The sequence below is a fragment of the Streptomyces sp. WAC03905 genome (genome assembly GCF_057371075.1).
In genome coordinates this window covers 230687-288357 of record NZ_JBXYDZ010000002.1, presented here as the reverse complement: position 1 = coordinate 288357, position 57671 = coordinate 230687, and the positions used below count along the sequence as shown (strand labels likewise).

Genomic DNA, 57671 nt, shown 5'->3' with positions numbered 1-57671 from the left:
CCACAAGACCCCGGACATCAAGAAGTGGCTGCTGGCACACCCCCGCTTCCACCTGCACTTCACACCCACCGGATCGTCCTGGCTGAACCTGGTGGAGCGGTGGTTCGCCGAGCTCACCAACAAGCAGATACGGAGAGGCGTCCACAAGTCCGTCCAGGCCCTCGAGAAGGACATCCGCGACTGGATCGCCACGTGGAACAGCGACCCGAAGCCTTACGTCTGGACCAAGACTGCGGACGAGATCCTTGAACGCCTCGCCAGCTATCTGAACAGAATTCCGGACTCAGAACACTAGGGCCTGTTGTGAAAGTGCTGGTCACAGCCATTCGTTGATGGCTGCGATCAGCACTGTCGCTTCGTAACGGACGGCGAGTTTGTCGTACCGGGTGGCGACGGCCCGGTGGCGCTTGAGCCGGTTGATCCCGCACTCGACCGCGTGCCGCTGCTTGTAGTCGTCCTTGTCGAACTTTGGCGGGCGCCCGCCGCGCGATCCGCGCTTGAGGCGATTGCGGACCCGGTCCGCCGGAACCGGGATGGTGGCTTTGATTCCGCGTCTGCGCAGGTAGGAGCGGTTGCTGCGGGAGTCGTAGGCCTTGTCGGCCCGGACCCGGTCTGGCCGCTTGCGCGGCCTGCCGAGCCCGAGCCGGGGCACCCGGATCGCCTCCAGGACCGGCTCGAACTGCGGGGAATCACCCCGCTGCCCAGCCGTGATCACCACCGACAGAGGCTTCTGCCCCTGCTCGACCGCGAGGTGGATCTTGCTGGTCAGTCCGCCACGGGAGCGTCCGAGACCGTGGTCGGCCGGCTCGACGAACACTCCGCCGGGCGGCTCCTTCTGGAGGTCCCCCTTTTTGCCGCCCCGGCGGCGTGCTGATGGGCCCGGCAGACGGTGGAGTCGACATTCACGTCCCAGGTGATCAGGCCCTTCGCATCAGCCTCGGCCTGGAGCCGCGTGAGGATCCGGGCCCACGTGCCGTCCCGCTGCCAGCGCCGGAACAGGTCATAGACCCGGTCCCACGGCCCATAGCGTTCGGGCACGTCCCGCCAGGGAGCGCCGGTTCGGGTCCGCCACCGTATGCCGTCTATCAGCTGCCGCCGTGTCCATACCTGCGGACGGCCCGGCTTGATGCCCGTCGGCAGCAACGGCTCAAGCCGGGCCCACTGGCCGTTCGTCAGATCTCCACGTCCCACGACAGGTGATCATCAACGAACAAGATCCACTTTCGCAACAGGCCCTAGTCGACGATGCTGGTGGGGTCGCCGGTGCTCGGGCCGCCGGGGCGCCGGCCGGTGTGGTGGGCGAGGACGAGGGCGTCGAGCTCTTCCAGGTCGGCGAGGATGTCGCCGAGGGGCCGGCGGTTGAGGTTCTTGTCGATCGCCTTGTCGAGGTCGGGGACGCCGGCCGGGTTGTCGTAGCGCGCGAAGACCTTGTCCACGGGCAGGCCACGGACCCGGAAGGGCGTGGTGCGGGCGCCGTTGAGGTTCACGGACATCACGTAGTGGTACTTCGGGAAGCTCGGTGATCGTCTCCGGGCTGATGTGGCCGTTCCACCTCTTGGCGACGAACGCGGCCTCGTCGTAGTCCGCGGCACAGGTCGACAGCCAGGACTGGTTCTGCAGCAGGGCCTGGCGGGTGATGGCAGAGAGCCGGAGGACCATCTGCGTCATGCCGATGAAGCGGACCTCGTACTTGCGCAGCTGCTCGGCGATGGCGGCGAGGAAGCCCTTGCTGCTGCTGTCGAGCGCGGTGAGCTCGTCACCCCAGGCCCAGAACGTCTTCCGCTGCTCGCGCGGGGTGTCCTGCCGGGAGAGGCCTGCGCGGTGCAGGTCGTGGATGAGCAGGCAGCTCACCAGGGCATCGCTCTCACTGCCTGACGGGCAGACGAACACCACCTTGCCGGTGTCCATCGCGTGGCGGACGTCGTACGCGGAGCGCGGGCTGCCGAAGAAGCCCTGAAGGGACTGGCTGGTGTCGAGTCGGTCGATGGCGTAGGTGACGGTCGGCACGGCGTCCGGGCCGAGCTTGGGGAAGGTGGTCTCCCAGTACGCGCGGACGCGGTCGGGGAGCTTTGGGAGGAGCTGCTGGCGCCAGTCCTCGTCGGTGAGCCAGGTGCGCAGCTGGAACAGAATGCACTGCGCCTCCGGCTGGCCGGCCTGGACGGCCTTCAGGTTGAGCAGGGCCAGTGCCTGGGAGGCACGGGCCAGGATCGTGCGGGCGCGCGGGGCGTTGTCGCCCCAGTCCTGGGCCGCGGCGATGCCCTCGGTGACGGAGCGGACGATGTCCTGAACGTCGGATTGGGTGCGCCCCTCCATCGACAGCGGGTTCCAGGAGACGACGGGCTGGTCCGGGTCGGCCTTGGCGAGGTTGATCTCCCAGAGCCGGTCGAGAATGTCCGGGTGGGCGAGGTAGGGCTTCGCGCGGGCCCAGCCCTCCCCGTGCGGGTCGAGGAACCAGCACCCGTAGCCCCAGTGCGCCATCGCGATGCACTGCACGAGGGCTTCCTCGGTCTTGCCGTGGCCGGCCTTGCCGAGCTGCAGGCCGAAGAGGAGGTCCTGCACGCGGGCGGCGGCGATCCGCTCGCGGCCGTCGGGGTAGACGACGGCGCCGAGCGGGATGAGGTCGCGCTGCCCGGTGTAAACGGGCAGGTCGGCCGGGGCCGGCGGGACCAGGCCGCCGGAGCGCACCACGCTGGAGGCGGTGCACTTCACCGTCGGCGGCTTGAGCCAGCCGGCCAGCTCGGGCACCGTCAGCCACTGCCGGCGGCGCGGGGCGAACTCCCCGCTCGCGAATCGGCGCTCGAACCGCCCGATCGACCAGCTGCGCGGCCGGTGGACCTTGAGGTAGTTCTCCCCCGAGGTCATCGACAGCGCGGCGATCAGCTGGTGCATCCGGGCCAGGGCCAGCTGCGGGTGCGCGGCCTCGGTCCGCAGAAGGATCTGCACCGCGAACACCGCCCCGGCGGAGGGTTCGAGCTTGCCCACGCCGTCACGCAGGTCGGTCTGCCTCGGGATCCGCTCGGAGCGGTTGGAGGCTCCGGCGCCGCCGGACCAGGCAGAGGTCATCGACCCCCAGAAGCCTCCTCCGCCGAGGCCGCCGGTGAGGCGCTCGCCGTACGCGGACGGGCCCCGGCGGGCGGCCCGGGCCATCAGGCGCCGGCGCCGGCGGGCCAGGCGCTGCTCGGAGACGGGGACCAGGTCGAAGACCGCCTCGGCCTTCTCCCCGTCCTCGGTGCGCACCGAGGCCATGGCCGCCGCCAGCTGCTGGAGCGGGTCGGGGCTCAGACCGAGGGAGGCGAGGGCCTTGTAGTCGGGCAGACCCAGGGCGAGTTCAGCGCGCTGCACGTACCGGCGCGCGCCCGCCGGGATGGTGACCGCCTGCGCGGGCTTGGCGAGGGAGATGACGGCGGTCACGGAGTTCCTCCCCGGCCAGTGAAGTGCACGGGGCGGATGTCGGCCTGGCCGTGCTGGGTGCGGACCTCGACCTCGGCGAAGCCGGGCATGTTCAGGACCGCGGCCGCGGCCGCCGGGCCCTCGATGTAGCAGCGCATCTTCCCGGCCTCCGCGGTGTACCGCAGGCGCACCGCTGAGCCGCGGGCTGGGACCCGGTCGGCCGCGTGGTGGACGCGGCCGAGCTGGCGGGCCCAGCGTCCGACTTCCCCTTCACTGGGGTCGAAGGTGGCGGTCGGGATGACCTCGACCTGGAGCCGGTCGGCGAGCGCCTCCCGGACGAGTGCCGCGCGTCGGATCGTCCACCACACCCACACTGCCGCCCCGAGCACGCCGAGGGCGACCAGGTACGGTGCGGCCGCGTTCAGGACGGCCTGAAGCTGGGCGAGGAGCTCGTCGACCGGCAGGTCCGGGAGGTTCATGTCGGCCGGCCGGGGTTCGGCCGGGACGGGGCGGTGTGGTGCACGGTTCCTCCAGGTGGTGCGAAGAAGCCCTTCACCTGGACCAAGTAAGAATTCGAGGCCGATCCAGACACCGCGCCCGAATGCTTTGCCATCCCTTGACCGTTGAGGGCTGTCAGCGTGTGCCCGCCTCGCAGATGCGCGGCGGGCACAGCTGGATTCAGCCGACGATGCGCCGGACGACAAGAATGGGGCCGCCGAGCTCTCCTTCCTTCGACACCATCACCGGCTTGCCGGTCCGGGGGGCGTGTACCGCGTAGCCGTATCCGGTGGACATGGCTACATGTTCGGGAGCGGATGCCGTTCCGCGGACGAAGATGAGATCGCCTGGAGCGATGGCGGTCGCGGGGACGCCTCGTCCGTCGTGTATCTGGGTGTAGGTGGTGCGGGTGATCTCCTTGCCGGCCACGCCGTACGCGCGCTGGGTCAGGGAGGAGCAGTCGCATCGTTCGGAGGCGTTGGGGCCGTGGGGGTTGGTGCAGCTGCCGCCCCACTGGTACATGGTGCCGAGCTGGCCGAGCGCCCACCGGATCGCGGTCTGCACCTGCTGCGGCGCGCTGGCCGGGATCTGGTAGCCCTCGGGCAGGGAGCCGGGCGGGATCTTCCCGAAGTCGACGTTGCCGCCGCCCTGTCCGGCGCACCGTCCCGGGCCGAAGCCGCCGAGGCCTGGCTGTCCCGGAATCGGACCGGCGGGGGCGGCGCCGAGGGTGGGGGCGATGGCCTGCTGGAGGGCGGTCGCGAGGGGCTCGTGCTTGGCGTACGCGTCGGGGAATCCGGAGCGCTGGACTTTCTGCGCGGCCACGGTGACGGGCATCTGCTCCCAGTCCTTTATCTTCACCAGCCCGTCGTAGAACTTCCCGGAGGAGTAGACGGGGTCCATGATCTGCTCGCGGGTTCCCCAGCCCTGTGAGGGCCGCTGCTGGAACAGGCCGAGGGAGTCGCGGTCGCCGTGGTCGAGGTTGATCAGAGTTGACTCCTGGAGGGCAGTGGCGAGGGCGACGACCTGGCCGCGGGCCGGCACCCGCTTGTGGATGCCGGTCGCGACGATGACCTTGGCGTTGGGGATCTGCTTCCTGGGCTCGGACAGGCCGGGCACGTTCACGTCGCCGCTTCCGGCGAGCAGCTCCTTGACCTTGCGGGCTATCTCGGCGGTATCCGGGTCGAGGCCGGGCTGGCCGACGGCGGGGCAGCTTGCCGCTGCGGCCTCGGCCTCGCTCTGGCCGAGGCCGGCCACGTGCGCGCCGACGGCGGCGAGCAGGACGAGCGCCAGGCCCACAACGGCCGCGAGGCCGGCCAGCCACCCCTTGAACTTCTTCTTCATGACCGGCGCTGCCGGCGGCGGCGCAGGTTCAACTCCCGCTCCTCGTCACGGCTCAGGGTCGCGTCGCTGGGCCGCCGCGGGGTCGCGGTCGGAACGCGGCGCGGGCCGGGCTGGCGGGGGGTACCGCGGTCCAGGCGCTGGCGGAGCTGCTGCTGGCGCGGCGAGCTCGCCGGCTGGGTCGGGACCTGGTGGCGCGGCTGGTGGCGCCTGGTGGTCTGCGCGTTGGGCTGGTTCGGCGTGGTGGGCGCCTGGCTGTTGCCGCTGGTCGGTTGGGGTGCCGGGCCTCCCGGAGTTTGATTGGGGACGGTGACCGCCTGGCTGCTGGTGGGGAGGTTGTGCGCGGGGCCTCCGGGGAGCTGGTTGGCCGGGGAACCGGGCGGGTTCTGCGGAGGGACGGGGGGTGTCTGGCTCGGGGTGCCGGCGTTGCCCGGCTGGGGCTGGGGCTGGGGCTGGGGCTGGACCGGGCGGCGGCGGCCGCCGTTGGCGCCGGACTGGATGCGGTTCATCAGCGCGACGGTGCTGACGCTGGAGCTGGTGGCGTAGCCGAGGGCGGCGATCGGGTTGCCCGAGGCCACGGCCACACCGACCATCGCGGTGCGGACCGCGCCGCGGGTGACCTTGCGCGCGATCGACTGGTTCTTCGCCACCGGGGTGGAGGACGGGGCGAGTGCGCTGCCGTTGGTCCCGCCGATGCGGCCGGAGGACATCTTGTCGCGCCACTTGGCAGCGGCCCGCTTGGACTTGACCGTGAGGGCCTTGCGCTTCTTGATCGCGCCGATGCACACGATGTCCACGGCGAGGAAGCGCAGGGTGAGTTCGTTGCCCCAGTCCTGCTGCACGGGGTCGAGGACGGCCTGGACGATGAGGATGAGGACGGCGAGGCCGATGATGGAGGCGAGGAGCTGGCCGAGGGAGTGCAGGACGGATGCCGCCCAGTCCCACAGGTAGCCGCGCCCGGCGCCCGGCAGCAGGCCGGCCACGAGGGCCGGCTCGGCTCGTACGGCATCCCAGGCGATGCGGCACTGCGCGACGAGGAAGCTGCCGGTCAGGCCGGCGATCAGAACCGTCACGATCAGGGCGGCGACGAGGAGGAAGATCGCGCCGCCGACCTTGTCCATCGAGGCCCGCTTGGCAGCCTGCACGTCGCCCTTGACGCAGTCCTTCTCGAACTGCTCCATGGGCGGGTTGCCGAAGTGGTCCAGGGCCCACTGCTTGGCCAGGGGCATGGTCCAGTCGGTGATCTGCGCGCCGGTGGGGTCGATCCAGGCCCGGTAGCTGTTGAGCTTCTTCAGCTTCTCCATCTGCTGGTTCATCGCGCGTTCGTAGGCGAGCTGCGTGATCTTGGTGTCGGAGTACTTCTTGGCGCAGTCGCCTTCGAAGACGCGGCCGTACTGCAGCAGCATCGCGGGCTTGACGACGAAGGCGTCGGTCAGCGCGTTGGTCAGGGGACGCGAGAGAGCCCGGCTGCTGGCGGAGTCCTCGTCGTCGGGCGCCTTCTCCTTCGGGCCGGGGTTGGCGTCGAGGATGATGTCGGCGACTTCGAGGGCCAGGCCGCGGGCGGCGGCGATGGCGCCGTCCTGCTCCCCCAGAAGGAGCTGCGGGGGTGAGGACAGCAGGGTGGCGGTGAGTGCGGCGAGCAGGATGGACAGGGCTGCGTCGCCTGCCCCCTTGGCCCGGTCGCCGAAGAAGATCCGGATGACGGCGACCAGAGCGCACACGGACAGGAAGAGACCAGGCAACCCCATCTGCATGATGACCTGGATGTGCAGGCTGTTGGCCACCGACAGGACCGGCGCCAGGAGCAGGTTGGCCAGGCCGAAGCCGAGCGCCCAGACCATGAGCCAGCAGCAGAACGCGATGACCCACTTGACGGCCATGAAGCACAGCTCGACGAGGATGTTCATGATGCCGAGGTCCCAGTCGGTCAAGCCGCCGGTGTCGCTCTTGACGGTGTAGGCCGAGATCGGCAGGTTCCGCTCGTCGGTCACGTTGAAGACCGCCAGGACACCGCCCTCGTCGGGCAGGAGCGCGCGCAGGCGCTCCTCCTCGGCTTTGAGGAAGGCCTCCTTCATGTTCTCGGTGAACCGCTTGTTGAGGTCGGCGATGATCTTCTCGATCTCGGCGAGCTCCTCCGGGGTGGGCGTACGTGTACCGGGGGTGGGCGGACCGAGCGGATTGGTCGCCGGCGGCGGGCTGGTGGGTGTCGGGGACGCGGCGGGGGTCGGCTCGGCCGCGGCCGGGAGCGAGGTGAGCATGGTGAACGCGGTGGCGGCGAGCGCCGCCACGAGCAGCGCGAAGCGCAGGCGGGCGATGCCGAGCAGGCGCAGCCGCCCCCACGGGGCGCGGTGGGTTCTCATGCGGCGGCCTGCTCGGTGGTCGGGGTGGTGTGGATGACGCGCTCGATCGCCCGGTCGCGGGGGATGAGGACGCGCATGAGGCCGATGCGGCCGGCGAGGTCGCGGTAGAGGCACTCCCCCGCGCGGGCCCGGCGCTGGTCCTCGGGCAGGCCGAGCGGCGAGAGCCCGCCGGTGACCAGGTCCAGCAGCTCGCTGTCGGTGGCGTCCACGCCGAGGAACTCCAGGGAGCGGGCGGCCAGGGTGCGGCTGGTCTGCCGGAAGACGAACCTGTGCGGGATGAGGCCGCGGACGATGACGCCCTTCTCGCTGTCGGACGGGCCGATGTCGTTGGCGTCGTGGCTGCCGACGTACGCGGCGGCGTTGCGCTTGCGGCCGTCGCGGAGCAGCTCCAGGAGGAGCTCCAGGCCCTCGTCGCTGGAGGTGAGCCACCAGCACTCGTCGAAGACGGTGACCGCGAACTCGTCCCGGGAGCGCATCGCGGTCTCGCGGGAGACGGCGGCGATCAGGTACATCAGGGCGCGGCCCAGGACCTTCTCGAACTCCAGGCGCTGGATGCGGTGCTCGGAGGCAAGTTCGGACTTCTTGGGCAGTTGGAGCGCGCTGACGAGGAAGACGACGCTGTCGGCGCGCTGGGTGTCGACGACGGGAAGCGTCTCGTCGAACACCACTCGGGCGAGGTCCTTGCGGGCGACCGAGGCGAGCTTGCGGGCCAGGCCGTGGGCCGCTGGGTCACCGGCGCCGCGTGTGGTGAGCTCGTCCATGAGGGCGCGCATGGACGGCTCGGGCCGGGCCAGGACGGCCTGGACGGCTTCGGAGAGAGCCACGCCTTCGAGGTCCATCGGGCGAACGCCGAGGAGCAGGGTGAGGAAGGACTCGGTGAAGCGGGCGGCGACCTCGGGGCTGTTCTCCTTGTAGAGGCGCAGGGGGTCGAGGGATACCTCGGCGGTGTGGTCGATGCGGATGAGCTGGGTGGTGCCGGGGCAGGCCTTGGCGAAGCGGGCCCATTCCTGGTCGGTGGTGCGGTCGACGATGACGGCGCGGCCGCGGCTGCCGGGCCGGCCGAGCTGGTGACCGCGGGCGAGGACGTTGTAGACGGCGCCCTTCATGCCCACCGACTTGCCGGCGCCGAGCTCGCCGAGCCAGGCCATGGAGGCGGACGCGTTCTCGCGGGGGCCGCGGGCGGGGTCGATCAGGACGGGGCGGGCGCCGCCGGAGGCGACCTGGAGGCCGTAGAGCCCGCCGCGTTCGTCGCCGAGCTGGGAGCCGCACCAGGGCATGGCCATCGCGAAGTCCCGCGCGAGGAGGATCTGCGCGTACCCGGCCATCACCCGCGGCGTACGGCAGCCGGGCAGCATCGCCTGCCAGAGGTTGGCCTGCTCCCCGGCGGGCCGGGAGAAGGTGTAGTCGGTGGACCCGAAGTCGCTCGCGAGGGCGGCGGCGCGGTCCATGGCGTCGTCGGGGCTGTTGCCCCACACGGCGAGGGTGACCATGGCGCGGATCTCGACCTCGCGCCGGTTCGCGGTCAGCCGCTCGTGGTACTCCTCGTTGTCCTGCTGGTTGCGGGCCACGGCCGCGGGAGGGCCGGCCGGGTCGCCCTCGTACTCGGCGGCCTGGGCCTTGAGGTGCCGGGCGCGCTTACGGACCTTCGGCTCGGCCTTCGAGCCGGGAACGATGACCAGCCGGGCGGTCCAGTCGACGGGGTAGGCCAAGTCGTCGAGCTGCTGCAGGTAGGCCGCACCGGGCAGGGCGAACGCCTCGGGCATCTCGGAGAGCGCCAGGAGCGCCTGGTAGGAGTCGCCCCACTCGGAGGAGACCTGGAGGAACCGCCGGCTGAACGGGTTGGCCGGCAGCGCGGGCCCGCTGTTGAAGTCGGCGCCGCCTTCAGCGACGAGGATCTCGCCCAGCGCCGCGACGTTGCGGCCGCGGCCGCGGACCGGGGTCTCCGTGCCGTCCGGGAGGAACGGCTCGGCGAGCCCGCGGCGGGCCGAGTGGCCGTAGATCCAGAGGATCTCCGCCTCGGACGCCGGCCGCATCGACACCCCGGTCGGCCACTGGGCCTGGATCCGCTGGGCCTGCTCCAGGCGCCGCCGCACCTCAGCGTCGCTGACGACGGCGGGCATCAGCCCGAGCTGCAGGGAGACTTCCGCCCGCGCCGCCCGGAACGCGGAGAGCACCGCGTCCTTCTGGTTCAGCGGAGGCAGCGGGAGAGCGAGCCAGTCAGTGCGCCCGGTCAGCTCCATGTCCTCCAACTGGTCCAGGACCGCATGGCCGAGCCGCTCGTAGCGCGGCGCGCGCTCCAGGTCGATGTCGTCGACCATGGCGCGCACCACGGCGGTCGGGTCGATCTGCGGGCACAGGGACATGAGCATCGGCTCGCCGGTCATCGCCTTGAACAGGCCCTCCAGCGCCTTGAGACGGCGCTTCTTCACAGCGGCGGGGGCGTATGAGTAGTTCGTCGCGGCGACGCGCCAGACGGCCCAGACCGTGCCGTGGGTGGTGAAGACCAGGTTGTTCTGGACGTGCCGGATCGGCAGGCGCATCGTCATCTCTCCAATCAGGTACGAGTGGTGGGGGCGCGGCGTGCCAGGAGGGCCTGCACCCCCGACGCCACCGGTGCAGCAGCAGCCACTGGCTCAGCGGTCGGTGCCGGGGGTGCGGCCGGTGCGGGCCGGGCCGGCGGCTTACGCCGGGGGGCCTGTTCAGGAGCGGGATCGCTGGCCGGAACGGCAGCGTCGGCAGGCGGTTCGTCTGCGGGCAGGTGGATGCGGGTGTCTCCGCGGGTGGGCCGGGGCGTCCGGTAGGTGCGGCCGCGGAGCTGGCCGCGCCGGGGCGCGGCCAGCATCAGGGCGATGCTCAGCAGGGCGGCCGCGGGGTTGCGGCCGTCGATGTGGAGGTGGCGCAGCACGAAGGCCACCACCGCGGGCAGGACCAGGAGGACCGCGACGTCGAGCCAGCCGTTGCCGCCCCAGACGGGGCGGGTCAGGATCAGGGCGGCGACGGTCGCGACGATCCCGCCCAGCTGGGTGAGGGTGTAGGGGCCGCCGGGCAGCCGGATCCCCCGGCCGCCGTTGACGTCCCGGATCACCCCGTGGACCAGCGGCGCGCGCCGCGCTTTGGTGTAGCAGCGGCCGATGAGCTCGAAGTCCAGCTCTCCCCCGCCGTTGGCGGTGGCCTCGTTCACTGGTCGGTCCGGGCGGCGTTCGGGCCGGACTGGTACTGGACGATGTCCTCGGTGGTCTTGTTCTTGAGGGCTCCCATGTTCGCGGACAGGCCCCAGACGATCGCCGCGAAGATGACGGCCATGATCGTCGGGCCGGGCGCCTTCGTCTTCCAGCCGACGACCACGACGAAGATCCCGCACAGGGCCGGGATAGCGACGTCGAAGATCAGGGCCTTGATGTCGGTACCGATGCCGGTGCCGGTCTGGATCCAGCCCGCGGCCAGCGTGACGGTCTCGTGCATGACGGGTGCTCCTTCTATGCGGTGGGAGTGGGTACCGGACCGGGGGCGCCGGAGGCGGCCGGGGCCGGAGTCGGTGAGGTGAGGGCCGGGGCGCCGTCGAGGCTGGCGATCTCCCATCGGCCGGCACGGGCCTTGAGGGTGACGGCGTAGGTGAGCGGGAGGCGCACCCCGTCCTGGCCGGTCGCCCGGAGGGTGACCAGGAGCCGCAGGGTGGTGCCGTCGCCGGGGACGGAGACGACCGGTTCGCCGCCGGTCTCGCCCTCGACCGCGAGCTGGTCCACCGCGACGCCCGAGTACGGAGCCGGAGACGGGGCCGTCAGGCGGGTCCCGGGGGCGAGGTAGCGGTCGAGCTCGGCACCGCCCTTCGTGAGGTACGCGGTCAGGAAACTGGTGACGGCCTGGGTGCGCGGGTCAGTGGGCAGGGCCGGGCGCATCGCGCCGTAGACCAGCTCCGGCGTCTTGGCCCGCTCGGGGGCAGCGACCTCGGCCGGCAGCGCGAGCGCGGTGTACGCGGTCGCTCCCCCGGCGCCGGGCGCGGTGGCCACGGGCACCTGGAAGTAGCGCACCGCATCGGCCGCCGGGCTCGGCGAGGCGCCCGGCTGCGTGGACGGTGTGGCCGTCGGCTGCGCGCCGGTGACGCGGGCCGCGACCGTGACGGACCAGACCGCGTTGTCGGTCTGGCGGAGCCGGACGACGGTCAGTTGCTCGCCCCGGTGCTGGCCGGAGACGCCGTCGAGCTGCATGCTGGCCGCCGGCGGGTGGTAGGCGGCGAGCTTGGGCTCGTCGCCGCGGCCGGCGGACAGGTAGGCGGCGACGAAGAGGGTCGCGAACCCGGATGCGCCCTGGCTGCCGGCTGCGGCCGGTGCGGACGGCGCGGTCTTCGGCGCCGGGGCTGCGGACGTCGCGGGGACCGAGAGGTAGGCGAGCGCGCCCAGGAGCGGCCCGAGTGCGATCAGGCCCCAGACGAGCCAGCGCATCAGGGCGGCCGAGTTGGCCTGCGCTCCGGTCGACCAGCCGGCGACCGAGCCGGCCGCCAGCTCGGTCTCGGTCTCCTGAGCAGTCGGCGGCTGAGGGTCGGCCGGGGCGGGCTGCTTCCGGCGGCTGGTGAGGACGGGGCTCATGCCGTGCCTCCGGCGGAGCGCAGGGTGTGGCCGGCCAGTTCCGCGATCCGGCGCCGGAGTTCCGTTTCGGGCCGCCGGCTCAGCGCGGCGAGCGAGGCGAGGACGGGCTCGGCGTCCTCGTCGAGGAAGGCGCGGAGCTTCTCGTGGGTGGTCGTGTCGAAGGGGTGGGCGACGAGGGCGGCGCCGAGGTGGATGAGCAGACGCTGGGCGCGGGTGACGCGCTCTTCGTCGGCGTCCAGCGACGTCGCGGCGGATGTGGTCAAGGCGCATCTCCAAAGGGGGGAGCGGACGGTGGCCGGGGCGGTGGTCCGGTTCATGCCGCGGCCTTGGGCTGGAGGGATGCTGTGAGGCGGGCCAGGGCCCGCGAGCGCCGGCGCTGCCAGGCGCCGACCGTGGTCCCGGCGCGGGCGGCGGCCTCGGCGTCCGGGAGTCCGGCCGTGCTGTGGTGCCAGGCCAGCGCCTGCGCGTCCGCGGTCGACAGGGCGCCGTCGGGCACCGCGTCCAGGAGGAGCTCCAGGAGCTCCAGCCGGGCCGGGGAGGTCGCGGCGTCGTCGGCCAGGCCCGCGTGGAGGCCGGCTTCGGCGGCGGCCGCGCGGACGGTGCGGGCGCGGGCGATCTCGTACGGGCCCGGAGCCGGGTCGGCGAGTTGCTCCGCGGACCCCAGGTCCTCCCCCGCCGGCTCCTGCTCGGCGGCGAGCTCGGCCAGGACCTGGCGCAAGGTGTCGAGGGTGAGGTTGGCGGCCGGCCGGCCGGGCCGGTGGTGAATGCGGCCGGCGCGGGCGACCTCGTAGAGGGCGGCCACGGTCACGTGACCGACGGCGTCCCGGGTGCGGCCGCCGGTCGTACGGACCTGTCCGCGGGTGATGCGGAGGACGGCAGGCAGCATCGCCTGGACGAGGACGCGGCCGGCGAGCACGGCCGATCGGTCACGGCCAGCGGCCCGCTCCAGGAGGACGCGCAGGACGGCATCGGTCAGCGCATCGGTCACGCCGGCGGCCGCCGGGCGCAGCGCGGCGAGGAGCTGCTCCGGGGTCAGGGAGCCGGCCCAGGAATCGGTCACGGCCGCGAGCTCGTCGGTCAGCTGGCCATCGGTCACCCAGTCGGTCACGGCCTGGCGCAGTGCGGGATCCGCGCACAGCGCGGCCCAGTCGGCGTCCAGCCGGTCGAAGTACCCGCCGCCGGCGGCGGGGTGCGAAGCGTCGTGCACGGCACGTCTCCTTTCGGATCTCGTGCCGTACACACTCCTCAGACCGGCTTGCCCGAAGGCTTGCCCGCAGCCCTAAAAGCGCAGATGGGAGGCTTTCCCTCTAGCTGGGCAAGCCTGCCCGGGGGTTGGGCAAGCCTTGTCGTGACCGGTCCATACAACTCTGGGCAAGCCCCCATGGGGGTGGGCAAGCCCCAGGCTTGTGCCGCCAAGGCTTGCCCAGGAAGCGGGTGCGCGGGCGGGGCAGCGGGTGACCGATGCCCGCGGATCGGTCATGACCGGTGACCGATGGCGCCCAGATCGGTCACCGGTCACAGGGCCCGGGATCGGTCACGGGCGGCTTCGGCGATCGGTCACAGCGTCGGTCACAAACCGGTTCGGTGACTGGTCACGGCATCGGTCACGCGGCCGATCGGTCACGGCGGGAGGGCTGCCCGGGCCGGTCGGCGACGGCCGCTGACCGGTCACCGGGCCCCAACCGGAAGTCGGTCAGCTCCTGCCGACCGAGCGGAGGTGCGCCCGGCCCAGCTGGCGACGCTGCCCTCCAGGTACGCCTGGGCGTCGAGCACGCGGCGCTGATGAGGATCTTTGAAAACGGCCGGTGCTGCTTTTCGCCTCACTTCCTTGCTGATTGAACCGTGTGCGGATCAGTGCCGATGCCCGTGCGGGGGTGGACGAGAATGCTGGGCATGGCAGCTATTTCTCCTGCGTCACGACTGGTCGCCGCGGCAGCTCAGGAACGACTTCGTCCCCTCGGCCTCCGCCAGCGGGGCCGGTCGCGGCTCTGGCTCGATGATCACGGGTGGTGGCTTGGCGTCGTCGAGTTCCCGTCGCCGCAGTGGAGCCAGGGCAGCGGGCTGACAGTCGGGGTGATGTGGCTGTGGCAGGACGTCGGACATGTGACGTTCGATTTCGTCGAGCGAGCCCAAGGGTCGGAACCATTCCGCAATGAGGTGCAGTTCGCTTCCGTGGCCGCAGAGCTCGCCGGCACTGCTGAAGAGCAGGTGGCCGGGATCCGGAACCGGTTCGCCGACCTCAATGCAGTGGCTCGCTGCCTGCTCTCCCGGCCGGCTCGACCTGGCTTTTTGTGGGACAGCTTCAATGCCGGCGTGGCCGCTGGGCTTGTCGGCGATGCGACGGCCGCCCGCGAGAGGTTGGCCGCGGTCTTGGCCGAGGATCCCTTCTCTGACTGGGTTCGGGAGGCTCAGCAGACGGCCCGGGATCTGTTCGACGTGGCCGATGACGTGGCTGCGGTGCGGGAGTGGGCCAGGACGGCGGTGCTGTCGTGCAGGTCGAAGTTGGCCTTGGGGGACGTGCTGGAGTCAGCGGACGACTTCTTCGCATAGGCCGGCTCTCGGTTCGGCCAGCGGCGCTCTTCTCCTCACATCGTTCACTGCTGAAGCATCTGGGGAGGTGGGGAGCGACGAGCATGTGTGAGGACCCGGCGGCCTGAGGCCGCCGGGTCCTGATGATCAGGGACGGTCAGGCGGAAGTGTGCGACTTCCGGCGCAACGGGGTGATGTCCGGGACCCGGTTACTGATCGAGGGGCGGGCAGCTTCGGGGGTGGCCAGCAGTGCGACGATGGTGATCGGCTGGTCGCAGTGAGGGCAGTTGCGGGTCGCGGTCGGTGCCAGTGGATCTTGGGTGTCTGGCTGCTGGCGTGGTGCCGGCCTTGCTGGCCGCTCGGTCGCCGATCGGGGTTGGGGTGGTTTCTCACCCAGGCGGAGGGCCCGTTCTGAGTCCCTGTCCTGCTCTCGCCGTTGTTCCGCGTTGGCTCGGCAGGCCGCTGAGCAGTAGACCTGGCGGACGGTCTTGGGCGAGTTGAAGAGGTTGTCGCAGGCCGGACATGTGCGTTGTTCCAGAGCGTTCTTGCTGGTGCGGGCCGAGATGCGGCACTCGTGCGAGCAGAACATACGTTTCGGGCTCACGTCCGTGGTGAACTGGTTCTCGCAGACGGGGCAGGTCCGCTCGACGGGGGTGTGCCGGCGGTTTGCCTCCCGGCAGCGGGGTGAACAGAAGATCTGGCGGCTGTGGCGGTCGTTGACTGTGAAGGTGGTCTCGCAGAACGGGCAGCGTCGGGCCATGTCCGGAGATTCCTCGGAGGTCTCGGGAGCGTTCTCAGGAGACACGGGCGTTCACCCCGGCTCGGAGAGTCTCGGCCTGGTTCTGGTGCCCGCGCAGGCGGTAGGAGGGTCCGTCGATGCCGGCGACCGCGGCCCGGTGCAGGAGCCGGTCGAGCATTGCGGCCGCGACGGTGGCGTCCCCGAAGGCGCCTGCCCAGTCCGCAATACCGACGTTGGTAGTCAAGATCGTGGATGACTTCAGATACCGCTGATTGATCACCTGGAACAGGGCGGAGGCCCCATCCTCGGGCAGCGGGAGATACCCCAGCTCGTCGATGATCAGGAGCTTGGGGCCGGCGAAGAAGTTCATGCACGTTTTCCAGCGGCCTTCGAGGGCGGCCTTGTGGCACTTGGCCGCAAATTCGGCCGCGGTGGTGAAGTAGACGCGGTTGCCCGCTTCGACAGCGGCGCGTCCGAGTGCGACAGAGAGCATGGTCTTGCCGACGCCGGGAGGCCCAACGAACAGGACGTTGGAAGCGTCGTCGAGGAAGCGGAGGGTGGCGAGGTCGCGGATGAGCTTCTCGTCGACTCCGGGCTGGGCGGCGAAGTCGAAGTCGTTGAGGGTCCAGGGCTCAGGGAGGCAGGCGAAGCGGAGCCGGGCGGCCAGGCGGCGGGCTTCGGTGGCCTCGACCTCGATCTCCAGCAGCCGTTCCAGCGCGGCGGTCAGCGACATCCGTTCGGTGCGGGCCTGGTCCAGCACGCGGTTGAGGGCCTCGGCCGCGTCGTTGAGTTTGAGGTAGGACAGATGGCCCCGCAGCTGCTGGAAGCGGCGTGCTTCGCTCATCTGCATCGGCGTCGTACTCATTCCGTGTTCTCCTCCTTCGGTGAGGGAACGGTCCGCAGCCGGTCGGCCACGGCGGCATAGTGGGAGAGGTCGATCACGACCCTCTCGGCCGGATCGGCGGCGGCCTGCTGCCCGCGCAGCCGCTCGGCCTCGGCCAGCGCGGCAGCCGAAGGTGGCCGCCGGACCTTGGTCTTGCAGGGAGTCCGGTCCGAGAACGCGGCCAGGACTTCGCGCTCCAGAGCGATGACATGTCCGGCCTCCCGGACCGTCTGCCCCGCTCCGCGGACTGCCCTGCGGTGGCGGGCGATCACAGCCCGGCCAGCGGTCGCGATGCTGACGGAGTCGTCTCCCAGCCGGACTCGGACTCGAACGGTCGCGCCCGCGAGTCCCGGTGGGACCGAGTAGAGGTTGCCGTCGAAGGACACCAAGCACTGCGGACTGACCGTCCGTTCGACCTCCAGCTCGGCGGGGAACGGCCGGGTGGGGATGCTGAGGAGTGGTTCGCAGGCGGCGAGTTCGGCGACGGTGACCTTGATGCCGTCGACGACACGGCGGCGGTCGTCCATTCGGACGGACAGCTTGTCGATTCCAGACTGGGCCTGCTCGATGGTCAGGGCGTCCGGGACCGTGCGCCACCAGCGTTGTGCGGCTGAGTGGTTGGCCTTCTCCACGACGCCTTTGCGGTTGCCCCGGCGTGGCGGGCAGATGTCGACGCTGACTCCGTAGTGCTTGGCGACGCCGGCGAACGCGGCCGTAACCTGCCCGCTCGTCGGATAACAGACGGTGGCCATCCGGTCGAACCGCCAGCGGCGTGCTGTCCCGCCCAGCTTCCTCACCACCTGATCGAGTGCCTGGACCAGGTGCGGGAAGTCCTCGGACTCGGCCAGGACGGCCCGCCAGCGGCCCGAGTGCGCAAGGGCACCGACGAACAGGTGGGCATGCTCGCCGACTCCCCAGGCGTGCGGTGCATCCGGCAGCTCCAGCCAGTCGAACTGGATTTCCTCGCCAGGCGGATGCGCGATCACCGCGACGTTGCGGCCGGTCGCGGCATGACACGGCTCGCAGTGAGGCCGCACCTGATAGCGGCGAAGTGCGCGGGTGAACGTCGAGTAGCCGCCTTCGTAACCGAGACCGGCGACCTCGTCGAAGAGTGTGGAAGCCCACAGATGCGGATCATCGGCAAGCCGCTGCCTGCAGTAGTCCAAGTACGGCACGAATGCGTCCGGGCTCTGGCGGCGCTCTCCCGGGACGTTTTCGCCGTTCAGATAGGCACGGATCGTCTTCCGATCACGACCCAGATGGCGGGCGATCGCTGAGATCGTCCAGCCCTGACGACGCAGAGCATGAGCATCCACGTCTTCCTCCCGCGTGAGCATCCAGGCCCCCGAACAGGCCGCACTTCATGCGCACGCAAGCTCTCCGGTCGAACACCCACCCACTCCGACACACCGAGAAAGATCACACGATGGATGGGGAGATCCACTGAGCATGTTTGATCCCACCCACGAGCAGCGGGTGGCCGATTTCAACGAGCGTCATCAGCCCTGGCCCGTCTTGGGTGAGACCTCCAGGCGCCGGGCAACCTCGGCCCCCGACAGCCGCTTCCCGGTCTCCTCGGCCTCCATCAGCCAGGTGGCCACCACCTCGATCTCGCGCTGAATCGGGTCCACCACATCCGGCTGCTCCACGGTCTGCTGCTTCGGCACCCGCGCGGTCGCCTCCCCGGATGTGGTCACCTCGGCCTCGGCCACCCAGTCCTGTCCGTCTGCGCCTGCCGGCGCCGCGAGGACGGGCTGCTCGAAGGAACCGCCGACGGGTACGGTCGGGCCGGCATCGGTCACGGAGGCCGTCGGCGTGGGTGCCGTGCTGACGGGCAGTCGTGCTGGCTCGACCGGCGTGACCGACGAGCTGCGGGGGCCGTTCTGCTCGCCGAAGAAGGGGTGCGGCTCCCCCGCGCCGGGCAACTGCTCCGCGGAAACGGGTGTCGGCGCCGGGGCAGCCGACGCGTCGGTCACTGCCTCCTCGACCGTCGGCCCGGAGGCCGCGTGCGCGGCGGCTTCGAGCTGCGCGGTGTGGAGTTCGGCGAGCACCTGCTCCAGCAGGGCGTCGGGGAAGGAGGCCGCCGGTGTCCTGGTCGGTCAGGCCGTAGGCACGCGCGAGGTACGCCGCGAACTGCTCTGCGGACGGGATCGCGGCGTACTGCGCGGCCCGGGCCAGATCGACGGGGACGGACTGCGGCATCCCGTCCCGGGCGTCGGGAGTTGCGGCCGCAGGTTCGGTCGGCGAGTGCCCGCCGACCTGCAGGTCCACCTGATCCCCGACAACTACGCCACACACAAGACACCGGAGATCAAGAGGTGGCTGCTGGCGCATCCGCGGTTCCACCTGCACTTCACACCCACCAGTTCGCCGTGGCTGAACCTGGTGGAACGGTGGTTCGCCGAGCTCACGCAGAAGAAACTCAAGCACGGCGCCCACCGCTCGGTCCAGGCCCTCGAACGGGACATCCGGGCCTGGCTCACCGACTGGAACGACCACCCACGACCCTTCGTCTGGACGAAGACCGCCGACGAGATCCTCGACAAGGTCGCCGCCTACTGCAACCGAATCTCCGACTCAGGTCACTAGGCCGTTTCTCTCGGATCATCTGATCGTTGGTTGATGTGTGTCGTTGACTGACGCGCAGTGGGCGCGGATCGAGTTGTTGCTGGGCGGTGGCGTGATCACCGGCAGGTGATCGATGCGATCGCGTTCAAGTACCGCACCGGCACGCCGTGGATGGATTTGCCCGAGCGGTTCGGCTCGTGGAAAGGCGCCTACAGCAGGCTGCGGAGGTGGGCGATCGACGGTACGTGGGACCGCGTCTTCGCCGCGCTGCTCGCCCAGGCCGACGCCGACGGCGACCTGGACTGGGTCGTTGCCGTCGATTCCACGATCGTCCGTGCCCATCAGCACGCCGCCGGGGCCCGTCAAAAGGGGGCCCCGGCCGGCGAGCCGCACGACCATGCCCTCGGACGGTCCCGCGGCGGACTGACCACAAAAATCCACCTCGCCGCCGACGGCCTCTGCCGCCCGCTGGCCTTCGTCGTCACACCCGGCCAGGCCGGCGACGCACCAGCGTTCACACAGGTCATGACCGCCATCCGAGTGGCCAGACCCACAGGCAGACCCACAACCCGGCCCACGGTCGTGCTGGCTGACAAGGCCTATTCGTCCCGCGCGATCCGCGAGCACCTGCGCAAGCGCAAGATCCGGGCGGTGATCCCGCAGCCCGCCGACCAGATCGCCAACCGCAAACGCCTTGGTAGCAAGGGCGGCAGGCCTCCGGCGTTCGACAAGACCGCCTACAAGCAGCGGAACACCGTCGAGCGGTGCATCAACAAGCTCAAGCAGTGGCGGGGCCTGGCCACCCGCTACGACAAGACCGCAACGGTCTACCGGGCGGCCCTGCACCTCGCGGCCATCCACATCTGGACCGCGAGGTGATCGCCAAGAAACGGCCTAGTGACTTGAGTCAGAGATTCATTGTTGGTCTGGCATGGGTCGTCCGGGTCCGAAGATTCCGCCGTTGTCGGTCACTGATGTCCAGCGGGCGGTGCTGGAAGGCTGGTTACGTCGCCGCACGACGGCCCAGGCTTGGCCCAGCGGTCGCGGATCGTGCTGGAGTGCGCTGAAGGCCACTCGATCATGGAGGTGTCACGCCGGCTGCGGATCGCGCCGGACACGGTCCGCGCCTGGCGGCGCCGTTTCATCGAGCGGGGCCTGGACGGCTTGTGCGACGACCCGCGGCCTGGTGTCCCTCGGAAGATCACCGATGCCGACGTCGAGCGGGTCATCGTCAAGACGTTCGAGGAGACACCGAGTGGAGCGGGCCCTGGACGTCGCGGAGCAGCCGGCACCCGGCTGTGCTCCCTGTGCGGTGCAGCGCAGGAGCTGGACCCCGGCTTCGATCACATCGACGGCGGCTGATCTCGCAGGGAGTAATCGTCAAGACCTGTGGATCGGCAGTTGCCCGGGCCAGGACCCAACACCCCTGATTGAGGCGATTACGGATGATTCCCGTAATCGTGTTTGTCGACGCAGCCGTCGGGCCAGTTGAACTGCCATCGTCCGACAGGTCGCCCCTTGGCAAGCGTGCCCTCGATCACCCCGCCGTCTCGGAGGTGCTCTTGCCAGCTGCCTTCCCAGGGCCGGACCACATAGTGGGTGCCGCCCTCACGCCCGATCAACATGGCCAGGCCGATTTGCGGCATAGGCCAGAAGGCCGCTTCGCCTTCGTCCTCGATACCCAGCGGAAATTCCTGTTCGAGGTCGAGCAGCACGTTCATCAGACCGTTCTCCCCATGGGGATAGCCCTCAGGACAGCACACGGCCGCACCGGTCAGGCGACGCGTAAGGAGGGCATCGAGCAGCTCGGTCATCCACTCGGGAGCCGGTCCGTCAGGAAAGTGGTCGCGGACATGGACATCCACCCTGGCACGCAGCGTGTCATCGAGGGCGTCGGCAAGCTCTAAGCGGTGCAGCAATGCGGCAAGACGCCCTGTGAGGTCTGATAAATCGTCCACAGGCCCTAGTCTGTCAGGCTGTGCCGTGCCGTACGTGGGTTCGTTCAAGCGGCCACCGCCTCGGGACGCTCGACGAGGTGGCCGCGTTCGAAGCGGGCTTTGGCCCGGACGAGGGCGACGAGGTGGGGTGCGGTGACCGCCCGCCAGCGGGCCTGGGCGGACTCCACGAGCTTGAAGACCATCGCGAGGGCGGCGGTGGGGCTGCCGGCGCCGCGGGTGACCTTGGTCCGGAGCTTTACGGTGGAGAAGGTGGACTCGATGGGGTTCGTGGTCCGCAGGTGGATCCAGTGCTCGGCCGAGAAGTCGTAGAACGCCAGCAGCTCGTCGACCTCACCGGTGATCTTCGCCGTGGCCTTGGGCCACTTCGCCCCGTACGCCCTCTCGAAGACGGTGAATGCCTTCTCGGCGTGGTCGCGGTCTTCGGCGTTGTAGATCTCCTGGAGTGCCTTCTTCGCGCCGGGCTGCGCGGACTTCGGCAGCGCGTTCATCACGTTGCGGGTCTTGTGAACCCAGCACCTTTGATGGCGGGCGGCGGGGAACACCTCCGCCAGGGCCCGCCACAGACCCATCGCTCCGTCGCCGACGACGAGCACCGGGTCACGCATGCCGCGCCGGCGGCAGTCGCGCAGCACATCGGCCCAGGACTCGGTGGACTCCCGTAAGCCCTCGGCGATCGCAATCAGCTCCTTGGTGCCGTCCACGCGGACACCCATGAGGACCAGCAGGCAGGAGTGTGTCTGGCACAGGCGGATCCTGGGGTGGATGCCGTCGGCCCACACGTAGACGTAGTCGGATCCGGCCAGGTCACGGCGCTGGAAGGCGGCGTGCTCAGCGGTCCATTGCTTCGTCAGCCGGGTCACCGTCGCCGGCGACAGACCGGCCGTGCCACCCAGGAACTGCTCGAGGGCGGGCACGAAGTCGCCCGATGACAGGCCGTGGAGGTAGAGCAGCGGCAGAACCTCGCTGACCTTCGGGGACTTCCGGCACCACGGCGCCAGGATCTTCGAGGAGAACCGCTCCCGCTTCCCGGTCTCGGCGTCGACTCGCTTGTCGTTCACGCGCGGCGCGGCGACCTCGACCGGTCCCGCGGCCGTGGTCACCGACCGGGGCCGGTGACGGCCGTTGCGGACCACCAGCCTCCGGCCCCGCCCGTCGCGCTGGCCGGCGAGCTCGGCTATGTACTGCTCAACCTCGGCCTCCAGGGCCGCGGCGAGCATCCGCCGGGCACCCTCCCGGACGATCTCGTCGATCAGAGAGGTACCGCTCTCGGTGGTGCCGTCTTCGTTGACTACGCTGAGCACGGGCGTGCCTTCCCGACCCGCGCTCGAACGCGGGCCTACTCGGTGACCATCAGTCGATCACCTGGGAAGGTACGCCCTCCGCATCTCACGAGGCACCCCGTCCCGGGCCGATCCACAAGTTCCGAGCACTGCTCTCTCGCAGGTGATGGCGCCTGGGTGGGCGCTGTCGATGAGGCAGGGCCGTCCCCCTCAGATCACCTCAGGCATTCGTTCCTTGACACCCGTGCTTCCCTTCTTCTGGATAGGCAGTTCCGCTTCGTCGACGTCGTGGAACGTGAACTTGAGGCATGAGATACCAGCGCCTCGTGCATGCGCGTTCCATGCCTTGACCATTACGCCGTACATGGCCACTCGGTCTTTGAAGGCCCGCATGCCGGACCTGTGCTCCATGCCACGGCGGCGGAGTGACAGTAGGGGCGAGGTGCTCGTCAACTCTGCGCCGGTCTTCATGCCCTCCACGAACGCGCCAAGCTTCTCCGGGTAGCTTCCTCGTGCTGCTTGGGCCAGTACTGCGACCAGGGGCGCCGGGGGAAGCCGGCACGCACGGAAGATTCGGTCTGCCGCTTGGGCGTAGTCCTCTACCTCGGGCCAGTCAGACAGCATGTCGAGGCACGGCTTCACGTCCATCGCGAACTGGAAGCCCTCGGGGACCTGCCCATCGTTGTCTCGGCACGCTTCGGCGAAGCGGATCATGCCCAGGGCCCCGTGAATGCTGTTTGAGTGCTTTACCCGGAGGAACTGCGTGGGGCGCCTTGCCAGACCGGTGTCTACGACGCCGAATGTCTCAGGGTCCGCGCCGATAATCACCCACATCTGGACAGAAACTCCGGACTGGACAACGGCGGCCAGCCTATGCTGCCCGTCGATCAGTCGGCCAAGAGCGTCGAAAGCGATGGGCTGGTGAGTGAGCAAGTACTCACCAGCCAGCATGCTCGCGGCCAAGCTAGTTACCGCCCGCTGAGACATCCGGCGATTCTCTGGACGGTTGAACTGCAGCCAGGATGCGGCGATCTGGGGCGATACGAGGTACACGCCGCTTGCTTGCGGGACGAGAGGCGAGGGCAGGGGGAGCTGACCGGACAACTGCCCCTGGGCGAGAAGTGCGCTACTCATAGCGATGAAGACTAGAGGGTTTAATTACTCTGCGTCAACTTTTTGCCGGTCATCCTCTACAGATAGTGAGAATTGCGGACCTGTGGTCCAGGATCCGCCGGTGGCGGGCACCCGGGTGTGACTCAACGTTCTACCTGGCGCGTTGGCGAGTGCTTGACACCTGTGCCGAACGGGTCGCCGGGTGAGCCACGGCGCGGACGCGGTGCCGGTACGGTGCCCCGCAGGAGGCGAGACAGCCATCCTGGCATCGTTGTCCGTCCCACCCCGACGCGCCCGCGCCGCCGACAAGTCAGCCCCCGGGGACCTACCAGCACAGGGCGGGTGGAGGAAGCCTTATTCATTGCCTCGCAAATCGCGAAGCTGAGAAAACATCAGGTGACCGGGCGGCACGATCGCGTCGACGTCGGCGCGGTGTCCTGCAGCCTTCTACCCTTCCCGGCCGACCTGCTCGTACCGGAGCAGATCACATCCGGTCTAGGGCCTGTTGCGAAAGTGGATCTTGTTCGTTGATGATCACCTGTCGTGGGACGTGGAGATCTGACGAACGGCCAGTGGGCCCGGCTTGAGCCGTTGCTGCCGACGGGCATCAAGCCGGGCCGTCCGCAGGTATGGACACGGCGGCAGCTGATAGACGGCATACGGTGGCGGACCCGAACCGGCGCTCCCTGGCGGGACGTGCCCGAACGCTATGGGCCGTGGGACCGGGTCTATGACCTGTTCCGGCGCTGGCAGCGGGACGGCACGTGGGCCCGGATCCTCACGCGGCTCCAGGCCGAGGCTGATGCGAAGGGCCTGATCACCTGGGACGTGAATGTCGACTCCACCGTCTGCCGGGCCCATCAGCACGCCGCCGGGGCGGCAGAAAGGGGGACCTCCAGAAGGAGCCGCCCGGCGGAGTGTTCGTCGAGCCGGCCGACCACGGTCTCGGACGCTCCCGTGGCGGACTGACCAGCAAGATCCACCTCGCGGTCGAGCAGGGGCAGAAGCCTCTGTCGGTGGTGATCACGGCTGGGCAGCGGGGTGATTCCCCGCAGTTCGAGCCGGTCCTGGAGGCGATCCGGGTGCCCCGGCTCGGGCTCGGCAGGCCGCGCAAGCGGCCAGACCGGGTCCGGGCAGACAAGGCCTACGACTCCCGCAGCAACCGCTCCTACCTGCGCAGACGCGGAATCAAAGCCACCATCCCGGTTCCGGCGGACCGGGTCCGCAATCGCCTCAAGCGCGGATCGCGCGGCGGGCGCCCGCCAAAGTTCGACAAGGACGACTACAAGCAGCGGCACGCGGTCGAGTGCGGGATCAACCGGCTCAAGCGCCACCGGGCCGTCGCCACCCGGTACGACAAACTCGCCGTCCGTTACGAAGCGACAGTGCTGATCGCAGCCATCAACGAATGGCTGTGACCAGCACTTTCACAACAGGCCCTAGTTGCCCGGAGCCTCGCCGAAGGGCGGAGGCTCGGCGACAGCGTCAGCTGCCGGAATCACCTCGACCCTGACCAGCGTCCTACAGCCGTCGGTCACGTGTCCCGCACCTTCCTCCCAGCGAACCTCCGACGCATGGGCGAAGCTGCCGGTGCTGGTGAGGAACATCGGCTCCAGCATGGTCGCGGTGTCTCCATCTCTGCCCATCGCCTCGACCAGAGCCCAGGCGATCAGCTGGGTGACCTTGGGCGAGGCATACGAGACCTCGCCAGTTGAGGAGTTGACGGCCTTGGTTTGGATCCCGACGAAATATCCGGCGGGTGCGGGAATAAGAGAAAATCTCCGTCCACTGCAGGTCAGAGGGGGTGCGTAACACCTGTTCCCAGGGGACGCGACCCTTACACGAATTCGGGGGCTGCGCGGACCGGGAAACCGGACCGGCGGGACGCGAACTTCGAGCGGCGGAATCTGCATCAGCCGGTCTCGTTGAACGAGGCGTTCAAGGCGTGTGGCTACCGGCTGACGGGCGGGGTCGCGGAGCTATTGTGGAAAGCCGGGTGAGGCGACGTTCGGCAAGATGTGCCGCTGCAACAACTTGCACGTCTGTCCGTGGTGCATGAGCCGGATTCTGGCGGTGCGGGGCTCGAACGTGCAGCTTGCCGCCGATGGCCTGGCGGATGCCGGGTACGGGCTGCACCTGGGCACCAACACGCTGAGGCACTTCGAGCGGATGGCGTTCGGCACGATCCGCAAGGGGATGCGCTTCGGCCTGGTCATGACGGCTGGGCTGGCGCGTATGGTTCGGCTGGCCGCCGCTGGCGCAGGCTGCGGGATGAGTTCGGGAATCGTCGGTTACGAGCGGGCTTTCGAGGACACCTTCGGCTGGGGTTCCGGTTTCCACCTGCACTGGCACGCGATGTGGGTCACCGAGACCACCTTCGACGCGGACACCCAGGAGCGGTTCCGCGACGCGCTGGCCCTCGCGTGGGCGGAGGCCGTGGAAGCCGCGGGCGGCTACACCGTCAGCCAGACCTGCGACCGGCCTGGCTGCTATTGCCAGGGCAAGGGCCACGGCTTCGACCTGCGCCCGCTGAACCAGGACGAGGAGGGCAAGGCGGCCCGCTACCTGTATAAGGACGGCGACAAGGCCAAGGGCGGCACGGCGAAGATCGGGCTGGAGCTGACCGGCCAGAGCTTCAAGGATGGCCAGCAGTTCGGCAGCATGGGAAGGTCCGCAAGCACTACCGGTCCCAGAACCTCAACCGGCTCATCAAGGCCCTCGGCATTCAGCAGGACACCCGGACCGAGGAACAGATCACCAACGCCACCGAGAGCCTGGTCGCCATCGCGGTCATCCCCGCCTGCGTCTGGTACCAGCACATCGCACGGCGCCCCGGCCGCCGCCTCGACCTCATCAAGGTCGCCGAGGCCTACGGCCTGCCGGGCGTCCGGCGCTTGATCGAGTCCTGGGGCCTGGTCTGGGGCAAGGACATCCTCGACCCGCCCACCCCGGAAGTGCCGGCCGCGCCGGGCGACCTCGACGCCGACCAGCTTGGGTTCGAGGTCATGTCGGCGGAGGAGGAGAAGTTCCGCGCGGCCCGCCGTGCGGCGAACGCGGCCCGCGCCGAGGAGCTAACCGCCGCCCCGCACCGCGTCCGCCACCCCAAGGAGGAGGCCTGCCCGAAGGTCAGCCTGCACAAGCCGCTGCGAGCCAAGCCCGTTGACCGTCCGGCCGTCACTCCCCCGCCCGGCGACGCGTCGCCCGCCTGCCGCCGATGCGGAGGCAAACTCGCCGCGCCGCTCCAGCCGTACGGCCAGCACGTGGGCGACTGCCTAGTCAAGAATCCGTCGCTCGACGAGAGCCCTGCCGCGTAGCCGAGCAAGCTATCGCTCGAGACACTTTTCGCCCCCGCCTCCCGTAAGGCCAGCGGGGGCGAAGTGCGTCTCGGGCACCAGACCGAAGGCGGTCGGGTCGGTGGTCCGGGCCCTGTTCTCGTATAGCTACCGCCAGGTGGCGTGTAGCGCTGAGTGACTACTCGGGGCTGCGTCGCGCTGCCGGAGGGCTGCGAAGTCGGCGTGGGCCGCCTCTACGGCTTCCGGGTATGTCTGGGTCTTCTCGTGTTCGGCGAGCGCCCGGTAGATGCTGGAGAGGCTGGGGCTGTGCCCTTTGCGGCGTCCGGTGGGGATGAGCAGGTCGGGCTGGATCTGCTCGACGGTCTCGCCGTTCGCGCGGCGGCGGAGCACGGTGTGGAGCATGTCGTCGGTGATGACCGGGGGCCGGCCGCCGTGGTTGCCCTTGCGGGCCGCGGCGTCCAGTCCTTCGAGGGTGGACTCACGGATGTTCTCCGGCCGGTTCACGAAGGTGCCCCGGCTTCGAGCGCCACCCCTGCCCGCGCTGTCACGCATCGTCAGGGTCCCCCTGCCGCTCGCGCTCCGGCGCGGTTGCCGGTGTGCGTCCGGATCGTGTCGCTGACACGACGTCATAAACATGCGCCGATCTGGCCGGCAAGGTGCAGAAGCTGTGATAAAAATGGAGGTACTTGGCCATTGCGCACCAGTACACTCTCACCGCGCCCACATTCCGGGGGTGAGTAGCCTGGTCTGCGGGCCGCGTGCCACTGCCACGGGCTTGCCCTGAGAGGAAGGGCAAGGGGCTGAGGGTGAGTGCGATCGTGCAGCAGATGCCGGATGAGAACGGCATCCGGATCATCTTGTGCCACGGCGAATTCGACGCGCACACCAGCCCGCTGCTCGGCAGGGAACTGCGCGGAGCCGCACGTGAGCGTGTGGACAGGGTGATTCTGGACGTGAGTCAGGTTTCCTTCGTGGACTCTGCGTTTCTCAGCGTTCTGATCGCCGGGCACCGAGCGCTCACCCTCATCCTGGCCGGTCCGCTCCCGCACCGTTTCGCCAGTCTTTACTGTCACACGGCTCGACACCCACCTCCACATCGCCCCCACCCTGACCGCAGCAGCCGAGCATCCCTGACAGGGGGAAAACCTCAGCCCGTCCGGCTGAAGGCTGAGGGTGATCCATTCCAGGACCGCAGTCAGACAGAAAGACTTCTGTGTGTCTGGCTCGGTGTGGGTAACTGGTCGGGTGCTTGCGCGTTAAGCGGGATTATGACCACGACGGTGCGGCTCACTCCGGTTATCGGCGGGCAGCGGGATCCTGGAGAATCGGTTCCCTGTACCGGCCTGGAGCCGGTCTATGCTGCTCTGGTCCGGGAGTGGCTGGCTGCTGGACGGTTCGTCCCGGGCCGGGACGACGAGGAATGGGCATTTTCATGCGCTGCTGTCCCTGACCCGCCAGACGTGGTGCCCCGTCCCGAGCCGGGCACCACCCCCGGGGGAGTGCGCCCCGCATACTGGCGTGGCGCACTCCCCTCCTGCCGGATCGAGGCCACCTGGCCGGGAACGCCATGGGTCCCCGGGCCTGTCCTGCGGAATGGCGCCGCGACTGCGGCACGAGGAAGAGGGAATTGAGTGATGGCGACAGGCACGGTGAAGTGGTTCAACGCGGAAAAGGGATTCGGGTTCATCACCCAGGATGATGGCGGACCGGACCTGTTTGTCCACTACTCCGCCATCCAGAGCAGCGGCTACAAGGAACTCAAGGAAGCCGACAAGGTCGAATACCAGGTCGCCCAGGGGTCCAAGGGGCTCCAGGCAGACCAGGTCCACCGCCGGTAGCACCTCTGACGCGCTGTCCCGCCGGCTCCGGAGGCAAGGCCTGCCTGACGGTTCGGTGACACCTCTGTGGTGAATGCGGTGTTGGCAATGATGCGCGCAACAGTCGAAGGAGAGCTGGTGGGGTCTGTGGCGGTGCAGGGTGGCGGGGGCGGGTGGTCGGTCGGCCGCTATCGGTCGTCCGACCATGGTGCGGTGCGGGCGCTGATCGAGGCGGACCGGCTGCCAGGCCTGGCACAGGCCCCGCCGCCCGGATCAGCGGACACTTTTGTCCTCAGCGCGGCGGGCGAGGTGGCGGGCGCGGTGTGCTGCGGAGTGCGGCCCGGTGACGGGGCCGGGATGATCTGGTGGCTGCACGGCTATGAAGACTTCGACGTGCTCACCGCCCTGCTGTCGGTGGCCCGCAGCCACCTCGGAGCCCGCTGCACCCTCTACGCCTTCGCCCCGCCCCCCGGCGCGGACGGACGCCACCTGCCCGGCCTGCCAGGAAAACACCGCCTCGTCACAGTCCGCGCCCTGGCAGTGGCCGGATTCACCCCCGCCGCTACCCGCCTCTACTTCCATCGCTCCCTCACCGGCACAGAACACCCGCCGGCATATCCGCTGGCGGAGGTCACCCCGGTCGCCGACCCGCCGGGCCGGCAGCTGATCCTGACCGACACCCACGGCAACAGCCTCGCCACCGCCATCCTCCACACCCCGCGCCCTCCCCGGACCGCCACACTGTGGCATCTGGCTGTCCACCCCGCCCACCAGGGCCAGGGCGTCGGTACCCGCCTCCTGGCCCAGTGCCTCACCGAAGCCGCCATCAGCGGCGCCACCAACCTGACCGCCCACACCGACCAGGACGACCTCCCCTACATCCGCCTCCTCACCTCCGCCGGCTTCACCCCCACCGACAACCTCACCATCTACCGCCGCCACCCCGACCGGACCCGGGCACGGCCATTCACCAGCAGCCAACCCCGCACGTGAAGACCAACCGCACACCCGTAAACCCCGATCACATGATCCTTGACCGAGAAGGGCCCCTCCGGGGGTCCTTCGTCACGCGGGGGCCCCTATGGGTTTGGTCAAGCTGATGGGGCGGGTTGGGGTTCGTAGAAGGTGCCGTCGCGGAGCATCGCGAAGAGCACGTCGGCCCGTCGTCTCGCGAGGCAGAGGAGGGCTTGTGTGTGGTGCTTGCCCTGGCTGATCTTCTTGTCGTAGTAGGCCCGGGAGACCGGGTCGGCCAGGGCGGCGAACGCGGAGAGGAAGAAGGCCCGTTTGAGCTGCTTGTTTCCGCGGCGGGAGGGTTGTTCGCCCTGGATGGACGAGCCCGAGCTGCGGGTCGTCGGGGCGAGGCCGGCGTAGGCGGCGAGGTGGGCGGCGAACGGGAAGCTGGATCCGTCGCCGACGTCGATGAGGATGCGGGCTCCGGTCCTGACGCCGATCCCCGGCATGGACGTCAGGACCTTGGAAAGAGGGTGTGCCTCCAGCAGTTCCTCGATTCGAGTGGCGAGGAGTTTACGCTGGTCAAGCACTGCCTGGAGCGAGTTGGCGAGGCTCGGAACGATCAATGCGGCCGCGTCCGTGCCCGGGACGACGACGGTCTGTTCGTCCAGCGCGGTGAAGGCGTCCTCGACGAGACGCTCGGCCATCCGCGGCGCTTTGGGACGGATCAAGGTCACGAGCCGACGCCGTCCGGCCTTGCGTATCTGGGCGGGCGAGCCGAACTGGTCGAGGAGCCTGAGCACGGCCGGGTGCTGCACTCGCGGCCCCAGGACGCGTTCCAGCGACGGATGGATCTGCGTCAGCAGGCCTCGCAGCCGGTTGCTGATCCTTGTTGCCTCACCGGCCAGGTCGTCGTCGAAGCCAACGATCATCTCCAACTCTGCGATGGTCTCTTCCTCGAGGTCGACCGAGCGGAGTGTGTGCGGCATGACGCGGGCGGCGTCCGCGATGACGAACGCGTCGCGGGCGTCGGTCTTGGCCTCGCCCGGATAGAGATCGGCGATCCGCCGCATCGTCAGCCCTGGTAAGTAGGCGACCGGGCAGCCCATGTCTCTCGCGACGGCCAGCGGCAGGGCGCCGATGGAGGCCGGCTGGTCGACCACGACGAGCACGGTCCCGTGCTTGGCCTGCAGTTTCCCGAAGACCTCGCGGAGCTTGGGTTCGCTGTTGGGCAGGCGCTTATCGAAGGCCTTCTTCCCGGCCGGGGTGACGGCGGTGGCGTGGTGTTCGCCCTTGCCGACGTCCAGGCCGAGGAAGGCGCCGATGCCGCTGATGTCGATCACGTGCGTCCTCCGGTCGTCCTCTTCGCCCGGCCGTCCCACGGCACCGATCGCCACATCCATTACGAAGAGCCTCCCGACCTGCGGAAAGGCCGGTGGTCATGCCCCTAATCAGCGGTCTGTCGATGCCTCCGGAGCCGGTGACACCACCCCCCAAGACATGCGATCGACAGGGGGAGAAAGTCATGCCAACTCCGGAGGCCGGGCGCCCCATTGCGAGGCAACCAAAAAGACATCCGATGCAGTCATTGGTCAAGCCGCTGCGGCAAGGACGGGGGTCTGCGGGGGTGGGAAGGCGGCGGTTTCGTTATAGGGGATGTTGTTGATGAGGCAGTGGTGGAGGCAGCCGAGCAGGCGGTTGAAGAGGTTGCGTTGGGCGGCGGTGTGTCGTTCGCCGGCTTCGCGTCGCCGGTCGTAATGGGTTCTTGCGCCGGGTGAGGAGAGGGCGGAGAAGGCCCAGAGGTAGCCGGCTGCGGCGAGTCGCTGGTTCTTGACCCTGCGGGCCATGACGGAGAGGCTTCTGCCGGACGCCCGGGTCACCGGCGCGGCCCCGGCGAAGGCCTTGAGGCCCTTGGCGTCGGTGAATCGGGATCGGTCGTCTCCGATCTCGGCGAGCACCCGGGCGCCGGTGAGAGATCCGAGCCCTGGGAAGCTGGTGATGATCTCGGCGTCCGGGTGCGTATCAAAAGACTCCACCGCCGCGGCGGTGAGTTCCTCGACGCTCTCGCAGGTGGCCGCGAGCTGCCGCAGCAGCGCGAGGGTCCGCAGGCCCATGGCCTGTTCGACCTGGGGCAGGTGTCTCATCTGCGGGATCCTGAAGGCTTCGCGCAGACGGTCGGCTTCCTTGTCGATGCCTCGTTTGCGGCCGGCCTTCTTCACCAGGGACCGCAGCTGGGTGCGGGTGAGTCGGGCGGCTTGGGCCGGGGTCGTGGCCGCGGCCAGAACGGTCCGGGCGAGTGGCAGGCAGAGTCCTTCCCGGGCGTGCGCGAAGGCGGCGAGGAAGCCGGGGAAGTACTCCCGCAGATGGGAGCGGAGCTTGTTGGCGGCCTGGATGCGGTCCCAGACCGCGTCCTGCTGGGCGCGGGCGAGGACGGCGATGGCCTGGACGAGTTCGCTGTCGGCGGGCAGCGGCCGGTGGGCGGCCCTGTCGGTGCGCAGGATGTTCGCCAGGACCATGGCGTCGAGGTGGTCGGACTTCTTGCGGGCGACGGCGTGACGTTCTCGATAGCGGGCTGCTGCCATCGGGTTGATTGCGTAGACGGGCCGGCCGGTTGCCCGAAGGCAGGCGACCAGCAGTCCGTGGGAGGTCTCGATGGCCACCGGTATGGGTGTGTCCGCGGTGTCGCCGTGAGTGGTGAGCAGGTCGAGGAGTTGCTGCAGGCCCGTTGCGTCGTCGCCGATCCGGGCCCTGCCTAAAAGGGTCCCTTCGCGGTCGACCACCGCGATGTCGTGGTGGTCGCTGGCCCAGTCGATACCGCAGAACACTTTCACCGGGTCCGGGTCCTCTCGGTTGGGGTGTGTCGCTGCTGGTCGCAGCCGTGCGGGGCACGCGTCTCCCTAATGGAAGGGCTCGATGGCCCTGCATCCGATTAGCCGTTCGTGACCCCAGCGATCCGCAGGGCCCTCGGTCTGTGAGGGAGCTCGTCAGGCTCCTGGCTCTTTGAGAGGTGACCCCTGCGAACGGCTTGGACCACGAACTTCAACGTTCCGGTCGTCTGCCTCGGTTCCGTACGAACGCGGTGGCAGCGGACGGGACCGGGTGCCGGCTCTTGACCAAGGGATCGAGTCCCAGGGGTGTGTCACGACTATCCCGGTGCCGACCGCTGCCACCGCGAACGGGGAGTGAAGCCGGAGGCCGCGCTCTTTTTGAAGACCTCAAGGCCGGGTAACGGGTAGCGATCCGCCAGCTTCAATGCCCATTAGGTAATGGGGGGCGTCCGCAGGGCAGGCGGCAGTGGGCCCCTGCCGGTGGTGTGGGTCCCGGTACGGTGGATCCCACAGGATGCAGGGATGTCGAGGGGCAGCGGGTATGGCGGGCGAGACCATGGTCACGGTGGCGGGCAACCTGACGGCTGACCCGGAACTGAGGTTCACCGCTGCCGGTGTCCCCGTCGCGGGCTTCACCATCGCCTCCACACCACGGATATACGACCGCGACCGGGGCGGCTTCACCGACGGGGAACCGCTGTTCCTGTACTGCACCCTGTGGCGCCAGGCCGCGGAGAACGCCGCCGAAACCCTCACCGCCGGCATGCGCGTCATCGCCACCGGACGCCTCAAACAACGCACCTACGACGACAAAGAAGGACAGCGCCGCACCGTCGTAGAACTCGACGCGGAAGAAATCGCGCCGTCCCTCACCTACGCGAAAGCCACCGTCACCAAAACCTACCGGCCAGGCACCAACCCCACCACCGGCACGACCACAACGCCGCCCGCCCGGAAGACACCCAATCCGGCACCGGCCGAACAATATCCATTCTGACCGTGCGAGCTGCGCCCGGGCCGGGCGCAGCTCGCACAGCCTGGGGCTCGCCGGGGAAGGGGAGTTATGAGGTGCAGCCTCGGTCAGGACCCCTCGGGGGTGGTCCGCTCTCTCATCCGGGGCGGGCGTGACCCGGGCTGCCGGAACAACCAGCAGGGAGCCGGGCGGCCGGCCCGAGGGCCGACTACCCGGCTGTAGCTCTGTGCTGTCCTGCCGCACACGAGCAGGAGAGCGCAGAGCCGTAATGGGTGCCGGGCGTCAGCGGTTCTGCTGCTCGACGGTCGTCTTGAGGTCGTGCAGGAGTTCGGTGGTCTCCTGCTTCTTGCTCCAGTTCTCAGGGGCGGACTTGAGGTTGGTCTCGATCTTCTTGACCTTCTCCGCAGCGTCCTGCATACCGCGCGACATCTCCGGCACTCGTGTCACCTCTCGGAAACGGCGGACTGCCTGACTGCAACCCGCCACACAGAAGTTATATATCAGACAAATAGGGCGAAGGTCTGTGTGGTGACGGCCGTTGTGGTCGGGTGTCGGCCGGCGGTACGGGCCGTTCACTGGCCTCTGTTCACGCGGGCCCGTCTCCCGAGGACGGGGAACAGGCTCGTGGCGTGCTGGGCCCACTGGGTGAGGATTCGGGCCAGCCATGTGGCGCAGCGCAGGAGCAGTTTCGCGAGTGCGGTTTTTCTGGGTGGGGGTGGGGCGGGCCGGTGTGCGGCGTGTTGTTGTGAGGGGTGCCGGGCCGCGGCTGTGGTCTCACATGGCTGGGTGTCTGCGGTGTGGAGGGCGGTCTGGTCGAGTTCGGCGGTGAGGGCCTGGGTGTCGTGGTGGTGTTCGAGGGCGGTGAGGAGGAGGGTTGCGAGTTCGCGGTTGGGCCAGGCATCCACGGGGACGGGGCCCAAGAGGTAGCCCGTGATCCACAGTCGTCCCAGCACACTGGCCGACGTGGCGCGCAGAGTGGTGAAAAGGACCGGGTCTGCAGCAGTTCCGAAGCCGGCTGGTGTCAGGCGCAGGGAGTCCATCAGTTCCCATGCGTGGGCGAGGACGGTGTCGGCGTCCTCACCGCCGTCTGCCAAAGTGCAGCACACCTCGTCCAGCCAGAGGCTGGTCTGGGTGGCGGCGGCGTGGAGTTCCGCATGCACCTGCGACACCTCAGCCGGGCACCGCGCCAGCCGCCACCGGGCCGCTTGGAGTTCTCCGATGAGCGCGTCTATGTCACGCAGGGCTTCCAGGCGTGCCTCTCCGGCCCGGGCCTGTACCGCTTCACTGCCACCGCTGCCGTCGTCAAGATGGGGCATGGATCCATTCTGGGGCCCGCCAGGTCTTCCCGCAGCGTGGACCGGGCCCGCGCGGTGCGGGGGTGGTGGGGATGTGGGCGTGGCGTGGCATGCCATGCCGGGTGCCTGGGTGAAGCTGACCTTTTGTGCGGCAAGTGAGGAAAGGTGGGTCAACGGTGACGGTTATGAAGGCGGGTCAGGAAGCGGGCGTGACGGTGAGGGCCTACAGCCCGCAGGACCGGGAGCAGGTTCTCGAGCTGATGGATGCGGACCGGCTTCCGGGCCGGCCCTCGGTCACCTCCCGGATGCTGGACGACGCGCTGGCGGGAATCTGTCCCGACAGCGGAGAGCCGTGGGGGCTCGGAGGCTTGCGGACGGATGTGATGGCCTGCGCGGACGGCCGGATCGTAGGGGTAGTCTCCTTCGCCCTCCGCCCGGCCGACGGGGCAGGCGTGCTGCTGTGGCTGCACTGCCTGGAAGAAGACCAGGCCATCGCCGGGGCGCTGATCGACCACATGCTGGGCCACTGCGGCCAGCGGACCGTTTACGCCTTCGACATGGCGACCGCCGTCTCGTTCGCAGGCCTGCCGGTGGGCAGCCGTCGCGGTACGTGCAGGGCGCTGGAGAGGGCCGGGTTCACCAGGCAGGAAGGCTGGCGCTACCTCCACCACCGTCTCGACACGCTCCGTCCGCGCCCCTATGCGGTAGCGGATCTCACCGAGTCCGTGAGTCCGCCGGGATGGCGGGTGCGCCTGCTCGGGCGGGACGGGACCCGCATCGGTGAAGCCCTCGTCAGCCCGCCGGTCGCCGGCACCACGATCCTGGAATGGATGACACTCCAGCCCGGCCGCCACACCCTCGGACACATCCTCCTCGAGCAGTGCCTGGCCCACCTTGCCGACCGCACCGTCCGCGAAGTCGTCACCCTGCGCGAAACCCCACCCGACAGCGAAACCCAGCCCGACCCCGTACACCAGCTCACCCTCCAGGCCGGCTTCCGCGAAATCGACCAACTCCACCCCTACACCCGCCGTCCCTGACCACCGCCACCGCCCGGAATCACCGCCGGGTACTGGATGGGCCCTGCAACTCTCCCAGCAGCCCGGCTCGCCTTCGGGGTAGCGGGCCGCCCCCGCGTTGCCGGCTCAGCTCGCAGCGCCGGCCGACCCGCTTTGCGGACTGCGCGGGCCGGGCACCGTGACCGCGGCAGTGAGGTCCAGGTCGAGACGGCTGTTCATATCCAGTTCGAACCGGCCGTACGGGTTCACGTGGGTCCAGAACAGCGGCGACAGCCCCCGCCAGTCCGCCGCGGTGAGCTCGTCCGCCCACTTCGGGTCGGCCAGAACCTGCTGAATGAGCAATGTGTTGACATGCACGAGCCTGCTCTGCAAAAGGTGCAGGGCGAGCACGGAGACCTCCTGGCGCTCCTTGTCCGCACCCGTCAGGTCTCCGTCCTTGCCGTAGAACAGGTCGGAGTTCGCCGAGTTCCAGTTCTCCACCACCTGCAAGCCCTCGCCGATCTCCGGTGCGCATCTCCGGATCCGACAGGTAGTCGCAGATGAACGCCGTGCGCAGGTCGGGTGCTTGGGGCCACCCTTGGTGAAGCGGCGCAGGACCTGCTCGGCCTCGGCGGTGCCCAGGCGCAGCGCGGTGGTGTACTTCACGATCTGGTCGTACTGCTGGGCGATAAGGTCCCAGTCGATCGTGCGGGTGGAGAGGACCGGGGCCAGGTGGGGCCAGTTCTTGTCCTCGCCCGCGGCCGGCCGGTACAGCCTCGCCCGGCCGATGTTCTTCAGCCTCGGTGTCAGCTTGAAGTCCGGCATGTGCGCGAAGGCGAACCCGACGATGGAGGCGCCATGGGTGTCGGTGTACTGCCGGTCGACCTCCATGTCGGTGCAGTGCCGCAGCACGCCCTCGATCATCCAGGCGACCTCGGAGGCCGAACAGGACTTGAGCTGGGAGTAGATACAGACCGATTTGCGCTCCACGTGCCAGTAGATCATCACTCCGGGGCCGCGGTAGCGCTGGTGTCACTCGGTCATCAGGTTCGAGGACCAGGCGCCGAACTTGCGGCTGTCGGAGGCGCACGCCGTCCCGGTGCCCCACCACATCTCATCGCGGGCCGCGAAGGTGGCGTTGACCAGCTTCACCAGGGCCGCGCGCATGTTGGCCCGGTTCACGAACAGGTGCCTCACCCGGCGCAGCGTCGCTTCCGACTCGCCGTGCTTGCCCGTCACCGCGACACGCTTGATCCCCATGTTCGTGCTCAGTCCGAACAGGACCAGAAGCAGCCGTCTCCGCAGGACCTCCCGGGACAGGTTCTCGCGGGTGGCCACCGTGGTTAACTCGGCGATGAAGTCGGTGTTGAACTCGGCATATTGCAATATGTCCAGCAGGTCGATGGTTCCCCAGCGCCGTTCGATCTCGGCCTTCAGCGCGACCAGGTTCTCCGGTTCCTCCTGCTTGGCCCGCGGCGAGACCTTGATCCACGGCTCGCCGTTCTTCTTCACGATGGCCACCCCGCCGGTGGTGCCGTCCTTCAGCGCCTGCTCGAACCGGTCGAGCGCGTCGCGGTGCTTCTTCTTCAGGGCCTCGATGAATTTCGCCGGTTCCTGGGGCTTTGGGATCGCGTCGTAGTGGACGTCCCGGTTGTCCTCGAAGTCCTGCGGGAGGTCGTCCTCCGGGTTGCGCCAGTGGTTCGCGCCCACCACCCAGATCTCCCGGTGCCGGAACGCTTCACGCAGGCTGACCAGCACGCACAGCTCGTAGGGGATTCGCTCGACGCGGCCGCGCTCGTCCACCACCGCGGCCCGCCACTGATCGGGCACAACACCCTCCAGCGGCACGGCCTCCGCCGCTTCGAAGAACGCGCCCTCCTTGGCGATGGGCTGGTCCAGGTACCGCTGGAGCAGGTCGATGGCGTCCATCACCGGCCGATAGGCGGTGTTGTTGCACTTGAGCGTCAACGCCTTCAGCAGCGGGGTGAGCATCCGCCGCCAGTGCGCCGAGTATGCCGAGCGCAGCACGGTACGCACATGTGCCTTCTACTTGGCCTGGTTCGCAGCGGCCTCCGCGGCGAGGGCCTGGAGCGTCTTCTCCCCGCCGACGACGGGGTAGATCACCTTGCGGACCGTGCCCGACGGCTCGGACAGGGCCGCCTCGGCGACCCGCAGCATCATCGCCTCCTTCCCCCGCACCTTCTTCAGCTCACCCGTCAGCTCCTTGTCGACCTTCTTCTCAGCCCGGGTGTTGATCTTCAGTACCAGCTGGATGAACAGCTCCACCAGCGAGTCCGTGATCTCCGCGTGCCGCACATGGCACAGCGCGGCCAGCAGCGTCAGACGCATTGGCGGCTTCATCCGCTCCAGGTTCGCCGGGTACTCCTTCGCCGCCCGCGCCCGCCAAGCCTCCACCAGCTTCTCCGACACATCCGCGAACAGGTCCGCCGGCAACTCCAATTTCCGCACCCGCTGGAGCTTGTCCACCTCTGCGAACAAGCTCTCCAGCCCCGGCGCCCCCGGATCCGCCTTCAGCTCGGCGAAGAACGACCGCCCGCCCCCGGCCACCGCCTGACCCCGAGCCGCCTCGTCACCGTCCTCGCTGCCCGCGACCAGGTTCTCCAGCCGCGAGCGGGTCGCGCAGAACCGCGTATCGAAGTCCCTGACCGCCTTGCCCACCAGGCGCCGCACCTTGGCCGGGGCCGGCGGCTCGACGAAGTCGTTGCGGCAGCGGGCCACGATGGCCTCTGCCAACCGGTCACGCGACAGTTCCACCCCGCACAGCTCGGCCGCCAGCCACTCGGCCAGCCGCTCCTGGTCCTCCTCCGTGCCCGCCCGGAACCCGAACTCTTTATGGACCCGTGCACTCCTTGCTCCGAATCAGATGATCACCACATAGTGGTGACCTACCAGTGGGAGCGAAGCGGGTAGATCAAATCCGTTGCTAAATGGTAACTCAGCGTTACTCGCCACCTGGCGGCAGCTACACGAGAACAGGGCCGTCCGGGGTTCCCCATCAGGGGAACCCCCTTTGCACTTCGGGTGGAATCGTGGACGCCGACACCTTGGCTGCCGGGGAAAGCCAGACCCGAGCGCCCGCCGGCCGTGCAGTGTTTGCATGGCCGGTCGAAACCGTTCTGCCACAGAGCTCTAGCGTTGACGGATGACTAACGACATCACACTCTCGCCCGCCGATGACGACGGGTTCGACACCGAGGCGATTGAGAAGTGGCTTGCTTATCGAAACGACGTAATGCTCGACCCAGTTGGTACAGATACATATATTCTGTGCCGTTTTCCGGAGGCGAAGAAGGTCCTCCGCGACCGTCGGATCGCCGATCCTTCTCGGTTTCCCTACGCAGTCCTGGTGATCATTGGCGAGCAGGAGGTGCGAGTCATTCAGGAGTACGGGGGCAGTGAGGCCCGCGATTTTGTGTGTTGGATGATCGAGCGTTTCTGCTGCCGGATCGTCGATGACTACGGCACCAACTGGGCTAAGCGCATTGCAGAAGATGGCATTGGTGCCCTCTATCCAAGATGACCGCATATGCCCGAGTAGTGCCATGTGTCTGATTGCTGAAGCGATGTCTTCGGACGGGCCGTTGGGCCGTGATGCAAGGGCGTGGGGATTTTCTGTCTGTCTGATCTTTGGACTGGCCTCGTGTTCTCCGTAGTTGGGGTCTCTGGGCGGGGCAGCATGCTGTTGTTACTGGTGAGCGGCCATAACTGTGTGGGTGACGGGAGGAGTTCAAGGTGGCGCGGAGGCTTGGGCGGGATGAGGCGCTTGGCGAGCGGGAACGGGCGGTGAGCGCGTGGGCCAGACGGTTGAATACGCGGGTTTTGCACTGCCGTGAGCTGCAGCATTCCTGGCAGCCGGCCCATGCCCAGCTGTGTATGGATGGGGGCTGGGAGCGGGTGCTGGTCTGCACGCGCTGCAGCAGCCGGAAGCGGCAGATACTGGACTCGGTCGGCCGTCTGGTGGGCTCGCCACGCTACGAGTACGCCGAGGGCTACCTGCCTGACCGTGAGGACACTTTGGGCAGGCTCGACTCCGATGACCGGGCTGTCCTTCGCCTGCGGTCATCCAGCGCCAGGGAACCCACGTGTCCGCCGCTCACCTGCCTGATTACAGGCTTTATTGTGTTTTTGCCTCTTCATTGCCAGATGGGCCGCGAGTTGAACTCTTCCCTTCCGGCGCGCGGCCCTTCTGCATGTGCGGGTGACCTGAGCGGCATCGGCCGGATGTCGTCTGGTGGTCGCCGGTTACGCTCCCGGTCATGACGTACGACATCCCGAGGAACAGCCGCGGTGAGCGAATCTGCCAGCAGTGCCACGACCCCGAGAAGCTGCTGCGGCGGACTGCTCCCGGGCCTGCACCCAGCGGGCGTATGAGGCGCGCAAGACCCGGAAGGCAGTCCTGGCGGCGGTGGCCGACGCGGAACGCCGCGCCGCTGCGGCAGCCGCAAAATCAGTGACATTGCCTGAAGAACCGCAGGCCGGTCCTGCAAAATCACGTGAGATTGCCGAGCCTCCCCAGGCGGCTGAAGGAGGGGATTTCCTACTCGCTCCGCTTGCCCCAGTCCCGGCCGACTCGGTGCTGCCGGACGCGTGGCGGGCACCGGCCCCGCGCCGGAAGCTCAGTCGGAACCGGTCGGGGATGTAGGGCGGGCGATGCCGCTGTTGTGGGACGAGCCCGACCGGGGGGGCGGGCCTTGATGTGCCGGGATCCCTATAGCTCTGGGTGATCGTCCGGCCGGAAGTTCGTGATCGTCCGGCCGGAAGTTCCGGTGGTGCTCTCGTGCGTGCGCGCATAATGCACGCGAGGCCTGGAACCCGCTGGAATTCCGGACCGGAATTCCAACGGGCGCGCACGGTCTGTCACCGGGGTCACCGCCCGCGGCGGGCACTGAGAGGCGCGCCCGCTGGCCAGGGGCGGCCGGACGCCCGGCCACGACGAGACCCGGGCGAGCGGAGCGATCGCACCGGCCCGCGCCACCTGGCGGGAGCAGCTGCTCCCCGCCAGCCCCTTCCCGGGCCTCAGGGGCGCCTCACGCGCCGTTCGGGTCGACGACGGGGGAACGGGGGCCCGCTACCGTTCCGGGCCGCCTGACGGCCGCTCAGCGCCCCCGACTCCACCCCTCTAGGTGTATTGATCACGAGCGTTGTTGACACGCGGCAGGTCTTGAACATGGCGAAGACCTCCGGTGTGGTGGGAGCTGTCTAGGAACTCACCGCACGGAGGTCTTCGTGTCCCACCGTAATGCCCGGTTGACCGTCTTCGGTAGGCGGCTACTGGTCGAACGGGTCGTCTCCGGCCGTCCCGTCGCCCACGTCGCTGCCGAGATGGGCATCTCACGGGCCACTGCCCATAAGTGGATACGCCGGTGGAGGACCGAGGGCGAGGCGGGCCTTCACGACCGGTCCAGCCGGCCCCGCACTACGCCGCACCGGACGCCGGCCGACATCGAGGCGAGGGTCTGTGAACTGCGTCGGGCACGCAAACTGGGCCCCGCAAGGATCGGCCCGGTCCTGGGATTGCCGGCCTCGACCGTCCACCGGATCCTGACCCGGCACGGTCTCAGCCGGCTGGCCTGGTTCGACCGTCCCACCGGCACAGTGATCCGCCGCTACGAACGCGAGCGGCCCGGCGAACTCGTCCACGTGGACGTGAAGAAACTCGGCCGGATCCCCGAGGGCGGCGGCCACCGTGCCCTGGGCCGCGAGGCCGGCCGCAGAACCAAGTCCGGCGTGGGCTTCGACTACGTCCACTCCGCCATCGACGACCACACCCGACTCGCCTACAGCGAGATCCACGACGACGAGAAGGCCGCGACCTGCGCGGGCTTCCTCACCCGCGCGGCCGCGTTCTTCCACAGTCAGGGCATCACCCGCATCGAACGGGTCCTGACGGACAATGCCTGGGCCTACCGCAAGGGCCTGGCCTGGAAGGCCGTGCTTGCCGACCTCGGCGCGGCCGGCAAGCTCACCCGCGCCTACCGGCCACAGACCAACTGCGAGGATCTGACGGCGTTCTTCCGGCCGGTCTGACCCACAGACCAACCGGCCATTCGTGCCTTGTTGCCGATGTGTCGCCCGGCCGGGAGAACGTGTGCGGCTGCACCGGCGGACCGCCGGATGTGACCTGATAAGAGCCTGGCTCACGCGCCTCATCGCAGTTGTGTCCCCAGTGCTCCATCGGTGCGGCTCCATCCACATGGACCGCCAGGAGGACAGGTGCCCAGCAGCTCCACCACGAGCGTGACCCTCGGAGTCGACACCCACGCAGACATCCATGTCGCGGCCGCCCTCGACCAGCTCGGCCGGCGACTGGGCACGCTCACCGTTCCCTCGACACCACAGGGCTACGCCTCCCTCGAGTCCTGGGCGGCAAGCATGGGCACCATCGAACAGATCGGTCTGGAGGGCACCGGTTGTTACGGCGCCGGCCTGTCCAGGTGGATGCGGCAGCGGGGTCATCGAGTCGTCGAGGTCAACCGACCTGACCGCCAGACACGACGGCGCCGCGGGAAGTCTGACGCAGTCGACGCCGAGGCCGCGGCACGAGCGGTGCAGGCCGGCGTCGCTACGGCCATACCGAAGACCGGCGATGGTGCCGTCGAGATGATCCGCACCCTCAGGGTCGCCCGCCGCAGCGCGATGAAGGCCCGCACCCAAGCCGTCAACCAGCTCAGATCCCTGATCGTGACGGCTCCCGACACTCTTCGCGAGCGCATCCGCGGCCTCCACCGGTCGGAGCTGATCCGCACCGTCACTCGCTGGCGGACGGGAGCTGAACCGGACACGCTGACCGCAGTCACCAAGCTGGCGATGAGGTCCATCGCCCTCCGGTATCAACAGCTCAGTGACGAGATCGCAGGACTAGACCGTCACCTGCACAGGCTCGTTAGCCAGGCAGCAGCCGAGCTCATGGCCGTCAAGGGGCTCGGCGCCGAGACGGTCGCAGCCCTGCTCATCGCCGTCGGCGACAACCCCGAACGGCTCCGGTCCGAGTCGGCCTTCGCCCACCTCTGCGGCGTCGCCCCCATCCCCGCTTCTTCAGGCAAGACCAGCCGCCACCGCCTCAACCGCGGCGGCGACCGCCAGGCCAACCACGCCCTCTACATGATCACGGTCACCCGCATGGCCTGGGAACCACGCACACGCGCCTACGTCGCCCGCAGGACAGCCGAAGGCAAGACGAAGACCGAGATCATCCGCTGTCTGAAACGGCACATCGCACGCGAGATCTACCGGCTGCCCGTCCCCCGCATCCCAGCCCAGCCGCCGTCCCAACAGGACCTGGCAACCGCAGCCTGACCGTCCTTGACAGCTATAAGAGCATCAGCAAAGTCGAACGCTTCAACCGCACCCTGCCCGACGAACGGGCCTACCAAAAGCCCTACCAGTCGAATAACGCGCGGACCCAGGCACTGACAGACTTCCTCCACACCTACAACCACCACCACAGCCACACCGCACTCGGCGGACACCCACCCCAGTGCAGAGTGGCAGCCACTCGATCGTCAGCATCAACCGAGGGGCGGATATCCAGGGACGTGGCGGATATCCGCCCCCCCTTTGTCTCCGGCCTGCCCCGTTTTTGGCAGGTGCGTGGGCCGGGACCAATCCGGCTTCCGTCGGGACGATGCGAACGGAAGCTGGACACCTTTGGGTACGAGACGCAGAGGCTTGGTGCTGTGTGTTCCGCTATTGATTTCCGATGGTGAATTTTTGGTGAGCATAGAGTCTGTGTGACGGTTTGGGTACCATAGACGGCTAGGTCTTTGCTTCGTGCGGTCCCCTCCGCTTCCGCACGCCACACCAGAGCCCCGGTTTTCCGTCCGCAGTTCGGACCGCAGGCGCGCTGAGAATGATACGGCGCACGGGCAGGTGCCGGGTTCCGCTTCCACTGTCTCTAACGACTAGGTTCCTCTATTTGACATCGCCACACCCGAGTAATCACTACCCAAAACCCGCAAACCGCCTCGTGCTGTGACTGGGAAGGTTCGCCCGGTTGTTCGTCGTGCCAGTTGGAAATGACTTTTTCAGCCAGTGGGGGGCGGGATGGCGCAACTGGTTCGCGGGCTGGCCGAGCCATCATCCGGCGAGGCAGTACCAGCTCGGTGCGGTCCGGCGAGCGATAATGCTGCTGGCCTCGGCCGGCGGCAGCACGGTCCCGGTCCTAGTCCGCCTGGTCCAGGCGGACCAGGGCGCGTATTGGGTCGTGATCAAAGGTCGGTCCGGGTGAGGTCTTTGATCCAGATCATGGCGGCACGGAGGTGGAGGCCTGCGAGGTAGCTGGCGGGGTTCTTGTCGTAGCGTGTGGCGATGCCTCGCCAGGCCTTCAGCTTGTTGATCAGGCGCTCGACGGTGTTGCGTTCCTTGTAGAGGTCGGTGTCGTGGGTGACTGGCCGGCCGCCCCTGCGGCCTTTGTTCTTCCGGTTGGCGGCCTGGTCCTTCTTCTCCGGGATGACTGCCTTGATCCCGCGTTTGCGCAGGTAGGAGCGGTTGTCGCGGGACGAGTAGGCCTTGTCCCCGGCGACCGCGCCGGGCCGGGTGCGCGGACGTCCGGCGGGCCCGCGGACCCGCACCTTCTTGAGCACGGGGATGAACTGGGGGCTGTCCGCGGCCTGCCCCGCGGTCAGGTCAGGGCCAGAGGCCGGCAGCGGCGGTCGGCAGCCAGGTGGATTTTGCTGGTCTGCCCGCCTCGCGATCGCCCGAGCAGAGCTGCTTTCAGACGGAGCTTGCGCCGTCGCCGGACGCGCCGTCGCTCGGCCCGGCCGGGATCCCCGGCGTTGCCGTGTCCGTCTTGTTCCGCCGTGTCGCCCCTTTTTTTGCCGGGCCGCCTCCGCCTCGAGGGCGGCCTTCTCCAGAGCGTCCAGAACCTCCTTCTCTAAGCGCATCCCGGCCGCGTCGTGATGGGCGCGGACCGTCGTGGAGTCCACGCTGACCAGCGACATGTCAGCCCTGCCCCGCCCAGCCGCCTCGGCGATCACGCCTTCCAGCAGTCCCTCAAAGACCCCGCCGTCCCGCCACTGCCTGAACCTGTTGTGCACCGTGGACCAGGCACCGAACCGCTCCGCCATCTCCCGCCACTGCGCTCCCGAACGAAACTTCCAGATCACGCCCTCGAACTGCTCCCGCAGCCGCTCGGGATACGGGCCGTACTCACCAATCGGCAGATACGGCTCGATGAATCCCCACTCATCGTCCGTCAGTTGCGCACGCGTCACACGCACCGGACTACCGGATCCACCCCCGCAGCGAGGGCAGATCCGACAAACCGATCACGACCCAATACAGGCCCTAGGTGACGGGCATGCCCTCGGCGGTGGTGACCAGGTAGAGCCGGAATCCCCAGAAGAAGCGCGAGTGGCTGCGGCAGAAGCCGTAGCCGCAGTGCCCGGCCAGTTCGGAGCGTTTGACGGTCTCGCGGGACGCGGCGCAGGGCAGCGGGGTGGAGTCGATCAGCCGCAGATCGTCGTGCCAGGTCGGCACCTGCCGGGCCAGCGCCTCGATCACCTGGCTGATCAGCGGACCGGCGGCGTTGAGGCGCTTGTTGTAGGCGGACTGCTGGGGCAGATAGCGGAACAGGTGCCCCAGGCGGGCATGGGCGAAGCGGATCCAGTGCCGGGCCGAGGGGAAGCCAAGCAGAACCTGGGCGACGGCCAGGCACAGCAGTTCGGCGTCCGTGAGTTTCGGGGGTCGCCCGATCCGGCGACAAGGCAGAAGTTGCACGCCTACGCGGCCTACCACGAGTACGCGCCCCAGCCCCGCCCAGCAAGCGTGCCTGCGGGCCTCGGCGCCGGGCCGCGATGCCAGCCTGGCCCTACAGATACCCTGCCTTCCCCCGGCTTGTGTTTTGTACTGACCGGAGCCTCTGAGGACCGCCTCGCCCGGCGGATCCCCGACCTACGCAGCCTCGCCGCGAGTGACCCAGCGCCTGAAACTTCCCAGCTGCGAGCTGGTGTGACGACGCTGGCTCAACTCCGCGAGCACGGGCCATTCAGCGCCATCTGCACCAGTATGAAACGCAGAAGGTACTAGAGCCACTTAAATCCCTTCTTGCGGAGAATCTCAATTACGCACTCGTTATGCAGGCGCACGCGTTCACGTTCGAGCCGAGTTTCCAATTGATCACCACATGCGCGGATTCCGATTTGGCCCTCGAAATTTTCGAGCCCCCGTATGGATCCGTCATCGCTAATTCGCCCATGCCAAGAAGTCGTTCCGTCATTCTCTAAACGAAAGTAATCAAGAAAAAACCCTGCTTCATCGTGTTGGGCGCGAATCTGAATTATTTCGCGCTCCCCCTTGGATACATCTCGCAAATCCATGGTCACTCCTACCGGCAGGGGATCCGGCAGGGCATTTGCGTGATCCGATTCCTCACGCAGAGCCTCCTGGAAGACTAAACGAACCTCTGCCGGAACGCTACCCTGAGTTGTCACTCTATTCCTCTCCCTTGCCATGCTTCGTTACGTTGCTTACTGCTTTATTCGACACCGAGATAAATCTCAGCCTGATAATTCTGCATGCGGATATCGTCGCCCTTTTTCGACATTGTGTGGCCGTAGACACGCATCGCGGGAGGCAGAAACTAGCGTTGGGATATGCGTGGGAGTGAGAAGTGACGCGCCCAGCCAGAAAGGTACCGAATGAAGTCAGCAACAAGATAAGACGGCACCACATAGATCGTCACACCATACAGCCTTAGTAAACTCGACCGATTAACTTGGCCAATGATTACTTTTTCCAGGTGAAGTAGCGGCATTCCGACGTAACTTTCTAACCCGCCCGATGAGTCATGCAAACTGCCTTCGCCGCCATCCTGAATTCGGCGCGGCCCAGCAATTGTGGCATCCTACCTAGCCTCTTCGCTCAGTGCATTTCAAGTAGAGCCTGAAAACGAGTCGGCACGTTTGTTGCCGACTGCTTAGCGACTTCCAGCCATTGTGAGACAATGCAGCATAATCCGCATGTACATATATAATTTTCAAATGCTCTCCCGGTCATGCCATCAAGTCGTGAGTAAAACTTACCCATCCCTATCTAGTACCGGTAACGACCTTGGCGAGCCATCAACTGTTTCTACCGTAGCGAAGAGCACCCCACCAATAGACAGAGGCGATGGCGCGAAGAGCATTAAATAAGCGGCACGGCCGGATTTGCACATTTTGCTGGAGTAGTCGAAGTTTTCGGCCAGATCTGCAGGCATATCGGCGATAGAGTATCCAATGCTCCACACGGCCCACGGAGCGCCATTTACCTTTGTGGAGGTCAATAGATTTTCGGAATTAGACCTCTCGAGATCCCTCCCATAAATTGCAAAGGTGAAACGCCATGAAGTTTTCCCCTCTCTGCGGAGCCGGAGTCATCGCCGCCTCTCTTGTTTCACTGATCGTGCCAGCCGTTGCTAATGCTGCGGCCTTGACGCCTTCCGGGCACATTCGCGGAACGCTGAGTGCCAGTCAGGGTGACATCGATCCTGATTTTTTCGGCCGCGATGGCAAGGTCAACGTCCACGCTTCGGCGACATCGGACGACTCTTTCGCCTCGTCCGCTCTATACAGCGATGGTCGCGTCCTCGCTTCGGGTTATCGAGTCGAGGCCGGGACGATTTCCTCGATCGTCACACGCCGCCTCACGGACGGTTCTGCAGACCCGTCGTTCGGTCGGGGCACTGGAAAGGTCACCGTTCCGGGCCTCGACGGTCCTGCTCTATCGGTCGTGCCACTCCCTGATGGCGGGGTAATGGGCGCCGGCTATACCCGCAACAGCGGCGGCCGGGACATGGCGATCTTTCGACTGGATGCCAGCGGCAACGTCGATAACCACTTCGGCAACGGTGGGATAGTGACGTATGGCTTGCCTGGGACCGACATGGCCACCGACCTCCTCGTCCAGTCTGACGGCAAAGTCGTCGCGGTCGGCTTCAGTCGCCGAACGGATGGGAATACAGATATGACCGTGATTCGCCTTAACACCAATGGTGCGCGCGACACGACTTTCGGCGATAATGGAGTGAAGACCATCGATCTCGCTGCGTTCGATGCTGCCAATAACGTCACGCTTCAGGAGGACGGGAAGATCCTCGTTTCAGGCATGACTGAGCAAGGCGACGCAGGCGTCGTGATCCGTCTTACCAGCAAAGGTGGTCTGGACGACTCCTTTGGGGATAAGGGGGTTGTGAAGCTGCAAGCCAACGGCTACGCTGAGGCTTATGAGCTGGCGGTTCGTGCTGACGGTAAGATCAACGTTGTCGGATACACGACCTCTGGCCCCGGCCAAACGGACGGCAATGCTGTCGTGTGGCAGCTGAATACCGACGGCTCGGCCGACATCACGTTTAACGGCAACGGTCGCAAGGTTCTTGATAACCCCGGCAATGACGCCGGCTTCGGCATGGCCCTGCAGAGGGGTGGCGAAATTGTTGTCACTGCCAATCAATTCCAGGAGCCGGGTGCGGTGACGGATTCATTCATCACCCGTATCACAGCGGAGGGTCGGCTGGACCCGACTTTCGGGAATGCTGGAACCGTTCCGGTCCACAACGAAGAGGCCACGTTCACGCTTGGTGTCTCCATTCAGCGTGACGGCAAGATTGTCACCTCGGGTCGCCGTGGTGGTTACAATTTCACCAATTCCGTTGCGACTATCGAGCGCTTAAATGCCGAGGGCACGCACGATACAAACTGAGGCGTCTCGGAACAAATTAACTCCGCGTTTCTCGCGTGATCCACTCTGATGTCGTCGGCGTCTCCCCTCCGTACCAGACGGAGGGGAGATATTCGAGGAACGCCGCTGACTCCAGACTGCTCCTGCAGCAACCGGGTGTCGGCGCAGCGCTCCTCATCTGGGTTCGATGATTGCGCTTCTTCAGCATTTCAGCTCCAGGGTGAAGATTGCCCTGGTAACTGACGTCTTGCGGTTTCCACCGAGAAAACCCGCAACCGTTGGTATGTTCACGCAGGTATGCCCGTGCCACCATCGCTCGCTGGGGACGGACGGAGCCTGCAGCGCCAGCCCCCCGTTATGTTTTTCGCGGTCCTGCAATGGGGCCGCTGGCTTCCGGGTCCGGTATGGCTGTTTCCTAAGAATGTTGGGCGGTCCGGGAGGACCGGGTGTGGCTGATGACTGTGTGCCGTTGATGGCTCGAGGGGAATGGCCGCCCGGTCCTTCTGGACGCTCCGACCACTGATTGAGAACTGCGGTCATCGCTGGTTAGGGACCTGTCGGCGGAGTGTTCTTCGGACCACGAATGTGCTGGTCACGGCGGAACGGAGCTTCGAGGGTGAGCGCGCGGCAGGCACGGATATGGGTCGGCATCGACGCCGGCAAGGGGCACCACTGGGCGGTCGCCATCGACGCCGACGGCGAGACGGTGTTCTCGACGAAGGTGATCAACGACGAGGCCCAGATCCTCACGCTGATCGAGACCGCCAGAGAACAGGCTGATGAGGTGCGGTGGGCGGTGGACATCTCGGGCCGAGCCTCGACCCTGCTGCTGGCGCTGCTCATTGCGCATGATCAGCGGGTGGTCTACGTACCGGGCACGCACGGTCAACCGGATGTCCGGCGTCTACCGGGGCGAGGGCAACACCGATGCACGCGACGCCCGGGTCATCGCCGATCAGGCCCGCATGCGCCCCAAAGACTTCGCCCAGCTGGACATTCCGCAGGAGACCGTCTCCACGCTCCGGCTCCTGACGCACTACCGGGCCGATCTCATCGCCGACCGCGTGCGGCTGATCAACCGTCTCCGTGACCTGCTCGTCGGCATCTGCCCGTCCCTGGAACGGGCCTTCGACTACTCTGCGGCCAAGGGCCCTGTAATCATGCTGACCGAGTACCAGACCCCGGCTGCCCTGCGCCGGATCGGTGTGAAGCGGCTGACGATGTGGCTCGAACGCCGAAAGGTCCGTGGAGCCAACACCACTGTGGCCAAGGCCGTCGAGGCCGCGCAGTCCCAGCAGATCGCGCTGCCCGCTGAGAAGCAGGCCGCTAGGCTTGTCTGCGACCTCGCCCACCAGCTGGTGGCCCTGGACGAGAGGATCAAAGACAACGACGGGAGATCCGTGAGACCTTCCGTTCGGACGAGCGGGCCGAGATCATCGAGTCCATGCCCGGCATGGCCCGATCCTCGGGGCCGAGTTCGTCGCCATCGTCGGTGACCTGTCCGGCTACAAAGACGCCGGACGCCTGGCATCCCATGCCGGCCTGGCGCCGGTCGCCCGGGACTCCGGGCGCCGCACCGGCAACTACCACCGCCCCAGGCACTACAACCGGCGTCTGCGCTGGCTGTTCTACATGTCCGCCCAGGCCTCGATGATGCGGCCCGGCCTCTCCAGGGACTACTACCTCAGAAAACGGGCCGAAGGATTGCTGCACACCCAGGCTCTGCTGTCCCTCACCCGGCGCCGGGTCGATGTCCTGTGGGCGATGCTCCGTGACGGAAGGCTGTTCACCTCCGCCCCACCCGTCACGCAGGCGGCTTGACTTCATCATTGCGATTCCCCCCTGTCGAACGGATGACCTGGAGGGTGGTGTCGCCGGGCCCGGGAGGTGCCGTCGGAGACGCTGATGAGAAACCCGGCCACCGCTCGGTCCGGCGCAATGCCGGGCAGTTCGCGGGCGGCAGGTCTGTATCACGTGGATGCGCGAGCACGATGCCAATGCCGAGGCCAGCCAGGTCAACCACCCAGGAGGGGTGCGATGTTAGACACCGGCGGTGTGGGCATCTTCCTGGGTATGGACGTCGGCAAGACCGCCCATCACGGCCACGGGCTGACGCCGGCGGGCAAGAGAGTCTTCGACAAGCCGATGCCCAACAGCGAACCGAAACTGCGGGCCGTCTTCGACAAGCTGATCGCGACGTTCGGCACGGTGCTCGTGATCGTGGACCAGCCCGCATCGATCGGCGCTCTGCCGCTGACCCCCGCGACGCGGACTGCCAGGTTGCCTACCTGCCCGGACTCGCCATGCGCCGGATCGCCGACCTGTATCCGGGAGAGGCGAAAACCGACGCGAAAGACGCGGCGGTGATCGCGGACGCCGCTCGCACCATGCCGCACGTCCTGCGGTCGCTAGAGCTGACCGACGAGATCACCGCCGAGCTCACGGCGCTGACCGGCTTCGACCAGGACCTGGCCGCGCCGAAGCCACCCGCACCAGCAACCGGATACGCGGCCTGCTCACCCATTCCACCCGTCGCTAGAGCGCGTGCTCGGACCCCGGCTGGACCACCCGGCCGTCACCTGGCTCCTCGAGCGCCACGGATCTCCGGCCGCTCTGCGGAAAGCCGGCCGCCGCAGACTCGTCGACCTCATTCGCCCGAAAGCCCCACGCATGGCCGCCCGGCTGATCGACGAGGCCTTCGACGCTCTCAACGAGCAGACCGTCGTGGTCCCGGGAACCGGCACCCTCGACATCGTGATTCCGTCACTGGCGGCCTCACTCGCGGCGGTTCACGACCAGCGCCGGGCACTGGAAGCCCAGATCAGCAGCCTGCTGGAGGCCCGCCCTCTTCACCAGGTCCTGACCTCGATGCCGGGAGTCGGGGTCAGGACCGCCGCCATCCTGCTGGTCACCGTCGGCGACGGCACCAGTTTTCCCAGCGCCGCCCACCTTGCCTCCTACTCCGGTATCGCCCCCGACGACGAAGTCGTCGGGAACCTCGATCCGCGGCGAACACGCACCATGAGGCGGAAACCGGCAGCTCAAACGGGCCATGTTCCTCTCTGCCTTCGCATGCATGAACGCCGACCCGGCCTCCCGCACCTACTACGACCGTCAACGCGCCCGCGGGAAAACCCACACCCAGGCACTCCTCCGCCTTGCCCGCCAACGCGTCAGCGTCCTGTTCGCCATGCTCCGCGACGGTACCTTCTACGAGTCCAAAGTCCCCGCCGTCACCCTCACTGCATGACTATCCCAAACGGCCCCATATCCGACACCACGTCCTTGACGAAAGACATAGAGATACCCCCTCACCGGGACGATAAGCATGGTGACCCGCTCCACGAGTGCATGCACCAGGTCGAGTGCGGCAGCATGCATCACCAACGAGGCCCCCAAGCAACGAGACTGAATCGTCAGACATCGCGATCAACAGCCCGGGGCCTCCCTCGTTGCGCTCCACGGACCGTCACCCAATAGTGGCCACATTCAGAGCCTCTTTCGTCCTGAATATTTGCAGGTCAGCAGGGTGTGGACGGTTTGGACGATGGTGCCGATGCGTCGGGTGGGGGATCTGGCTCGTCGGAGGGTTCGCCAGGACTTCAGCTGTGTGAAGGCGCGTTCTCCGGGCGCTCTCAGGCGGGCGTGGTCGCGGTTGAACTGCTCGTAGTGGGCGGGCTGTTCGCGATGGTTCTTGTACGGGGTGCGGAAGGTGGCGTCGGCGCCCTGGTAGGGGCGGTCGGGGAGGGCGAGGATCTGCCAGGTGAGGCAGGTCTGGACGATGCCGTGGGATCGGGCCGCGGTCAGGTCGTGGGTCCGGCCAGGTGTCGCGCGGGAGAACCAGAGCGGTGTGCCGTCGGGGCGGGCGATGACCTGCACGTTCATGCCGTGCTTGCGGTGTTTCATCGAGTAGTACGGCTCGTCCGCGCGGATCCCGGTCGATCGGAATGAGAGTGCCGTCAACGATGACGTGGTCGCCCTCACCGAGCCCGGTGAGGGCTTCGTGGAGGCCGGGCGCCCAGCCGGCCAGCATGTCCAGGGTCTCGTCGACGTAGCGCCAGGCGGTGGCCTGACATATCCCGATATCGGCCCCGAGCTGCGAAAACGTCTCGTTCTTCCGCAGGTGCACCAGGTGAGCAACGCCTGCTTGAAACAGCCGCACTTGCGCCAGCGGGTATTGCGGGCTTGGCGGTGCTCGTGCAGCAGCCAGGCGACATGCTCGACGAGCTCATGAGGGACCTCGAGCGTGGCAGGATACGGAACCAACAGGGCCCCTTCGGTCGCCGGTGTGATGAGTGGAATCACCACGCCAACGACCAGGGGCACTGCCTCGTCACCACCCCCGCTGACCAGCCCATTTCATCCTCCAGCACAAGATGAAAGAGGCTCACTCATCGGCGTCGACAAAGGACCGATGGCCGTTACGTTTGCTGCCGGGCGGCAATGGCCGGCGGCACAGCAAACACACCTGAACTCACCCGTGAGACCCCGAAAGGGATGGAGCGACCACTGGCTGCCCGACCGGGGTCACGCGCGTCCCCGACTAAGTTCCAACAGAGTCATCGCCAGGGTGGTTCCATACTTTCCAAAGGCATCGTTCCAACGCGCTAGCACCTCCATCTCGCGTGACAGGTGAACCCGGCGACCCCCAGCGGAGATTCGCGCCTCTTGGATTACCCCAGATAAGGCCATTCGCTCGCGGATCAAAGCGATAATCTGGTTATCCAAAGTGTCAACACGAGCCCGGGTTATCTCGATTAACTTCTCGGAAGTGAGACTCATATTCATTCTTTTTCCTACTATCGAACTGAAGCGTTCCGAGGATGTCGGAATCCTAAAACTCTCTACGAAATTCGAGGCGCGGAAACGTAAACTCCAGATGCAGCGGGGGTGCGCAACCCGGATAGGCGGCCACGTAACCCGCAATGAAAAACCTCCGCATACATGGGGTGCACTTCAGGTAACCTGGGGGCGCGTTACCCCGCGAACACAGCTGACAGTAGAGCGCCGACCTCCCGTGGGGATAATTTATGTTCACCTGCCGAGATCGGTCGATACGCAAACACATGGCCTGCCAGACACTCCTACTATGCAGCGACGAGTCACATTTTTGTGGAATGCGTTCCGACCATATGCTTTAAAAGTCCATTGCCCACAAACGGAGTCACGCTGAGATCCTTCCCCCTAAGTAACTCTCGGGTACGGCCGAGATCAGAGTATGGACATTTCCCTAACAATTTTCCCAGGATGTTCACTCGGCACGGTCACGGCAGTAGCGATTAGGCCCTGCCCGGTTGCCCAGCGCCCTTTGAGCTGGTCTAGGCGATGGTCGTCCACCCAAGGCCCCCGGACGAGTAGATTCGCACGAAAACTGCCATTCTCGAAAAACTCGATATCGGCATCCATAAAGTCGAGCCACGAATGGGCGAGGGGATACCAGGCCTTGTAAACGGACTCTTTCGCACTAAACAGCAAACGGTCCCACGCGACCTCCGGCAACCGGGCAGTCAGCTGCAACAGCCGGTCTTTTTCTGCGGGCAAAGCCACCAATGGCAACACTCCTTCCGGCAACGGCTTGTTGATCTCTGCGTCTATGCCAAGAGAGGCAAGATCGGCAGCGCGGCTCACAGCGGCGGCGCAGTAGCCCTCGCAGTGGGTCATGCTGCCAACCAGTCCACGCGGCCAGCCAGGTGCGCCTCGCTCACCGGGCAGAATCGCCTGCGGCGATATGCCAATTTTCACCATGGCGCGACGGGCACATGCTCGCACTGCGGCAAATTCCCGCACCCTCTTAGGAAATGCTCGTTCCATGAGCAGCGCCTCTTCGGGGTAGAGCGTGGGCTCCGCGTCGCTATAACCGTAGCTTTCCACCGTAGTGGCTACCGATGGCAGCAGTCTCTCGATCATTGTTGCTCACAATTTCCAGCGCAGGATATGCGGGATCCACGCGGGCGGCCAGCCACAGGATGTCGGCGATCTCCTCCGCCCCGATGCCGGGGCGCGGGCCCGTGTCGTCGGCGCCGCCGGCCAGGGCGGCGAGCAGCTCCACGATCACGCCGTGGGCCCGGTCAGGTGCTGCGCGCAGACTACCCACCGCGGTTAACCATCAGGGCCGTAATCATCAGCTACCCACCCTTTATGAGGCGAGTATGGCGATGGATTGCTAGCGTGAAGCCTCGATGGGCTTTGTTGGCGTACGCAACCTTAACCCGCCAAAGGCTTCACGCCGTCACAAAATTGCTTTCTGTGGCTCATCAGGATGCAGTTTGCATAAGAAGTTAGCACACTCTAGAAACTACGGACGCGTGAATAAATAGACACAGTGATCACAGCCGCGATTAAACTAGAGAAATGAGAATCACCGAATTCAGATGTTCACTGCACATGTGAGCAAAGGATCAATTCTCTTTACGAATCGTTTCCGGTGCTGGAATTTGAAAACATTGCAATACGGCCGATACTGTAACGTATAGGCCAATTACATGAATCAGAGAAAAAATACCCGCGGTGCCGAGCTCATCTATCGCCGCACTATATAGCTCATCGGATACGGCATGCTCACTAAGTAGGGCGCAAGTGAGGCGGTACGCAACGGTAGCCTCTGCCGAAATACCTAATGGCTCGACCCCAGCTTTGATGGATTCGATCACATCATCAGCGACTCCAATTCGTCGTGCAATATCCGAGTGAGCGTATACTTCGTATTCGGCATGCCAGGCGACCCCTACGGTAAGAATCACGATCTCGCGCACATCAGCCGACAAGCTGGCATGCAGTGGAGAATCAAGCCCAGAGCGGATTCCCATGGCTAGCTCCGGAGAATGAAGCATAGCATTAAAGGCTCCTATGAAACGGCCATCAGGTAGCTTCTTGCGAAAACCGTCTTCTTGGATTCCCGAGACGCTGAAATCCGACATTTCATCATACAGGCGACGCTGAATTGCACTCATGTCACCGAGGCCAACGAGTGGAAGCCTCCCACCCAGACGGGAAATTTTTGACTCACCCCAAGCGCTCAAGGAACTCTCCTTTTCGTTTTCCACTAATTCACCCTCCCAATTAAAGTTGAGCATGTGAAAATTCTCCCTGATTTGCAACATCGCAGACGGCGCATGCAGAGGCGGTGTGCCCACAATCTTGTTGCGTAGGCACATACTCGCGGTCTTACGCCTCAATATAAGGTGTTTATCAAAGATTATCTAGCCATCGATCAACCAACTGAGCCGTGGCCTCGGCGTGTTCTTCGATCATGCTTACATGTGTACCTGGAACTTCGCAGACCGTGCGAACCCAAGAATGATCTGGCCGCGGATTTCGTGGACGAAAATCAGCCTTCCCCGGCGACGCGGATGCCATCAGTACTGAGGCTTTTAGCCCGCCTGGCTGCCAATCCTTGAATAGGTCAAGGTACCTTCCCATGGCGGCAATCTTGCTCGTATCAATGATTTCGGCGTACTCAGTCCGATGCAGAAGATTTCGATGCAGGTGGGACAGTAGAGTTTTCATGGCCGGGTCTTTCGGACGTACAGAATCCAGCAAGATCACGGCAATGGGTGCGGTACCAGCACGTTCTAGAGCCCGCGCTACCTCATGGGCGAGCCAACCCCCTGATGAGTATCCGAGCAAGGCGAATGATTTACCCTTCGTCATCCGGCGGATCGCCGCCGCATGATATAGGACGGCCTCCTCAAGGCTTGTCGGCAAGTTTTCGTTGGCCTCGTACCCCAGCGGCGCGAACGAAGCTACTGTGCGTCTATCTCCTAAGACCTGCGCAGTCCGAGCGAACTGAAATGGCGTTGCCGGAGCCACAAGTGAAGGGATGCAGATTAGCATTGGGTTGTGGTCGCCATGACTGAAGTACACCATTTTCGGTTCTGCTTTTCTCGAACCTGCGCCGGAAATAGATCCTCGAATGGATTCTCGGCTCGCAAGGTCACGAAGCGCATCGTATGGACTGTCTGCAACACTAGCTTTCTGGAAGAGTTCTTCCATAATAAGTGCGGCATCGGGGCCTACTTCGGCCGCATTGTTCTCGTCAAATAGAGATGCGAGGTGAAGCGCCAGCAGTTCGACTGAGGGATTATCGAAAACGGCTGCGGCGGAAATTTGGAATCCTTTGAGAGATTTCTTAATCCTTACGCGCAGCTCGTTCGCAGTGAGCGAAGTGAGGCCCAGTTCTGTGAAAGTTTGATCAAGTTTAGAATTGTCACAAGAATGCCCCAAAGTTGCGGCAAGCTCGGCACGTACTAAGTCCGTCATCAACTCTATCCGCGTCGCTGGATCTGAGATCTTCAGCTTGTCGCTTAGAGAGGCTTCCTCCGAGGCGGTGGTAGCGACAGAGACCTTGCTCTGCTGCGCACCTTCTTCCTGCTCCGTAAAATTCTCCAGCCAGAATTTCTGACGCTGGAAAGCGTAGGTAGGAAGAGCGATGGTGTTCGTATCGGTTGGAAAGAAGGATCCCCAGGCCATGGAAACGCCGGCAACGTACGCCTTACCGAAACTGATGGCCAGATCCGAGGGATCGGCATTTCCTCTGCTGACACTGGCGAGGGTATTCGCAGCGTTCCCACTGTCGTCGATGGTAGGAATAAGCGACGGGATAAGAATGGGGTGCGGGCTTATCTCCACGAATACATTGTACCCGTCGTCGAGAAGTGACCGGGTGGCCTGATGGAATAGAACTGTCTGACGCAAGTTTCGCGTCCAGTAGTCAGAGTTGCAGGTTTCTGGCTCTATGATGGCGCCAGTGACAGTTGAATACATAGGCGCGTGTCCAGGAGCGGGAATTATCTCGCCTAGGATGTCAGTCAGGACGTCACAGAGTGGGTCCACTGCCGCTGAGTGGGAGGCATAGTCGACGTCGATTATGCGCGCTCGTATTCCGTCTGTCTCGCATTGAGCAATCACCTTCTGAACGGAGAGCCGGTCGCCCGAAACGACCGTGGCGTCCGCGCCGTTAATTACTGCAATCTCCGTGCCAGGCCATTGCGCCAGGCGGCCCTGCACAGCTTCGGCCGCAAGGCCAAGCGAGACCATGCTACCGCCACACGCGAACCGCTTCAGTTCCCGACTGCGCACCGCGACAATCCGCGCCGCGTCGTCCAGCGACAGAATTCCGGCGATATATGCGGCGGCTATCTCTCCCTGGGAGTGCCCGACAACGGCATCCGGTGGGATCCCTGCCGATTCCCAGACCCGCGCCAGAGAAACCATCACGGCGAACAACACTGGCTGCACAACATCGACACGTGACAGATCCGGCGCGTCAGGAGCACCGGATAGAACTTCAGTAAGTGACCAATCTACATGCGGCGCAAGCGCCCTCTCGCATTCGCTGATAACTCGCGCGAACACGTCAGAGCCGGCTATGAGTTCCCGCGCCATCTCCGGCCACTGCGCCCCCTGGCCGGGGAACACGAAGGCGACTTTCTGATTGTCCGTCGCCGGCTCATCCCCGACGACAAGGCGCGGGTGTGGCCGACCCGCGGCCAGAGCCTCGAGCCCTTCCAACAGGTCATCAAACGTGTGGCCAACAACGCACGCGCGGTACGGAAGATGGCTACGCGTGGTCGCCAGGGACAGTCCTACCTCTGCAGGGG

45 protein-coding genes and 9 pseudogenes (2 of these 54 running past the window's edge) are annotated in these 57671 nt (G+C 66.9%); 20 read left to right on the top strand and 34 right to left on the bottom strand.

Annotated elements, in window-relative coordinates; genetic code table 11:
• Positions 1–295: the 3' end of an IS630 family transposase gene (locus AC2RP6_RS02040; RefSeq protein WP_486444344.1), read on the top strand. The gene continues 788 nt to the left of window position 1, outside the view; the window shows 295 of its 1083 coding nt (coding positions 789–1083); its start codon lies beyond the left edge, outside the window; its stop codon occupies positions 293–295.
• Positions 296–316: 21 nt separating this feature from the next.
• On the opposite strand, the gene AC2RP6_RS02035 is transcribed toward AC2RP6_RS02040, so the two are convergent.
• The 11 genes from AC2RP6_RS02035 to AC2RP6_RS01985 all read right to left on the bottom strand — a co-directional run bounded on the left by AC2RP6_RS02035 (position 317) and on the right by AC2RP6_RS01985 (position 13376).
• A protein-coding gene (locus tag AC2RP6_RS02035) for an IS5 family transposase (protein WP_486444433.1) occupies positions 317–1191 on the bottom strand; the annotation gives its coding sequence in 2 pieces (ribosomal slippage) (positions 317–798 and positions 798–1191; 876 coding nt in all).
• Positions 1192–1203: 12 nt separating this feature from the next.
• Entirely contained in the window at positions 1204–3411 is a 2208-nt protein-coding gene (locus tag AC2RP6_RS02030; RefSeq protein ID WP_486444499.1) for a type IV secretory system conjugative DNA transfer family protein, read from the bottom strand.
• Positions 3408–3869 carry a hypothetical protein gene (locus AC2RP6_RS02025; RefSeq protein ID WP_486444498.1) on the bottom strand — a complete coding sequence of 154 codons (462 nt, stop codon included), beginning with the start codon at positions 3867–3869 and terminating at the stop codon, positions 3408–3410. The genes AC2RP6_RS02030 and AC2RP6_RS02025 overlap by 4 nt, the downstream gene beginning before the upstream one ends.
• Positions 3870–4068: 199 nt before the next feature.
• On the bottom strand, positions 4069–5229 hold the full coding sequence (locus tag AC2RP6_RS02020) for a C40 family peptidase (protein WP_486444497.1): 1161 nt from the start codon (positions 5227–5229) through the stop codon (positions 4069–4071).
• Positions 5226–7586 carry a hypothetical protein gene (locus tag AC2RP6_RS02015; protein ID WP_486444496.1) on the bottom strand — a complete coding sequence of 787 codons (2361 nt, stop codon included), beginning with the start codon at positions 7584–7586 and terminating at the stop codon, positions 5226–5228. Before AC2RP6_RS02015 ends, AC2RP6_RS02020 begins: the two co-directional genes overlap by 4 nt.
• Positions 7583–10132: an ATP-binding protein gene (locus AC2RP6_RS02010; RefSeq protein WP_486444495.1), complete on the bottom strand. Its 2550-nt coding sequence runs from the start codon at positions 10130–10132 to the stop codon at positions 7583–7585. The genes AC2RP6_RS02015 and AC2RP6_RS02010 overlap by 4 nt, the downstream gene beginning before the upstream one ends.
• 8 nt (positions 10133–10140) lie before the next feature.
• Positions 10141–10767, bottom strand: a complete 627-nt coding sequence (locus AC2RP6_RS02005) for a hypothetical protein (RefSeq protein ID WP_486444494.1) — start codon at positions 10765–10767, stop codon at positions 10141–10143.
• Entirely contained in the window at positions 10764–11048 is a 285-nt protein-coding gene (locus AC2RP6_RS02000; protein ID WP_365195546.1) for a hypothetical protein, read from the bottom strand. The genes AC2RP6_RS02005 and AC2RP6_RS02000 overlap by 4 nt, the downstream gene beginning before the upstream one ends.
• A gap of 14 nt (positions 11049–11062) precedes the next feature.
• Positions 11063–12169 carry a conjugal transfer protein gene (locus tag AC2RP6_RS01995; protein WP_486444493.1) on the bottom strand — a complete coding sequence of 369 codons (1107 nt, stop codon included), beginning with the start codon at positions 12167–12169 and terminating at the stop codon, positions 11063–11065.
• Positions 12166–12432 (bottom strand): hypothetical protein, encoded by a 267-nt coding sequence (locus tag AC2RP6_RS01990; protein WP_486444492.1) that lies wholly within the window; start codon positions 12430–12432, stop codon positions 12166–12168. The genes AC2RP6_RS01995 and AC2RP6_RS01990 overlap by 4 nt, the downstream gene beginning before the upstream one ends.
• A gap of 50 nt (positions 12433–12482) precedes the next feature.
• A complete protein-coding gene (locus AC2RP6_RS01985; protein ID WP_486444491.1) occupies positions 12483–13376 on the bottom strand; it encodes a hypothetical protein in 894 nt (297 codons plus the stop codon).
• A 686-nt stretch (positions 13377–14062) separates the two neighbouring features.
• Here AC2RP6_RS01985 and AC2RP6_RS01980 point away from each other — a divergent pair.
• Positions 14063–14719: a hypothetical protein gene (locus AC2RP6_RS01980; protein WP_486444490.1), complete on the top strand. Its 657-nt coding sequence runs from the start codon at positions 14063–14065 to the stop codon at positions 14717–14719.
• Between the two features lie 773 nt (positions 14720–15492).
• On the opposite strand, the gene istB is transcribed toward AC2RP6_RS01980, so the two are convergent.
• The 3 genes from istB to AC2RP6_RS01965 all read right to left on the bottom strand — a co-directional run bounded on the left by istB (position 15493) and on the right by AC2RP6_RS01965 (position 18371).
• The gene (istB, locus tag AC2RP6_RS01975; protein WP_486444489.1) at positions 15493–16302 is read right to left on the bottom strand and encodes an IS21-like element helper ATPase IstB; all 810 of its coding nucleotides are present in this window, start codon (positions 16300–16302) and stop codon (positions 15493–15495) included.
• On the bottom strand, positions 16299–17657 hold the full coding sequence (gene istA, locus AC2RP6_RS01970; RefSeq protein WP_486444488.1) for an IS21 family transposase: 1359 nt from the start codon (positions 17655–17657) through the stop codon (positions 16299–16301). Before istA ends, istB begins: the two co-directional genes overlap by 4 nt.
• Positions 17658–17819: 162 nt before the next feature.
• Complete coding sequence (locus AC2RP6_RS01965) at positions 17820–18371, bottom strand: hypothetical protein (RefSeq protein ID WP_486444487.1); 552 nt, start codon at positions 18369–18371, stop codon at positions 17820–17822.
• Positions 18372–18567: 196 nt separating this feature from the next.
• Here AC2RP6_RS01965 and AC2RP6_RS01960 point away from each other — a divergent pair.
• The 3 genes and pseudogenes from AC2RP6_RS01960 to AC2RP6_RS01950 all read left to right on the top strand — a co-directional run.
• Positions 18568–18909, top strand: a pseudogene (locus AC2RP6_RS01960) (transposase); the annotation flags it as partial.
• 57 nt (positions 18910–18966) lie between these two features.
• On the top strand, positions 18967–19767 hold the full coding sequence (locus AC2RP6_RS01955) for an IS5 family transposase (RefSeq protein WP_486444486.1): 801 nt from the start codon (positions 18967–18969) through the stop codon (positions 19765–19767).
• A 201-nt stretch (positions 19768–19968) separates the two neighbouring features.
• Positions 19969–20250, top strand: coding sequence for a helix-turn-helix domain-containing protein (locus AC2RP6_RS01950; RefSeq protein ID WP_486444485.1), 282 nt, complete (start codon positions 19969–19971; stop codon positions 20248–20250).
• Between the two features lie 77 nt (positions 20251–20327).
• Here the strand turns inward: AC2RP6_RS01950 and AC2RP6_RS01945 are convergent, their stop codons facing one another.
• From AC2RP6_RS01945 to AC2RP6_RS01935, 3 genes are all read right to left on the bottom strand, one after another.
• Positions 20328–20846: a hypothetical protein gene (locus AC2RP6_RS01945; protein ID WP_486444484.1), complete on the bottom strand. Its 519-nt coding sequence runs from the start codon at positions 20844–20846 to the stop codon at positions 20328–20330.
• Positions 20847–20890: 44 nt separating this feature from the next.
• On the bottom strand, positions 20891–22147 hold the full coding sequence (locus AC2RP6_RS01940; protein WP_486444483.1) for an IS256 family transposase: 1257 nt from the start codon (positions 22145–22147) through the stop codon (positions 20891–20893).
• A 189-nt stretch (positions 22148–22336) separates the two neighbouring features.
• Complete coding sequence (locus tag AC2RP6_RS01935) at positions 22337–23179, bottom strand: hypothetical protein (RefSeq protein WP_486444482.1); 843 nt, start codon at positions 23177–23179, stop codon at positions 22337–22339.
• 603 nt (positions 23180–23782) lie between these two features.
• Here AC2RP6_RS01935 and AC2RP6_RS01930 point away from each other — a divergent pair.
• Positions 23783–24657 (top strand): IS5 family transposase gene (locus tag AC2RP6_RS01930; protein ID WP_486444384.1). Its coding sequence is split into 2 segments (ribosomal slippage): positions 23783–24176 and positions 24176–24657, totalling 876 coding nucleotides; the frame shifts between segments, so codons are not numbered across the junction.
• A 21-nt stretch (positions 24658–24678) separates the two neighbouring features.
• On the opposite strand, the gene AC2RP6_RS01925 is transcribed toward AC2RP6_RS01930, so the two are convergent.
• Positions 24679–24858 carry a hypothetical protein gene (locus tag AC2RP6_RS01925; protein WP_486444481.1) on the bottom strand — a complete coding sequence of 60 codons (180 nt, stop codon included), beginning with the start codon at positions 24856–24858 and terminating at the stop codon, positions 24679–24681.
• A gap of 436 nt (positions 24859–25294) precedes the next feature.
• On the opposite strand from AC2RP6_RS01925, the gene AC2RP6_RS01920 reads away from it, so the two are divergent.
• Together AC2RP6_RS01920 and AC2RP6_RS01915 are read left to right on the top strand one after the other, a co-directional pair.
• A complete protein-coding gene (locus tag AC2RP6_RS01920; RefSeq protein ID WP_486444480.1) occupies positions 25295–26137 on the top strand; it encodes a hypothetical protein in 843 nt (280 codons plus the stop codon).
• Positions 26134–26553, top strand: coding sequence for a hypothetical protein (locus AC2RP6_RS01915; protein ID WP_486444479.1), 420 nt, complete (start codon positions 26134–26136; stop codon positions 26551–26553). Before AC2RP6_RS01920 ends, AC2RP6_RS01915 begins: the two co-directional genes overlap by 4 nt.
• Before the next feature lie 126 nt (positions 26554–26679).
• Here AC2RP6_RS01915 and AC2RP6_RS01910 read toward each other — a convergent pair whose 3' ends face one another.
• A complete protein-coding gene (locus AC2RP6_RS01910; RefSeq protein ID WP_486444478.1) occupies positions 26680–27084 on the bottom strand; it encodes a hypothetical protein in 405 nt (134 codons plus the stop codon).
• A 275-nt stretch (positions 27085–27359) separates the two neighbouring features.
• Between AC2RP6_RS01910 and AC2RP6_RS01905 the strand changes: the two genes are divergently transcribed.
• The 3 genes from AC2RP6_RS01905 to AC2RP6_RS01895 all read left to right on the top strand — a co-directional run bounded on the left by AC2RP6_RS01905 (position 27360) and on the right by AC2RP6_RS01895 (position 29342).
• On the top strand, positions 27360–28163 hold the full coding sequence (locus AC2RP6_RS01905; RefSeq protein ID WP_486444620.1) for an STAS domain-containing protein: 804 nt from the start codon (positions 27360–27362) through the stop codon (positions 28161–28163).
• 3 nt (positions 28164–28166) lie between these two features.
• Positions 28167–28370 carry a cold-shock protein gene (locus AC2RP6_RS01900; protein WP_486444477.1) on the top strand — a complete coding sequence of 68 codons (204 nt, stop codon included), beginning with the start codon at positions 28167–28169 and terminating at the stop codon, positions 28368–28370.
• A gap of 192 nt (positions 28371–28562) precedes the next feature.
• A complete protein-coding gene (locus tag AC2RP6_RS01895; protein ID WP_486444476.1) occupies positions 28563–29342 on the top strand; it encodes a GNAT family N-acetyltransferase in 780 nt (259 codons plus the stop codon).
• A 98-nt stretch (positions 29343–29440) separates the two neighbouring features.
• On the opposite strand, the gene AC2RP6_RS01890 is transcribed toward AC2RP6_RS01895, so the two are convergent.
• Entirely contained in the window at positions 29441–30643 is a 1203-nt protein-coding gene (locus tag AC2RP6_RS01890; RefSeq protein ID WP_486444619.1) for an IS110 family RNA-guided transposase, read from the bottom strand.
• A 249-nt stretch (positions 30644–30892) separates the two neighbouring features.
• Positions 30893–32131, bottom strand: coding sequence for an IS110 family RNA-guided transposase (locus AC2RP6_RS01885; RefSeq protein WP_486444475.1), 1239 nt, complete (start codon positions 32129–32131; stop codon positions 30893–30895).
• Positions 32132–32669: 538 nt separating this feature from the next.
• Between AC2RP6_RS01885 and AC2RP6_RS01880 the strand changes: the two genes are divergently transcribed.
• Entirely contained in the window at positions 32670–33125 is a 456-nt protein-coding gene (locus AC2RP6_RS01880) for a single-stranded DNA-binding protein (RefSeq protein WP_486444474.1), read from the top strand.
• Positions 33126–33383: 258 nt separating this feature from the next.
• Here the strand turns inward: AC2RP6_RS01880 and AC2RP6_RS01875 are convergent, their stop codons facing one another.
• Both AC2RP6_RS01875 and AC2RP6_RS01870 read right to left on the bottom strand, forming a co-directional pair.
• The gene (locus AC2RP6_RS01875) at positions 33384–33518 is read right to left on the bottom strand and encodes a hypothetical protein (RefSeq protein ID WP_486444473.1); all 135 of its coding nucleotides are present in this window, start codon (positions 33516–33518) and stop codon (positions 33384–33386) included.
• A 155-nt stretch (positions 33519–33673) separates the two neighbouring features.
• Positions 33674–34417, bottom strand: a complete 744-nt coding sequence (locus AC2RP6_RS01870) for a hypothetical protein (protein ID WP_486444472.1) — start codon at positions 34415–34417, stop codon at positions 33674–33676.
• A 155-nt stretch (positions 34418–34572) separates the two neighbouring features.
• Between AC2RP6_RS01870 and AC2RP6_RS01865 the strand changes: the two genes are divergently transcribed.
• The gene (locus AC2RP6_RS01865; protein ID WP_486444471.1) at positions 34573–35436 is read left to right on the top strand and encodes a GNAT family N-acetyltransferase; all 864 of its coding nucleotides are present in this window, start codon (positions 34573–34575) and stop codon (positions 35434–35436) included.
• Between the two features lie 105 nt (positions 35437–35541).
• Here the strand turns inward: AC2RP6_RS01865 and AC2RP6_RS01860 are convergent.
• A pseudogene (locus AC2RP6_RS01860) lies at positions 35542–37323 on the bottom strand (Tn3 family transposase).
• A 117-nt stretch (positions 37324–37440) separates the two neighbouring features.
• On the bottom strand, positions 37441–38148 hold the full coding sequence (locus AC2RP6_RS01855) for a hypothetical protein (RefSeq protein WP_486444470.1): 708 nt from the start codon (positions 38146–38148) through the stop codon (positions 37441–37443).
• 409 nt (positions 38149–38557) lie between these two features.
• Between AC2RP6_RS01855 and AC2RP6_RS01850 the strand changes: the two genes are divergently transcribed.
• The 4 genes and pseudogenes from AC2RP6_RS01850 to AC2RP6_RS01835 all read left to right on the top strand — a co-directional run.
• Entirely contained in the window at positions 38558–38935 is a 378-nt protein-coding gene (locus AC2RP6_RS01850) for a hypothetical protein (protein WP_486444469.1), read from the top strand.
• 1706 nt (positions 38936–40641) lie between these two features.
• Positions 40642–41406, top strand: a pseudogene (locus AC2RP6_RS01845) (IS481 family transposase); the annotation flags it as partial.
• 222 nt (positions 41407–41628) lie between these two features.
• Entirely contained in the window at positions 41629–42711 is a 1083-nt protein-coding gene (locus AC2RP6_RS01840; RefSeq protein WP_486444468.1) for an IS110 family RNA-guided transposase, read from the top strand.
• Positions 42712–42740: 29 nt separating this feature from the next.
• Positions 42741–42902: pseudogene (locus tag AC2RP6_RS01835) on the top strand (integrase core domain-containing protein); the annotation flags it as partial.
• A 720-nt stretch (positions 42903–43622) separates the two neighbouring features.
• Here AC2RP6_RS01835 and AC2RP6_RS01830 read toward each other — a convergent pair.
• The 3 genes and pseudogenes from AC2RP6_RS01830 to AC2RP6_RS01820 all read right to left on the bottom strand — a co-directional run bounded on the left by AC2RP6_RS01830 (position 43623) and on the right by AC2RP6_RS01820 (position 45845).
• Positions 43623–44627 (bottom strand): annotated as a pseudogene (locus AC2RP6_RS01830) (IS5 family transposase).
• A 79-nt stretch (positions 44628–44706) separates the two neighbouring features.
• Positions 44707–45111 (bottom strand): annotated as a pseudogene (locus AC2RP6_RS01825) (transposase family protein); the annotation flags it as partial.
• Positions 45112–45437: 326 nt separating this feature from the next.
• Positions 45438–45845, bottom strand: a complete 408-nt coding sequence (locus AC2RP6_RS01820) for a hypothetical protein (protein ID WP_486444467.1) — start codon at positions 45843–45845, stop codon at positions 45438–45440.
• 892 nt (positions 45846–46737) lie between these two features.
• Between AC2RP6_RS01820 and AC2RP6_RS01815 the strand changes: the two genes are divergently transcribed.
• The 3 genes and pseudogenes from AC2RP6_RS01815 (at position 46738) to AC2RP6_RS01805 (ending at position 51322) form a co-directional block, all read left to right on the top strand.
• Positions 46738–48093: a hypothetical protein gene (locus tag AC2RP6_RS01815; RefSeq protein WP_486444466.1), complete on the top strand. Its 1356-nt coding sequence runs from the start codon at positions 46738–46740 to the stop codon at positions 48091–48093.
• Between the two features lie 595 nt (positions 48094–48688).
• Positions 48689–49893 (top strand): annotated as a pseudogene (locus AC2RP6_RS01810) (IS110 family RNA-guided transposase).
• Positions 49894–50109: 216 nt separating this feature from the next.
• A pseudogene (locus AC2RP6_RS01805) lies at positions 50110–51322 on the top strand (IS110 family RNA-guided transposase).
• A 239-nt stretch (positions 51323–51561) separates the two neighbouring features.
• Here the strand turns inward: AC2RP6_RS01805 and AC2RP6_RS01800 are convergent.
• From AC2RP6_RS01800 to AC2RP6_RS01775, 6 genes and pseudogenes are all read right to left on the bottom strand, one after another.
• Positions 51562–52380 (bottom strand): annotated as a pseudogene (locus AC2RP6_RS01800) (transposase family protein).
• A gap of 219 nt (positions 52381–52599) precedes the next feature.
• Positions 52600–52860, bottom strand: a complete 261-nt coding sequence (locus AC2RP6_RS01795; protein ID WP_486444465.1) for a chorismate mutase — start codon at positions 52858–52860, stop codon at positions 52600–52602.
• A gap of 423 nt (positions 52861–53283) precedes the next feature.
• Positions 53284–53979 (bottom strand): 4'-phosphopantetheinyl transferase family protein, encoded by a 696-nt coding sequence (locus tag AC2RP6_RS01790; RefSeq protein ID WP_486444464.1) that lies wholly within the window; start codon positions 53977–53979, stop codon positions 53284–53286.
• The gene (locus AC2RP6_RS01785; RefSeq protein WP_486444463.1) at positions 53924–54121 is read right to left on the bottom strand and encodes a hypothetical protein; all 198 of its coding nucleotides are present in this window, start codon (positions 54119–54121) and stop codon (positions 53924–53926) included. Before AC2RP6_RS01785 ends, AC2RP6_RS01790 begins: the two co-directional genes overlap by 56 nt.
• A gap of 349 nt (positions 54122–54470) precedes the next feature.
• Positions 54471–55145: a carboxymuconolactone decarboxylase family protein gene (locus tag AC2RP6_RS01780; protein WP_486444462.1), complete on the bottom strand. Its 675-nt coding sequence runs from the start codon at positions 55143–55145 to the stop codon at positions 54471–54473.
• Between the two features lie 115 nt (positions 55146–55260).
• Positions 55261–57671: the 3' portion of a type I polyketide synthase gene (locus AC2RP6_RS01775; RefSeq protein ID WP_486444461.1), read on the bottom strand. The gene runs 1555 nt beyond the window's last position; 2411 of the gene's 3966 nt are visible here — the last part of the coding sequence; its start codon lies beyond the right edge, outside the window — the gene reads right to left on this strand; its stop codon occupies positions 55261–55263.

Bases quoted from the DNA above. Each gene is read 5' to 3' on its own strand.
- AC2RP6_RS01910 (WP_486444478.1), bottom strand. From the start codon at position 27,084: ATGCGTGACAGCGCGGGCAGGGGTGGCGCTCGAAGCCGGGGCACCTTC.
- AC2RP6_RS02000 (WP_365195546.1), bottom strand. From the start codon at position 11,048: ATGCACGAGACCGTCACGCTGGCCGCGGGCTGGATCCAGACCGGCACC.
- AC2RP6_RS01870 (WP_486444472.1), bottom strand. From the start codon at position 34,417: ATGCCCCATCTTGACGACGGCAGCGGTGGCAGTGAAGCGGTACAGGCC.
- AC2RP6_RS01980 (WP_486444490.1), top strand. From the start codon at position 14,063: ATGGCAGCTATTTCTCCTGCGTCACGACTGGTCGCCGCGGCAGCTCAG.
- AC2RP6_RS01880 (WP_486444474.1), top strand. From the start codon at position 32,670: ATGGCGGGCGAGACCATGGTCACGGTGGCGGGCAACCTGACGGCTGAC.
- AC2RP6_RS02025 (WP_486444498.1), bottom strand. From the start codon at position 3,869: ATGAACCTCCCGGACCTGCCGGTCGACGAGCTCCTCGCCCAGCTTCAG.
- AC2RP6_RS01920 (WP_486444480.1), top strand. From the start codon at position 25,295: ATGAGCCGGATTCTGGCGGTGCGGGGCTCGAACGTGCAGCTTGCCGCC.
- AC2RP6_RS01925 (WP_486444481.1), bottom strand. From the start codon at position 24,858: ATGCTGGAGCCGATGTTCCTCACCAGCACCGGCAGCTTCGCCCATGCG.
- istB (WP_486444489.1), bottom strand. From the start codon at position 16,302: ATGAGTACGACGCCGATGCAGATGAGCGAAGCACGCCGCTTCCAGCAG.
- AC2RP6_RS01850 (WP_486444469.1), top strand. From the start codon at position 38,558: ATGACTAACGACATCACACTCTCGCCCGCCGATGACGACGGGTTCGAC.
- AC2RP6_RS01995 (WP_486444493.1), bottom strand. From the start codon at position 12,169: ATGAGCCCCGTCCTCACCAGCCGCCGGAAGCAGCCCGCCCCGGCCGAC.
- AC2RP6_RS01905 (WP_486444620.1), top strand. From the start codon at position 27,360: ATGCCGGATGAGAACGGCATCCGGATCATCTTGTGCCACGGCGAATTC.
- AC2RP6_RS01780 (WP_486444462.1), bottom strand. From the start codon at position 55,145: ATGCTCAACTTTAATTGGGAGGGTGAATTAGTGGAAAACGAAAAGGAG.
- AC2RP6_RS01815 (WP_486444466.1), top strand. From the start codon at position 46,738: ATGAAGTTTTCCCCTCTCTGCGGAGCCGGAGTCATCGCCGCCTCTCTT.
- AC2RP6_RS02010 (WP_486444495.1), bottom strand. From the start codon at position 10,132: ATGACGATGCGCCTGCCGATCCGGCACGTCCAGAACAACCTGGTCTTC.
- AC2RP6_RS01790 (WP_486444464.1), bottom strand. From the start codon at position 53,979: ATGATCGAGAGACTGCTGCCATCGGTAGCCACTACGGTGGAAAGCTAC.
- AC2RP6_RS02020 (WP_486444497.1), bottom strand. From the start codon at position 5,229: ATGAAGAAGAAGTTCAAGGGGTGGCTGGCCGGCCTCGCGGCCGTTGTG.
- AC2RP6_RS02015 (WP_486444496.1), bottom strand. From the start codon at position 7,586: ATGAGAACCCACCGCGCCCCGTGGGGGCGGCTGCGCCTGCTCGGCATC.
- istA (WP_486444488.1), bottom strand. From the start codon at position 17,657: ATGCTCACGCGGGAGGAAGACGTGGATGCTCATGCTCTGCGTCGTCAG.
- AC2RP6_RS01795 (WP_486444465.1), bottom strand. From the start codon at position 52,860: ATGAATATGAGTCTCACTTCCGAGAAGTTAATCGAGATAACCCGGGCT.
- AC2RP6_RS01950 (WP_486444485.1), top strand. From the start codon at position 19,969: ATGGAGGTGTCACGCCGGCTGCGGATCGCGCCGGACACGGTCCGCGCC.
- AC2RP6_RS01900 (WP_486444477.1), top strand. From the start codon at position 28,167: ATGGCGACAGGCACGGTGAAGTGGTTCAACGCGGAAAAGGGATTCGGG.
- AC2RP6_RS01875 (WP_486444473.1), bottom strand. From the start codon at position 33,518: ATGCAGGACGCTGCGGAGAAGGTCAAGAAGATCGAGACCAACCTCAAG.